Here is a 54,803-nt window from a genome sequence, read left to right on the forward strand (position 1 = left end):
GTCGGGTCCGCCCGTAAATGGGTGTCGGACCCGATGGCGGCACATCGCGGCCGCGGGCGAGGGTGTACGCGACCCCTTTCGACGGTCGTACCGGCGTGCGGCCGGCCGTTGCCGCGTGCTCGGGCCCCGGTGCCCCGGAGTCGGGGGAAGCCGCGAGTCCGTCGAGTCCAGTCGAGTCACGAGAGGAGCCCGGCACCGATGGCGGCAGTGCCACGGCGGCCTGCCCGGTCGCGGGGTGTGGGCTTCCGACCGTACGGCCCGTGCCGCCGTGCCGTGGCTCCCGCCCGCCGTCGCGTGCCGGGAGGAGCGCGTCATGCCCGGAACCGATGACAAGCTGCTCGGCGAGATCGCGGCTCGCGTGTACCGGGACGATCCCCGGTTCGCCCGCGCCCTCCGGGCCGGCCGCCCCTGCCCGCCACGCGAGTACCGGCGCACCCGGGCCTGGCTGCTGCTCACCTTCGCCCTGCTGGTGCTGGGCACCGGCATCACTCTGGCCCACGGACTGCTCATCGTCACCGGCATGGTCCTGGCCGGTATGGCCGGAGAACTGTGCGACCCCCGGCGCGGTCCGCGCAGACAGCGGGTTCCCCCGCCCCGTTCCTGACTGCGGCGGCCCGCCGGGCCACCGGACCGGGACCGGCCGACCGCCCCACTCCTGATCGGCCGGTCCTGACTCACGACCGGCCGACCGTGTCCTGATCGGCCACCTTCTCCTGCGGCCCGGCCCCCGGCGCCCAGCCCTCGGCCGGTGCGCCGCCCGCCGGGGCGGACCTGCCGAGCAGGCCCGTCAGGCGTCGGGCCACCGGTTCGGTGTAGCGAGCGGTGAGCGGGCCGATGATGACAAGGATCAGCACGTACGCCGTGGCCAGCGGACCGAGGTCGGGTTCGATCCCGGCCGTGACCGCGAGCCCGGCGATGACGATGGAGAACTCGCCCCGGGCGACCAGCGTGCCGCCCGCGCGCCAGCGGCCCTTGACGGAGACACCGGCCCGCTTGGCGGCCCAGTAGCCGGTGGCGATCTTGGTCAGGGCGGTGACGACGGCCAGGGCGAGCGCGGGCAGCAGCACCGGCGGAATGGACTGCGGGTCGGTGTGCAGTCCGAAGAACACGAAGAACACCGCCGCGAACAGGTCGCGCAACGGGGCCAGGAGGTTGTGCGCGCCCTCCGCCACCTCGCCGGACAGGGCGATGCCGACCAGGAACGCGCCCACGGCGGCCGAGACCTGCAACTGCTGGGCGAGCCCCGCGACCAGCAGGGTCAGGCCCAGCACGACCAGCAGCAGCTTCTCGGGGTCGTCGTTGGAGACGAAGCGCGAGATGTGCCGTCCGAACCGCACCGCCACCAGCAGCACCAGCGCGGCGACACCGAGGGCGATGGCCAGCGTGACGCTGCCCGCCGCCAGCCCCGCGCCGGCCAGCAGGGCGGTGATGATCGGCAGGTACACGGCCATGGACAGGTCCTCGAGGACCAGGATGCTGAGGATCACCGGCGTCTCCCGGTTTCCCAGCCGGCCCAGATCGCCCAGGACCTTGGCGATCACACCGGACGAGGAGATCCAGGTCACCCCGGCAAGGACGACGGCCGCGACCGGCCCCCAGCCCAGCAGCAACGCCATGGCGGCGCCTGGCAGGGCGTTGAGCGTGGCGTCGACGAGCCCGGCCGAGTACTGGGTCTTGAGGTTGGAGACCAGGTCACTGGCGGTGTACTCAAGGCCCAGCATGAGCAGCAGCAGGATGACGCCGATCTCGGCGCCGATGGCGACGAACTCCTCACTGGTGTCCAGCGGGAGCAGTCCGCCCTGGCCGAAGGCGAGCCCGGCGAGCAGGTACAGGGGGATGGGCGAGAACTGGAAGCGCCCGGCGAACCGCCCCAGCAGGCCCAGGCCGAGGATGATCGCGCCGAACTCGATCAGAAAGACAGCGGACGAGTGCACGCGATCACTCCCGACCGAGTATCGCCGCGGCGGCATCGGCGCCCTCGCGCGTACCGATCACGATCAGGGTGTCCCCGCCCGCCAGCCGGAGGTCGGGCCCGGGGGACGGGATCGCCTCGGCCCTCCGCAGCACCGCCACGATCGACACGCCGGTCTCGGTGCGCATCCGGGTCTCCCCCAGCACCCGCCCGTTCCAGTACGAGGTGGCCGACAGTTCGACGCGCTCCGCCACCAGTCCCAACTCGGTCGTCGACAGCAGGTTGGGGCTGTGGTGGGACGGCATGAGCGCGTCAATTACGGCCGCCGTCTCCCCGGCGGTCATCCGCACGGACAGGGCGCAGGCGTCGGGATCGTCCTCGCGGTACGCGCTCAGGGTCCGTGTTCCGTCCCGGTGTGCGACCACGGACAGACGGCGCTGTTCTCGCGTGGTGAGGTCGTAGCGGACCCCTATTCCCGGCAACGGCGTACCACTCATGCGCGCAGCGCCCACTGTCGTGCTCCCTGTCGTCCGACTTGGTTGTTTCTTTGCCAACCCTTAACGGCACCCTATCGAGCTGAGCCGGGCGGAGGGAATGCGGACAGTGTCGGCTCCGTCTCATTCCGGAGTACGGGAGAGGGAAGTCGGTGCGCCGGAAGCCGGGGACGTAGTGGGCCAGTACCTCGGCCTCGATGTTCCCGAACGTCGTGTCGGGGCGGTCCGAGCCGGTACCGCAAGCGCTTCGCCGCCACCCGCGAGGAGCGGTCGGCCGCGTCAGGCGAGGACGCGGCCGAGGAAGTCGCGGATGTGCCCGGCGATGGTGTCGAGGTGGCTCTCCAGAGCGAAGTGCCCTGACTCGATCAGGTGGATCTCGGCGTCGGGCAGGTCCCGGCCGAACGCCGTGGCACCCTCGGGGCCGAAGATCTCGTCGTTGGCTCCCCAGACCGCCAGCAGCGGCACCTGGGAGTCCCGGAAGTAGCGCTGGACCCGGGGGTAGAGGTCCACGTTCGAGGGATAGTCACGGAAGAGCCTCAGCTGGATCTCGTCGTTGCCCGGCCGGTCCAGCAGGGCCTGGTCGTGGACCCAGTTGTCGGGGCTGACCAGGCTGGGATCCGCCACCCCGTTGACGTACTGCCGGCGTGTGACGTCGCGGGTCAGGGCGCCTCGTACGGGGGCCTCGGTGTTCGGCCCGGGTGCCTTGGCGTAGGCGAAGAGGCCGTCCCAGAAGGGCTTGACGAAGCCCTCGTCGTAGGCGTTGCCGTTCTGGGTGATGATCGCGGTGACGCGGTCCGGGGCCTGGAGGGCGAGACGCCAGCCGATGGGGGCACCGTAGTCGTGCACGTACATCGCGAACCGGTCGACGCCCAGCCGCTGGAGCAGCCCGGAGGTGGTCTCGGTAAGGGCGTCGAAGGTGTACGGGAAGTCCTGCGGGGAGGGCATCGCCGACTGGCCGAAGCCGATGTGGTCGGGGGCGATCACGCGGTACCGGTCCGCGAGCGCCGGGATCAGGTGGCGGAACATGTGCGAACTGGTCGGGAAGCCGTGCAGGAGTACGACCACGGGGGCCCGTGGATCGCCGGCCTCCCGGTAGAAGACGTCGAGACCGTCGACGGTGGCCGTGCGGTGGTGGACTGCGAAGACCATGCCTCTCACCCATCTCTCGAGTTTCGGACGCTGTCACTCCAGTCGAACACCTCCCCTCTAACCAGTTAAGACACTTTTACGGGTTAGGTGACGCTGGGGCAGTCGCGCTGCGGGAAGCAGACCGAGGGCGGTGAGTGCGGCCAGGACCAGCAGGGCGGAACTCATCGACGCGACGGCGGACCCGGTCGCGCCGGCCGCGACGGCGATGCCGAGGGTCGGCCCGATGTTCATGGCGGTCTGCTTGAGCCCCCCGACGACTCCCGCGTACCCCGGCGGCGCGTCGCCGACCACGGTCCCCGTGGCGGTGACCATTACCGCGGCGAACCCGGCGCCGATGACGGCGAAGGCCGTGCCCATGACGATCCACGGGCTGTCCGCTTCGAGCCGGGACAGCGCGGCGATGCCGACCACGACCAGGGCAGTGCCCGCGGTCGCGGTGTGGCGCGCACCGTATCGGCGCAGCGCCGCGCTCGCGGCGGGCGAGCCGAGGACCATGAGCACGGTCAGCGGAAGGACGCGCAGACCGCAGGTGAGCGGGTCGAGGCGGAGAGTGTCCTGGAGGTAGAACGTGGCCCTGAACAACGATCCGAACAGGCCGGCGGACGTGACCAGCAGGACGGCCATCGAGGCCGTCACGGGTGCGGACCGCGCCACGGCCGGCGGGACGATCGGGTGCGTGGCGCGCCGTTCGTGCCGGGCGAGCACCGCCAATATGCCTGCTACGGCGAGGAGTTCGAGCAGTGTAGGCGCCGCGGTCCAGCCCCGCTCGGGCACTGCGGCCAGGGCGTGCACGAGGACCGCGAGCGCGAGCGCGAGCAGGCCCGCGCCGTTGACGTCGAGGCGTGAGGAGTCGGCACGTTCGGGTACGGGCGTCCGCACGGCGAGGACGAGGGTGGCGATGGCGAACGCGACGGGCACGTTGACCCAGAACACGGCACGCCAGCCCAGGTGCCCCACGAGCAGACCGCCGAGGATCGGCCCGGATCCCGCCGCGACCGCGATCGCACTGGTACGGATGGCGATCGCCGTGCCGAGCCGTTCCGCCGGGTACGCCTGCCGCAGCAGCGCGAGCGTCGCGGGTTGCAGCAGCGCGCCGAACCCGCCCTGCACCACACGCAGGGCCGTCACCCAGCCGACGTTCGGCGCGAGCGCGATCCCGGCCGAGGCGGCCCCGAAACCGAGGACGCCGACGAGCAGCAGGCGCGGATGCCCGTACCGGTCGCCCAGGCGCCCGGCGATCACGAGTAACGCGACCACCGCGACCAGGTAGCCGGTGCTCGTCCACTGGATCTCGGCGATGCTCGCGCCGAGATCCCGCTGGAGGCTGGGCTGCGCCAGGAGCAGGACGGTGCCGTCCAGTGCGACGATCACCGCGCCGGCCGCGCTGACCAGGAGCGCGAGCCGCCGCTGGGCGGATGTGGTCATGAGGTCACCGGGCCGAGGTGGGCGGCCACGACGGTCGCGACGAGCCGGTCGCACTGATCGTCTTCGGGACCGCCGTCCGGCGGTGGGGACCCGAGGGCGAGTCGCAGGCTGCCCCAGGCCCACAACTGGGCCATCCCGTGCAGGTTCGACCACAGGGCGGCGGTGGTCACGGCGGGCGGCGGTGCGAAGTCGTCGGGCCCGCCGCCCTCCTGCGTGCCGTCGCGCTCCGCCCGGCATCGGGCGACGAGCTGGGTCATGTGCTCGAACAGCGGGAGGGTCGTTCGGCGCAGCCGCTGCTGGTCCGGCGCCTGCGGCCCGCTGTCGAGCAGGTCATGCCGGAACATCAGCTCGAACATGCCGCGGCGCTCCAGCGCGTACCCGACGTACGCCCGCGCGACGGCCTCCAACTGGGCGCGCGCCGTGGTCGCGTCGGCGACCGCGGCCTCGAACCGGGCCCCGAGGTCCTCGAAGCCGCGGCGGGCGATGGCCGACAGCAGCGCGTGGTGCGTGGGGAAGTACCGGCGCGGCGCCCCGTGCGACACCCCCGCTCGACGTGCTGTCTCCCGCAGTCCCACGGACGCGGAGCCTTCGGTGAGCACGAGGTACACACCGGCATCGATCAACCGCTCCCGCAGAGAGCTCGCCTCAGCCATAGACAGTGTCTACCACCATCACGTAGACACTGTCTACTCCACCTCCGTCGGCGATCGCGGCGCGTGTAACCTGTCAAGCGAGCCCATTCGGTCAGGGGATGCGATGGTGAGCGAGCGGGAGCGGCAGGACGCGCTGCTGGATCTCCTCAACAGCACGCCGGTTGTCGGCGGTGCCGTCCAGGACGAGCTGGCGGACGCGGAAGCGGCCAGGTCCTGGCAGCGGGCCCACGGCGGCAGCGGAACGGCGGACGAGCTGCGCAGCCTCGTCCAGGCACGCGACGCCCTCCAGGACGTGGTGCGCGGCGCCCGGTCCGCCACGACGCTGGGCCCGCTCCTGAAGGGCGTCACCTCCAGGCCTGACGTGTCGCCCGAGGGGTTGTCGTGGAAGCTGGACGCCCCTCCGGAGCGCCGGATTGCGGTGGAAGCGGTGCTGGCGTGGGGCGCGGTTCAGCGGACGATGCCCGGACGGCTGCGGCCGTGCGCCAACCCCGACTGCCGGCGCTTCCTCATCGACCGCAGCAAGACCAACAGGGCCCGCTGGTGTTCGATGGCCGTCTGCGGCAACCGCATGAAGGCGCGGCGCCACTACCAGCGCACCCGCGACGTGGCAGCCGAGTGAGCGCGCTCAACTGACGGGTTCGCCGAACCACTTGGGGAGCCGGTCGAGCAGATCCTGCTGGTCCTCGCCGGCCCACGCCACATGGCCGTCGGGCCGCAGCAGTACCGCGGGCACGTCCAACTCCTCGCTGACGTCGACGACATGGTCGACCCGGTCCGCCCAGCCCGCCACCGACAGCCGGCCGGTCCGGTCGAGCAGCAGCCCGCGTCCGCCGTGCATCAGCTCGTAGAGGCGCCCTCGCTTCAGCCGCACGTCCCGCAGTCGCCGGCCGAGCAGTTCGTGGCCGTCGCCGATGTCGTAGCGGACCTCCACCGCGGTGATGATCCCGGTCACGTACCGGTTCACCTCCTCGAAGTCCATGAGCTTCGAGAACAGCTCCCGCAGCGCGGTCGCGCCCGGATCGGTGCCGAGCAGCGTGATCTGCGCGCGGGTGTTCTCCAGCACCCGCGCGCCCACCGGGTGCCGTTCGGTGTGGTAGCTGTCCAACAGCCCGTCCGGTGCCCAGCCGTTGACCTCGGCGGCCAGCTTCCAGCCCAGGTTGAACGCGTCCTGCACGCCGAGGTTGAGCCCCTGCCCGCCGGTCGGCGGATGGATGTGCGCCGCGTCGCCGGCCAGCAGGACCCGGCCCACCCGGTAGCGCTCGGCCTGCCGGGTGGCGTCGCCGAACCGGGACAGCCAGCGCGGCGAGTGCGCCCCGAAGTCGGTGCCCGCGACCGCCCGCAACCGCTCCTTGAACTCGTCGAGCGTCGGCGGGGCCGTACGGTCCTCGGCCACCCCGTCGGCGGGCACGATGATGCGGTACACCCCCTCGCGCCCGTCCACGTCGGGGATGGCGCCGAACCGCAGGTGGGTCCTGCGGACCTCGGTGACGACGGCGGCGACCGTCGCCGGATCCTCGGTCGCCTCCATGTCGCCCAGCAGGGTCTCGATCCTGGCGGGTTCGCCGGGGAAGCCGACACCGAGCAGTTTGCGCACGGTGCTGCGCCCGCCGTCGCAGCCGACGAGGTAGCGCGAGCGCAGGCGCGTGCCGTCGGCCAGTTCGACGGTCACCGCGTCCTCGTCCTGGCTCAGGCCCACCACTTGGTGGCCGCGCCGGATCTCGGCGCCGAGTTCGAGGGCGCGGTCTTCGAGCAGCCGCTCGGTGACCGGCTGCGGGGTGGCGAGGCCGTACGGGTGTGCCGTGTCCAGCCGGTCCGGCCACGGCTTGACGATGCCGCCGAAGAGACCGCCGGCCTGGAACTTCTCGCTGACCGCGAGGAACCGCTCCAGCAGACCGCGCTGGTCCATCATCTCGACGCTGCGCGCGTGCAGGCCGCGTCCGCGGGACTGCCCGGTCGGCTCGGTCAGCTTCTCCAGCACGACCACGTGCACGCCGTGCAGCCGCAACTCGCCGGCCAGCATCAAGCCGGTCGGTCCGCCGCCGACCACGATCACGTCCGTCATCAAATCGCCCGTCCAGGGAGAGAGGGTTTCGCCGGCCGGCCACTCCGCGTGGTCCGGCGGCGCGTGCACGCGCACATCGACAAAGAGCACGCATTTCACAAATCACTTATTTCCGCAGCTTCTGGCTTCGACCGGAGATTCTGCAGGACGACCCGGGCCTTGCCGCAAGACCCCGGGTGCGCTATAAGTTGAGAGTGGCAAGGAGCGGGCGCTCCTTGCCTTTGCTTTTGTCTGCCGCGGCTTTGCCTTTGTCTGCTGCCTCTGCCGGCTGCCTCTGCCCGCGCCCCTCGGCCTTCCCCGCAGGCGGACGCGCCCCCTGCCGGTGCACGAACTAGGATCGATCCCAGCGCACAGATCACAGCGCCATGAGGGGCTGCCCCGGATGCCGCCCCGGCCGACCACCCCGCAGGAGGTCCGCGATGGCGACGCTGCTGTCCGTGAACGTGGGAATGCCCACGGACGTCTCATGGCAGGGAAGGACCGTCCACACCGGAGCCTGGAAGGCTCCCGTCGAAGGTCCCCGCCTGGTCCGGCGGCTCAACGTCGACGGAGACGGTCAAGGGGATCTGGCCGGGCACGGCGGCGAGATCCGTGCCGTCCTCGTCTACCAGTCGGAGTCCTACCGGTACTGGCAGAAGCATCTCGGTCGCGACGATCTGAGCTTCGGGATGTTCGGGGAGAACTTCACCGTCGAGGGACTGCCCGACGACGAAGTGTGCATCGGTGACCGGTACCGCATCGGTGAGGCCGAGTTCGAGGTCACCCAGCCCCGCGTCACCTGCTACCGCGTCGGCATGCGCCTCGGCGAACCCACCATGGCGTCCCTGCTGGTCGCCCACCACCGCCCCGGCTTCTACCTGCGCGTGCTCACCGAGGGGCACGTCCAGGCCGGCGACGGGATCACCCTCGTCCGCAAGGGGCCGGAGGAACTCAGCGTGGCCGACACCGACGCGCTGCTCTACCTCCCCGACCGCGACCCCGCGAAACTGCGCAAGGCGCTCGGCATCCCTGCGCTCAGCCCCGGCTGGCGGCAGTCCTTCCGCGAACTCGCCGCCGCTCAGCAGCCCCAGCAGGAACCCGGATGGCCGGACGAGCGCGCGAGCACACGGCAGTCCAGGCAGGAGCCGGGGTGGCCGGGCTTCAAGAGCATGCGCGTGGCCCGCATCGTCCCGGAGACCGCCGACATCTCGTCGGTCTACCTCGACAGCGCCGACGGCGCGCCGCTGCCCGAGGCCCGCCCCGGCCAGTACCTCTCCATCCGGCTCTCCGTCGGCGACGGCGTCCCCACGGTGCGCAGCTACTCCCTGTCCTCCACGCCCACCGACCGCACCTACCGCATCAGCGTCAAGCACGAGTCCTGCGGAAAGGTCAGCGGCTACATCCATGCCACGCTCCACCCCGGGGACCTGGTGGACATCGCAAGTCCCCGGGGAACGTTCGTACTTGAAGCAGGCACCCGCCCGATCGTCCTCGTCTCCGCGGGCATCGGTGCCACTCCCGTGCTCGCGATGCTCCACCGGCTCGCCGCCGTACGAGACCCACGCGGCGTCTGGTGGATCCACACCGCGCACGACCGCGCCCACCACGCGTTCGCGAACGAGGCCCACACACTCCTGGCCCGACTCCCCGACGCCCACGAACACATCTTCTACACCTCCGAGGCCCCGCCCCCGGGCGAGCGGCACATCACCCGGGGCCACCCGACCGCCCCGGCGCTCACGGCCCTGGGCATCCCCGCCGACGCCGACGCCTACCTCTGCGGACCGACCGCCTTCATGGACGACCTCGGCGGCTACCTGCGCGACCGCGGTCTACGGGCCGAACGGATCCACACGGAACAGTTCAGCGCCCTGCCCGCCATCAACCCCGGCGTCACGCCCACCGCCGCCGTCCGGCCGCACCAGCCGCCCGGTCCCCCGGGCTCCGGCCCGCTCATCACCTTCGCCCGCAGCGGCATCAGCACCCCCTGGTCACCGGCCCACGCCTCGCTGCTCGACCTCGCGGAGGCCTGCGACATTCCCACCCGCTGGTCCTGCCGCACCGGCGTCTGCCACACCTGCGTCACCCACCTCATGGCGGGCGACATCACCTACACCACCCCGCCCCTCGAACTCCCCGAACCCGGCACCGTCCTGGTCTGCTGCAGCGAACCAGCCACCGAAGTCGTCCTCGACCTCTAGGGAGAGGCCCTAGGAACACCGGCCCGCCGACCGGGGTGCGGGGGCATCCTCGTGGGCGCCCCCGCACCGGTCAGTTCCAGGTCATGTTGATCTCGCGTTCGAAGTTGACGTAGCCGGCCCGGTGGAAGGCGCGCGCCATGGGGGTGTTGCCGAGGTCCGTGGACGCCCGGATGCGGGGGACGTCCTGTGCGGCGAGTACGCGGGTGCCCTCGGCGAGGATGTCGTCGATGTAGCCGTTGCCCCGGTGGGCGGGCAGGACCGCGATGTAGGCGACGATCGGGTTGTAGCCGTTGTGGGCCGGGACGACGAATCCCACGGGCTCTCCGCCGGGCAGGGTCGCGACGCGCCACCAGTCCCGCGGGCTGCTGTAGCGGGCGAGTTCCTCCTCGTAGTGCTTGACGGCCGCTTCGTGGGCGGACATCCGGGTCAGCTGCTCCCGGCCGTGCGCGTCCAGTGTCCCGTCCAGGACCGAGGTCATCAGGGCGACCAGTTCCCCGGCGTCGTGGACGGGCCGGAAGGCGAGACGCCCGCGGGGCTCGGGAACGGGTGATCCGGGGCGCCATTCCAGCCGCAGTCGTTCGACGAGGAGCCGGGCACCGGTCCGTTCCACCACGGTCATGCGCTCCTCGACGACGTTCCTGGTCGCCGCGTTCTCACGCCAGTCGGGCGGGAGGAAGCGGCTGTACTCGGGGAGCCGCGACCCGTTCGGGAGGGTGGCCGCCATCGCGGTGCGCAGAAGCCGTACCCCGGTGTCCACGCGACCGGGGGCCGGGATGCTGTCGTCGATGTCGAGGACGTCCAGGACGAGTGGGGCGTCGCCGCCCGGCCGGCTCCACCAGGCGGCCCTGGCCAGCAGACGGTCGCCACGCACGGCGACCCACATCCATTCGGGTCGTCGGCGGCCGGCGGCGAGGTCGTCCGCCAGTTCCTCGTTGAGGGTGTAGGGCAGTCGGCGGAAGAGGTCGAGTTCTTCGCGTCCGGTGATCGGACGCATGGTCAGGTCGTTCTGATGCAACGTCAAGGCACACTCCGGTGAAGGCGCCCGTCCGCTCCGGGTCGGTCAGAGACCGTCCGTACCCCGGGAGGACTCAAGCGCGGTGATGATGCGGATCATGGGCTTGTCCCTCCTTTCGCTCTCGTCGTCCCTCACCCGTGTGGTGGGGCTGGTCGACTGTAGCGCAACGCGCCGGACGGTCAACCCCCTCAGCTCGGGGTTATTCACCGCCCTGTCGTGGTCTCCGCCCCGGACGTCACTGCGGGGCATCAATGTAGCCGCGGGCCCGGACGAGGTCCTGGGTGAGACGGGTGAAGGCGCGGGCGGCGGCGCTCTGGTAACTGCTGCCGCGCCGAAGGAGGGTGACGGTGCGTTCGGGCAGGGGCGGTTCGAGGGGGACCGGACGCAGATGCGGGTGGTCGTGGGTGATGGCGTCGGGAAGCACGGTGGCGATCGGGGTGCGCCGCACGATCTCGACGAGGGCCTGGACGGAGTTGGCCTCCACCGTGATGCGGGGCTGCACCCGGTGGGCCGCGAAGTGGGCGTCGATATGGCTGCGGGTGGCGAAGTCGCCGTTCAGCAGGGCTAGTTGATGATCACCCAACTCGCCCACGGATACCGGCTGAGACCGAGCCGCGTCGAGGTCGGGGGCGCCCGTGACGAGGCTCAGGGTCTCCGTGAACAGGGTCTGCGCCACGACGCCGGGCAGATGGGCACCGGAGAAGGCGATGCCCAGGTCGAGGTCGTCGGCGAGCAGGGCCGACTCGATGCGGTCCTGCGTCATCTCCTTGAGGTTCAGGGTGATGCCGGGGTGCCGGGCGTGCAGTTCGGCGACCAGGGGGCCCACCAGATAGGCGGTGAACGTCGGCGTCGCGGCCAGGCGCAGATGGCCGCGGGTCAGGTCGTGGACGTCCTGGACGGCACGCTCGGCGGCCGCCAGGTCCCGCAGGGCACGGCGGGCATGACGGGCGTACGTCTCCCCCGCGTCGGTCAGCCGCACGCCGCGACCGGTGCGGTCCAGCAGCGGCACCCCCACGGACCGCTCCAGTTGCCGCACCTGCTGGGAGAGCGTGGGCTGGGAGATGCGCAGGTCCTCGGCGGCGCGGGTGAAGCTGCCGTGCTCGGCCACGGCGAGCAGATAGCGCAGATGACGCAGTTCCAGGGCCATGGAACCGATTATAGATGCGGGCAATGGGAGACATGGGTACTGCGTCTTGGACGCTATAGACCCAGGTCATGCATGGTGGATTCACCGAGTCCGGCAGACCGGAACCCACCGAAGGGAGTGACCAGTGCGCGATCTCGCCCAGGGCGTCACGCGTTTCCAGCGGGATGTCCACCCGGCCAAGGCGGACCTGTTCGCCCACCTCGCCGAGAACCACGCGCCGCACACGCTGTTCATCGGCTGCTCCGACGCCCGCGTCGTCCCGGAGCTGATCACGGCCAGTGAACCGGGTGAGCTGTTCGTCATCCGCACCGCGGGCAACCTCGTCCCGTCCCACGCGCCGGGCCCCGACGCCGTGGCCGCGGCCATCGAGTACGCCGTGGCCGTCCTCGGTGTGTCCGACATCGTGGTGTGCGGGCACTCCGGCTGCGGCGCCATGACGGCCCTCGCCGAGGGCCACGACCTGCGCGGGGTGCCGGCGGTCGCCGAGTGGCTGCGGCACGCGGACGCCTCCCGCGCCCGCACCGCCGCCCGCGGGTCGCCGCTCTGGTCCGCCAGAACGTGCTCGCCCAGCTGGCGAACCTGGTCACCCACCCCTCGGTCGCCGGCGGCCTGACCGAAGGCACTCTCACCCTGCACGGCTGGGTCTACGACATCGCCACCGGTGGCGTAGAGAACGTCGCCGCCGAGCCGCGGGCGACCACGTCCGCGGCCTGACCCACCGGTCCGGCCCGCAGCCGGCGGCCCGCAGCCCGAATCCGGAATCCGAATCTCGAATCCGGCATCCAGAATCCTGAAAGGAACCCCCATGCCGCACGCCCAGTTCGACCCCGCTGCCCGGCAGGCCCTCGCCGTCGTCGCCGTCGAGGCCAAGACGCGCAAGGACCTCACCTGGCAGCAGATCGCGGACGCGGCCGGCCTGTCGGTGGCCTTCACCACCGCCGCCCTGCTCGGCCAGCACGCCCTCCCCGAGCCCGCCGCGCGGGCCGTCGGCGAGCTGCTCGGCCTGGACGCCGACGCGGTGGTGCTGCTCCAGACGATCCCGACCCGCGGCTCGATCCCCGGCGGCATCCCGACCGACCCGACCATCTACCGCTTCTACGAGATGCTCCAGGTGTACGGCACCACGCTCAAGGCCCTGGTGCACGAGCAGTTCGGTGACGGCATCATCTCCGCGATCAACTTCAAGCTGGATGTGAAGAAGGTCGCCGACCCCGAGGGCGGCGAGCGCGCGGTGATCACCCTGGACGGCAAGTACCTGCCCACCAAGCCCTTCTGATCCACGCCGATCGGACCGGCGCCGGGGCGGTACGGCCGGCCCGGCCGCCCCGGCTCCCCCTGTCACGGAAGGACACCACTGATGGAGTTCGCACAGCGCACCGTCGACATCGCCCGCCGCAACGTCGCCGAGGGCGGCCGCCCGTTCGCGACCGTCATCGTCAAGGACGGCGAGATCCTGGCGGAGAGCCCCAACCGGGTCGCCCAGACCAACGACCCCACGGCACACGCCGAGAGCCTACGAGCCGCACTACGTGGACGACCGCGAGTACTTCGAACTGGACAACTTCTACGAGGAGTTCGCGAAGAACTGGGACCAGCGCCGGCTGCCGATGCGCTACGAGCCGCACGACACCGCGGTCGACGTCTACCGGCTCTGGCAGGAGCACAACGGCGGCGAGCGCCGTGTCCCCGGGGCGCCCACCGCGGCCTGAGGGAGCGGACGTGACCCTCAACGAACCGAACGCCGCCGAGCTGCGGCATCTGGAGCGCGCGGTCGAGCTGGCGGTCCAGGCGCTGCGGGCCGGGGACGAGCCGTTCGGCTCGGTCCTGGTGAGCGCCGACGGACAGGTCCTCGCGGAGGACCGCAACCGGGTGAACAGCCTGGACGACCGCACCCGGCATCCGGAGTTCGAGCTGGTCCGCTGGGCCGCCGCCCATCTCACCGGGCGGCAGCGGGCGGAGGCCACCGTCTTCACCTCCGGGGAACACTGCCCCATGTGCGCGGCCGCCCACGGCTGGGCGGGCGTCGGCCGGATCGTCTACGCGCACTCGGCCGCCCAGTTGACGGACTGGCTGGCCGAACTGGGCGTGCCCGCCGCCCCGGTGCGCTGCCTGCCGATCCAGGACCTGGTCCCCGGGCTGACGGTGCAGGGCCCGGTGCCGGTCCTGGCCGACCGGCTCCGCGAGCTGCACCGCGACTACCGTGCCGGCCGCCGGGGCCCGGCCGCTTCCTGACGGACGGCCGTGTCACCGATCGGCCGGTGCTTCGCTCTCGCGCAGCAGGGCCGCGATTGCGTGGAAGCCGCGGCGCTCGGCGTGGGCGCGGGCGTCCGGCAGCAGTGGGTCGGCGCCCGCTCCGAGCAGCACCTATGTCGATGGCGGTCTCGGCGAGCACGGTCCGGCACCCCGCGCCCGCCGCTCACCCGCTGTGTTCGGCGTACTCCCGGAAGTGCTCCAGGTCGCTGCGTACGAGTCGTTCGATCGCGTTGGCCTGGGCGAATCCCCTGGGCCCGCCGAACGCCTCCCGGACGGTGTCGGGGTCGTACTCCAGCCGTGCCTGGATGCGGGTGTTCCCCTGGTCGATGGGGTGCAGGGTGAGGGAGCAGCTCATTTGCGGGGATTCCGTCGTGTGCCATTCCAGCACGCGGTCCCCGGCACGGTCGGAGGCCTTCATCTCCATCTGCCGGGCCCGTCCGCCCGCCTCGATGTCCAACTGGGCGCGGCCACCGGACTCGGCCCGGGCGTCGCGCACGCCGTCCATGAAGCGGGGGTAGTTCTCCACCCGGTGAAGGCTGTCCCAGGCGCTGTCGATGGGGACTCCGACGTCGATGTGTTCTTCGAGGGTGCTCATGGCGACCTCCACGGTTCGGCTCACGACGCACGTCCTTGTTGCCTCCAGTGTGCGCCCCCTATGGCTGGTCCATCCCGCCGGGATGTCCTCCGGCCCGGGCGGGCCCGGCATCCTTCGCCGCCGCACACGGCGCCCCCTGTCCGCCCTCGCGCGCCCACCGCACTGGTGACCGCGGCGGCGCTGGCGCTGACCCTGTCCGGCTGCGGTGGCGCCGCAGACGCGCCGCGGGCCGGAGTGATGCGGCAGGTGTCGTCGGTGAGCGGCGCGGTGGCCGCGGCCGGGATCACCCGGGGCCCCGGCGGATCCGTCGACTGCCGCAGGACGAGATGCGTGGCGCTCACCTTCGACGACTCACCGGGCGTCCGCACTCCACGAATCCTGGACATCCTGCGCCGGAACCGCGTGCACGCCACCTTCTTCACGCTGGGCAGGCACCACGTCGCCACCTACCCCGCAACGGTTGTGCGGATGGCCGCGGAAGGCCACGAGGTGGAGACGCTCACCTGGTCCCACCGGGTCCTCACCGCGATCAGCCCGGCCGAAGCGCGCGAGGAGATCACCCGGGGCCGCGAGGCCGTGGCGAGGGTCATCGGCCGCCGCCCGGTCCTGCTGCGCCCGCCGGAGGGCCGTACGAGCGCGGCCGTCACCGCGCTCTGCCGGCGGCTCGGCATGGCGCAGGTCCTGTGGAGCGCGACCGCGTCCGACTACGAGACCACCGACTCCGCGCTCATCACCCGCCGGATCCTGGCCCGGACAGGCCCCGGCGGGATCATCCTGCTGCACGACCGGGTGGACCCCACCCACCGCGGCTACAACGGCACGGTCGCCGCGCTGCCCGGCATCATCTCCGGCCTGAAGGCCCGCGGTTACGCCTTCGTCACCGTCACCCGGCTCCTGGCCCCGCCCGGGCCCCGGCCCGGCGAGGTGTACCGCGACGGGCCTCTCGCCCGGTGACGGTCCACCTAGCGGCGGGCGTTGAGCCGGGCCGCCTGGCGCGTCAGATGGTCACGCTCGGCGAGGGTGGGTGCCTTGTGGGCCGCCTCGGCGTACAGCCGTGCGGCCCTCGCCGGATCGCCGTCACGCTCGTGCAGGTACGCCGCCACCGCGGTATGGCGGGGCAGGGCGGAGTCCAGCGCCGCGAGCGCCGCCAGGCCGGCGCGCGGCCCGTCGGCCTCACCGACGGCGACCGCGCGGTTGAGCCGTACGACCGGGCTGTCGGTCAGCCGCGTGAGCTCGTCGTACCACTCGACGATCTGCACCCAGTCGGTCTCCTCGGCGGTGGGCGCGTCGGCGTGGAGTGCCGCGATGGCGGCCTGGGCCTGGAACTCGCCGAGCCGGTCCCGGGCGAGGGCCGCCTGAAGGATCTCGACGCCCTCGGCGATCGACCCGGTGTCCCACCGGCCGCGGTCCTGCTCGGCGAGCGGTACCAGGCTTCCGTCGGGCGCGGTCCGGGTGGCGCGCCGGGCGTGGTGGAGCAGCATCAGGGCGAGCAGCCCCGCCGCCTCGGGGTGGTCGATCGCGGCCGCGAGCTGCCGGGTGAGCCGGATCGCCTCGGCGGCGAGGTCGACGTCGCCGGAGTAGCCCTCGTTGAAGACGAGGTAGAGGACACGCAGCACGGTGGCGACATCGCCGGGCTGGTCGAGCCTCACGCCGGAGACGGTGCGCTTGGCCCGGCTGATGCGTTGCGCCATGGTCGCCTCGGGCACCAGGTAGGCCTGGGCGATCTGGCGGGTGGTGAGCCCGCCGACGGCGCGCAGTGTGAGCGCGACCGCGGACGCCGGCGTCAGGGACGGGTGGGCGCACAGGAAGTAGAGCTGGAGCGTGTCGTCCACCGCGGGCGCGGGCCCGGGCGGCGGCTCCTCGTCGACGCGGTCCTCCCGCCGCCGGCGGGCGGCGTCCGCGCGGGTCGCGTCGAGGAACCGGCGCCAGGCGACGGTGACCAGCCAGCCCTTCGGGTCCCGTGGAGGGTCGGCCGGCCAGACGCGGACCGCCTCGACCAGGGCGTCCTGCACGGCGTCCTCGGCCGCCGCGAAGTCGGCTCCGCGGCGGACGAGGATCCCGAGCACACCCGGTGTGAGGCTTCGGATCAGGGCCTCGTTCACCGTCCGGGTCACTCCGTGATGGTGGGCGGCGCGGCCAGGAACGGGCGCACCTCCAGCCACTCGTGGATCGGCTTCCCGCCCGCGCCGGGGGCGGCCGACAGTTCTCCGGCCAGCTCGACGGCCCGTTCGTAGCTGTCGACGTCGATCACCATCCAGCCGGCGATGAGGTCCTTGGTCTCGGCGAACGGTCCGTCGGTGACCGGCGGGCGCCCCTCGCCGTCGTAGCGGACCCAGGCCCCCTCGGGGGCGAGGGCCTGCCCGCCGACGAACTCGCCGGTCTTCTCCAGTCGGGCCGCGAAGTCGTTCATGTACTGCACATGGTCCGAGATCTCCTCGGGCGTCCACCGGTCCATGGGCACGTCGTTGACCGCGGCCGGAGCGCCTCGGTAGTGCTTGAGCAGCAGGTACTTCGCCATCGTGGTACTCCTCGGTGCTGGTGCGACCCATTGTGGCCGCATTCGCCCCGGGGACGGAGCCGGGCGGCGGTTCTCGACATCAGGCGTGCAGCCGGGTGCCCTCGATCGCCACGCGGCGGCCTTCCCGGGTGAGGGGGAAGTAGTCCCACACGGCGTGGTGCTGGACGCTGCGGTTGTCCCAGAACACGAGGGTGCGTTCCTGCCAGTGGACCCGGCAGTGCAGCAGCGGCGTCCGGGCGACGTGCTGGTGGAGCATGCCCAGCAGGACGTCGCTCTCGGTCCGGGGGAGCTGGGTGATGTGGGAGGTGTAGGGGGCGTTGACGAACAGCGGTTTGCGGCCGTTCTCCGGGTGCCGGACGACCACGGGGTGTTCGGTGCGCGGCACGTCGTACTCGGGCGGCGGTGTCTGGCCGGCCGCGGTCCACGGCAGGGCGCCGTCGTGGAGGGCCGTCAGTCCGTCGAGGAAGCCGCGCATGGCGGGTGAGAGGAGTTCGTAGGCGAGGTGCATGTTGGCGAAGAGGGTGTCGCCCCCGCTGCCGCCCTCGGGCATGGTCGTGATGTACAGCATCGATCCGAGGGAGGGTTCGGCGTCGGCGGTGCCGTCCGCGTGCCAGCCGTTGCCGGCCACGTTCCGGGAGTTCTTGTCGGCCTTGAGGTCCAGGATGTGCGGGTCGGAGCCCTCCACCGGCAGGGCGACGGGGTGCAGGTCGCCGAAGACGCCCGCGAAGCGCTTGTGCTCCTCGGGTGCGATGTCCTGGTCGCGGAAGACGAGGACGTGGTGGGCCGCGAAGGCGTGCTTGAGTTCCTTCTCCTGCCGCGGTGTGAGCTCCTGGGCGAGGTCGATGCCCGAGACCTCCGCGCCGAGCAGCGGGGTCAGCGGGGCGACGGCGATGGTCTCGTTGGGTTCCACGGGGCGGGTGGTGAGCTGTTCGACCGCTCGCAGTGCGTAGTCCTCCATGAGGGACCTCCGTGATACGTCGGGGATGGGGCGCGGGCCAGGGACTCCCCGCCGAGGTGGATCTCACCGACGACGCCGGGCGGGACGGGCTGCATACGGGAGTCGAGTACGTAGAGGCGGGTGCCGGGCAGCGGCCGGCCGATCGGGCAGGGGCGCTCCAGCGGGCGTGGCTCGTAGTAGGCGGTGCTGTAGAGCGTCGCCTCGGTGGGGCCGTAGCCGAAGCAGATCCGCAGGCCGGGCAGGTGCACGGGGTCGCGTAGTCCATCGCGCCCTCCGTGTCGACGACGGCGACACGGGTGGGGTGCTCACAGGCCTGGGCCTCGAAGAGGCCGGCGACTCCGGAGGCCGTGCGCAGAGCGGCAGCCATGGGATCGGCCGCCGCGGCCTCGTCGTGGTTCCGTGTCGCGTCGCCCCGGCGGATCAGATGCCGGTGCTCGCCCGGGTTCATCAGTTCCAGGGTGTGGATGTCGCGGTCCGGGTGCCGGGTGAGGTCGGTGAGCAGGTGGCGCAGGTACCCGGCCCATCGCTGCACGGTGCTCGCGTCGAAGAGCGCGGTCGCGTAGTCGAGGTGCCCGGTGAGGCGGCCTTCGGACTCGGCCGCCGACAGGACGAGGTCGAACTTGGCCGGGGCGTCCTGGATCGGCAGGGGTTCGGTCGTCACCCCGGGCAGGCACAGCACGTCGTGCCGGTCCGGCACCCAGGCCAGCATGGTCTGGAGGGGGGTGTGGGAGGCGCTGCGCGGCGGGTTCACCAGCTCGACGATGCGTTCGAAGGGCAGGTCCTGCTGGGCGAGGGCCGCGCGGACGGCGGCGCGGGTGCGGGCCAGGGCCTCGGTCGCGGTGGGGGAACCGGAGAGGTCGACGCGCAGTGGGAGCGTGTTGACGACGAAGCCGATGAGTCCGGCGGCGCCGGGTGCGCGGCGGCCCGCCACCGGGCTGCCGACAACGATGTCGTCCTGTCCGGACAGGCGGGACAGCAGGATCGCCCAGCCGGTGAGGACGGCGTTGAAGAGGCTCGCCTGCTGGGAGTGGGCGAGAGCGCGGAGCGCGGCGGTCACGTCGGCGTCGAGAGCGAACTCGACACGTCCGCCGTCATAACGCTGTTCGGCCGGGCGCGGCCGTTGGGTGGGAAGTTCCAGGACGGACGGAGCGCCGTCCAGCGTGCGTCGCCAGAAGTCCTCCTGGGAGGCGAGGGCACCGCCGAGTACCGCCTCGCGCTGCCGTTGCGCGTAGTCCGCGTACTGCACCGTGAGTTCCGGAAGGTCTGCCTCGCCACCCGTGAGCGCCGCCGTGTAGTGAGCGGCGACCTCCTCCATCATCACCTTCATCGACGTTCCGTCGAAGATGATGTGATGGAACGTCAGCAGCAGCACGTGCCGTCGCGGGCCCAGGGCGATCAGCCGGCCGCGCCCGAGCGGGCCGGCCTCCAGGTCGAACGGCCGCTCCGCCTCGTCCCGTTGGTACCGGGCCACGCGCTCGTCGGGATCCGCGTCGGCACTGAGGTCCTCGAAGGCGAGCGTGAACCCCTTACCAGGCGGGTCGATGTGCTGGTTCACGGTGCCGTCTTCCGCCACCAGCCGTGTCCGAAGGCTCTCATGACGGTCAGTCAGAAAACTGAAGGCACTCAGCAGGGCCTCGCGATCGAGCGGTCCGTCGATCCGGAAGGAGGCGAGGGTCTCGTTGTAGGCGGCATTCGCGCCCGGCAGTTGGGCCAGGAACCACAGCCGCTGCTGAGAGAAGGACGCCGGACGGACGCGGAGGGGGCGTTGGGGGGAACGGAGCTGGGCGTGTTGTGCACCGGCAAGGCCTGGCTTTCCTGTCGGGGAGGAGGACCAGGGCGGAACGACGGCACATCGGAGGACGGCACCACACGGAATTCCGTGAGCGCACAAACGTCAATCCGGGAAAGGTGGGGGATGCGCCGGAATTCGATCGATTGCTTTACCTGGTTGAATTGATGCACTTGTCATACGGAGTCACCCAAGGGACTGGGGTGGTCTTGACATGAACGCGATCATGAATCCTCCCCCACAGCATGTCAACCCTTGACTTCACTGAGCGACGTGCCGTAGATACCGCGCACCGAAGACCTGCTTCCGGGCTCCATTCGCCACGGTTCGAAACTCCAGGCATTTCAATCGACTTTGCCCTTTCGGGGGTCCGAGTAATGACTTTCGGCGTCTGCAGGGGTATGAGCCGGCCGGGCGCACGAGATGCCGCGCCTGTCCCACGTGGCCATCATGTCGTCCAGGGGCCCGATCCGGCCGTCAGGAGCGTCGGACGCCAGGGAAGGTTGATGACCATGGAACTGTTCCCGCCCATCCCGCTCGCCGAGTGGCGCGACACCAAGGAGACGCTGCATCGCTTCGCGCAGATAGCGGGGAAGGTCCGTCTCGCCGCGAGCAGCCGGCGCAACCACTGGTGGAACGTCCCGTTCCACCTCACCGGGCGGGGGATCACGACACGTCCGATGGGACAGGTCGACGGCAATCCGATCTTCACGCTGGACTTCGATTTCGTCGCGCATCGGCTGGTCGTCTCGACGCTGGACGGCCGGGAGATCTCCGTCCCGCTCCTCGGACAGTCCGTGGCGTCCTTCTACGGGGCGGTCATGGACTCGCTGGCCGCGCTGGGCATCCGGATGCGGCTCGACATTCCCAGGCCCTTCGACCTGCCCGACTCCGGCCGGCCGTTCGCCGAGGACACCGAGCACGCGGCGTACGACCCCGCGCAGGCCAACCGCTACTGGCGGGTTCTCAGCCAAGTGGCCTCCGTGCTGGAGGAGTTCGCCGCGGGGTACTCGGGGAAGGTGAGCCCGGTGCACCACTTCTGGCACACCTTCGACGTCGCGCACACGCGGTTCTCCGACCGCCACGTCGAGCAGCCCGCGCACTTGGACCCGGTCACCCGGGAGGCGTACTCCCGGGAGGTGATCAGCTTCGGCTTCTGGTTCGGCGACGACGCCTTCCCCGCGCCCACGTTCTACTCCTACACCGCGCCCGAGCCGGCGCACCTGGCCGAGGAACCGCTCCGCCCCGCCGCGGCACACTGGGTCGCCCGCATCGACAGCCATCTGGCCGTACTGCCGTACGACGACGTCCGCGCCGAGCCCGACCCGCGTGCCGCCGTGCTCGCCTTCTACGAGAGCGCGTACCAGGCGGGCGCCCGATGCGCCGGATGGCCGATCGCCACGCTCGCCTGCCCGGGCGGGGTGACGGACCCGCAACTGCTGGCTCATGGGATCCGGCCGGCGTTCGGCTGAGGCCTGTGGGGCAGCCGACCCGTTCGACTCCACACACGCCGCGATCGGGCGCACCGATGATTCCGGCACGGGATGCCGGTCGTTACGAGGGGAGAGGTACGAGGAGAGCAGAAGGAGATCCACATGCCCACACAGGGATCCGCACATCAACCCGCTACCGAGCTCGACGCCCGCTACAGCTCCGCGCTCAATCCCCGCCCCGGTGCCGCGGAGGTCACCGCCACCGAATGGGCCGAGGCCGAGCGGCTGCTGAGGTCCGCCGAGATCTTCTGGGTGTCCACCGTGCGGCCCGACGGGCGGCTGCACGTCACGCCCGTGATCGCCGCCTGGCACGACGGAGTGGTGTACTTCGCCACCGGCCCGGGGGAACAGAAGGCGAGGAACCTCTCCCATGACGGGCACTGCGCACTGACCACCGGCGGAAACTCGCTCACCGAAGGGCTCGACGTCGTGGTCGAGGGCACGGCGCGGCAGGTTGCCGATCCGGCGCTGCTGGAAGAGGTGATCGCTGCGTACGAGACGAAGTACGGGCCGCACATCACCTCACCCGAGGGCACCTTCCACGGGATCGGGGACGCGTTCCGCAAGGGGGACGCGGTGGTGTTCGCGGTGGCCCCGGCCACGGCATACGGCTTCGGCCGGGACGACGGGGTGTACAGCCATACGCGGTGGATGTTCTGAGCGACTGGGCGTACGGGGGCGTGGTGGTGAACAGGGTGAGCGCACGCGCTGATGGCGAAGGAGGGCGATGGTGATCACCACCGCCCAGTACGCGGAGCTGTCCGCCCTGGACATCGCCCGTCACGTGCGGCAGGGCAAGGTGACGGCCGTAGAGGTCGTCGGGGCCGCCCTGGCCCGCGCCGACGAACTCGACGACGGCGTAAGGGCGTTCACCGAGGTCTGGGCCGAGCAGGCGCTCGCTCACGCCGCCCGCGTCGACGCGCGGGTCGCCCGAGGCGCCGGACTGCCCCTCGCGGGGGTGCCGATCGGCGTCAAGGCGAGTGAAGGCCCCGGCTCCTACCAGAACACCCGGCTGGTGGCCGCCGGATGCGTGCCGGTCGGCGCGACCTCGGTGCCTCGTGGAGGCCGCGGCTGGCAGACGTACGGGGACACCGACCGGGGGCCCACCCTCAACCCGCTCGACCCGGCGTGGTCACCCGGCGGCTCCTCGGCGGGTTCGGCGGCCGCGGTCGCCGCCGGACTCGTCCCCCTCGCCAGTGGATCCGACGGTGCCGGCTCGGTGCGCATCCCCGCCGCATGGTGCGGCATCGTCGGCTTCAAGCCCACCAACGGCCGGCTCCCGGCCCGTGACCGAGCGGGCTTGAACTCGCCCGGCGTCCTGGTGGGCGACCCGCGGGACGCCCTCGCCTACTTCGACGCGGTGACCGGGTCGGAGGTGTCTGCCGTCCGGCCCGCTTACCCGCTGAGGGCGATCTGGTCGGCGACTCCGGGGTACGCGGACACCGACCCCGAAGTCGCCGCCGTCGCCCACCGCTCGGCCCGATGTCTCGCCGAGGCCGGTCTGATCACCCTGGCCAAGGGCCCCGACCTGGCGCTGGCCGACCCCGCCCCCGCCTGGACGGCCCTCCGCGCGGCGGGATCGTCCCCGGCCACACCCTCCTCGGCCGACGTCAGCAGGGTCCTGACGACCAACGAGGAGCGGCTGCGCGACTGCTTCCAGCGAGCCGACCTCCTCCTCACGCCCACCACGCCCCACCCACCGCACGGCCACGACGGGCCGGGGACACGGATGAGCGTCGCCCTGACCTGGGCGTTCAACCTCAGCGGGCATCCGGCACTCAGCCTCCCGGCAGGCACCACGGCCGAGGGAGCACCCGTCGGCCTCCATCTCGTGGCGCGCCGCCACGAGGAGCGAACACTGCTGGCCGTGGCCGACCGCGCCGGCCGTGAGCTGAATCCGGGCCGTCACGCACCGTGGACCGCCACGGCCTCCGGAACTCATCGCGCTTCGCGCGGGTGATGCCCTCCGTGCCGGAGGTTCCCGGGCTCAGCGGCGCAGGGTGGTCTCACGGTGCATGTGGGAGAGTTTCCCGGGGTTGCGTACGGCGTAGAGCCCGGTGATGAGGCCGTTGTCGACGCGCAGCGTCAGGACGGTGTCGATCTCGCCGTTGATCCGGAGAATCAGCGCCGGACAGGCGTTGACCTGCGCCGGCCGCAGCGACGCCTCGGTGATCCTGCCCAGTCCGGAGGCCAGCAGGCGGCCCACCTTGTCCGCCCCCACGATGGGCCGCGGCACGGCCTGCTTGACTCCCCCGCCGTCGCCGAGGAGGACGACGTCCGGCGCGAGGATGTCCAGCAGGCGCTGGAGATCGCCCGTTTCGACCGCCCGTTGGAACGCGTCGAGCGCGTCCCGCGTCTCGGCCGCGGAGACGACCCCGCGCGGACGGCGCGCCGCGACGTGCGACCGTGCCCGGTGGGCGATCTGGCGGACCGCGGCGGAGGTCTTGTCGACGGCGTCGGCGATCTCGTCGTACCCGAGGTCGAACACCTCGCGCAGCACGAACACCGCACGCTCGGTCGGCGTGAGCGTCTCCAGCACCAGCAGCATCGCCATCGAGACGCTGTCGGCCAGTTCGACGTCCTCGGCCACGTCGGGGGCGGTCAGCAACGGCTCGGGCAGCCAGGAACCGACGTAGGACTCCCGCCTGCGGCCGAGTGCGCGCAGCCGGCTCAGCGCCTGGCGCGTGGTGATCCTGACGAGGTACGCGCGCCGGTCGCGCACCGTGCCGAGATCGACACCGGACCACCGCAGCCAGGTCTCCTGAAGGACGTCCTCCGCGTCGGCGGCGGAGCCGAGCATCTCGTAGGCGACGGTGAACAGCAGGTTGCGGTGGGCGACGAACGCCTCGGTGGCGGGGTCCGTGCGTCCGCCGTCGGTGAGCCGGCCGGCCGTGTCCCCTGTGCACTCACTGCGCTCGCTCTTCACCGGTTTCTCCCGCCTGTCCGTTCTCGACGATGCCACGCACACAGGACGCCGGCCGCCGCGGCCTTGTGACACCGATGAGTGGTGGCGCACGTCACACCGCCGCTGCGTCACGGGGAGCGGGTGGCCGGCATCTCGTGTTCGTCCAGCGCAACGCGACGAGTGACGAGCAACGAGTGAGGACGACATCATGAGCACCCGGTTCAACCTGTTCGACAACGAGATCGCCGCCAAGTTCGCCAAGCGGTTCGCGGGCGCCGGCCTGGTGGTCCAGCAGTCACCCCTGCCGCGGTCCACGCAGGAGCTGGTGTCGCTGCGCGCCAGCCAGATCAACGGCTGCGGCTGGTGCATCGACATGCACACCAAGGAGGCAGCGGCCGCCGGTGAGACCGCCGTACGGCTCAGCCTGGTGGCCGCCTGGCGCGAGTCCACCGTGTTCACCGAGGCCGAGCAGGCCGCCCTGGCGCTCGCCGAAGAGGGCACCCGGCTCGCCGACGCCCACCAGGGCGTGTCCGACGAGACCTGGGCCCAGGTGCGCAAGCACTACGACGACGACCAGATCGCCGCACTGGTCGCCCTGGTCGCGCTGATCAACGCGGCCAACCGGCTCGCCGTGATCGTGCACCAGCAGGGCGGTTCCTACGAGCCCGGCATGTTCGCCGCCGCGTTCGACTGAGCCGCGTCCGCTGCCGGGTCCGGCCGGGATCAGTCGATCGCGGCCGGGCCCGCTCCGCGGCGGGAAGCGATGCACGGTCGGCGCCGCCGGCAGGTCATCGCCCGACAGGTGCCGGTTCGGTGGCTGGACGGCCTCGGCGGGCAGGGCGTCCCGTTCGTCGGCGGCCTGGACGGTGTGCCGCGGAGTTCTCGTCGGCCTCGCCGGGCTGCCGCCCGCGGCAGGACGGCGCCGCCCTCGGTGAACTCCGGCGCGGAGGCGGACACTGGTCGGAAAGGGGGAGATTTCGGGCCCGTTGCTCGCTTGCTCGGGCCCTGCCCAGGAAGGAGCAGACCGTGCAGATCACCCGTCGCGACGTCCTCAAGCTCGGCGGCCTGGCTCTGCTGGCCGGGGGCGCGGCAAAGCCGGCTCCTGCCGCCGCCTCCGCGGCCTCGGCGGCACCGTCCGCCACGCCCGTCGCCCCGGGCAGGGCGGATTACACGGTGCGGATCGCCACCGGGCTCGTCGAGCTCGCGCCGGACACGATCGTGTCCACGACGACGTACAACGGGCAGTTCCCCGGTCCGCTGCTGCGGTTCACCGAAGGCCGCCCGGTCGTGGTCGACGTCCACAACGACACCGGCGCACCCGAACTGCTTCACTGGCACGGCCAGCGGATTCCCGCCGAAGTGGACGGGGCCGCGGAGGAGGGCACCCCGTACATCCCGGCGCACGGAACGCGCCGTCTGTCGTTCACGCCCGGACCGGCCGGCTTCCGCTTCTACCACACCCATGTGGCAGCGCATGACGACCTGAACCTGGGTACCTACACCGGTCAGGCGGGCCCGGTCCTCATCGAGCCCGCGGCCGGCCCCGGCGCCTACGACCAGGAGGTCGTCCTGGTGCTGAAGGAGTTCGGGCCCTCCTTCAGCCAGGGCGGGGACATGGCCCAGAACTTTCTGGCCGGCTCCGAGGTGCCGGCCCTGAAGCGCCGCGGTGAGAAGGCGATGGCCGCCTCACTGGCCCGCGGCATGCCGCACGGCTATGAGGTCGGCTACACCGCGTTCAGTGTCAACGGCCGCAAGCTGGGCCACGGCTCACCGGTCAGGGTCAAGTCCGGGCAGCGCGTGCTGTTCCACGTGCTCAACGCGAGTGCCACCGAGATCCGCAGCCTGGCCCTGCCCGGCCACACCTTCAAAGTGGTCGCCCTCGACGGCAATCCGGTGCCTCACCCCGCCGATGTGCCGGTGCTGTGGATCGGCACCGCCGAACGTGTCTCGGCGCTGGTGGAGATGAACCATCCGGGCGTGTGGGTACTGGGGGATCTGGCCGACGACGACCGGAAGAACGGCCTGGGCACCGTGGTGGAGTACGCCGGCCGCGGCGGTTCCCCTCAGTGGACCGCACCGCCCAAGTCCAAGTGGGACTACCGTTCCTTCGCCGTCGCGGGCGGCACCGCCCAACGGCCCGACCGTACCTTCGACATGCTGGTGGAGAAACGCAACGCCGCCGACAAGGGCTTCAACATCTGGACCCTCAACGGCGTGCCCTTCTCCATGGACACCGACAAGCCGGTGCAGGACATCGACCGCGGCGGCCGCTACCGGATGCGGTTCCGCAACGCCACCGACGACATCCACCCCCTCCATCTGCACCGCCATACCTTCGAAGTCACCCACATCGCCGGCACCCCGACCCACGGTCTGCACAAGGACGTCGTCATGCTCGGCGGCTACCAGACCGTCGACTTCGACTTCACCGCCGACCAGCCGGGCCTGTCCCTGTTCCACTGCCACCAGCAACTCCACATGGACTACGGCTTCATGACCCTGCTCCACTGCACCTGACCGCAGCCGGGACGACGGGCCAGGTCGAGCAGGGCCGTCAACGCCTACACACGCGGATGCAACAACGGCTTTACGACCACTGGGCAGGAGTTCCACAGTTCCACCCCGGCCGTGAGCAGCTCCAACACCGCGCGTAGCTCGTCGGGAGTCCATGCGGTGCACTCGCCTCCGAACAGCTTCTCGTAGGCGTTGTTGTGGACCGCGCCCTGCTGGGGCAGCCGCTGGGCCTCACCGAGTCCTCGAGCGAGATCCTCGAAGAAGTTCCACGCGTCCAGCACCGCACCCGCGGGGATACGCCGGCGTTTCGGCGCCTTCAGCCAATGCTGGACACGGACGAGTCCCAGCGTCTCGCTCCCGGAAGCGGCCAGCCGTCGCCCCCTCCGGCTCACATACAGCCGCGCCTGCCGATCAGTCACGAACACCGGCACCCGACGGTGATCAGTCGCCGGCAACGTCAGGACCCGGTCAGGGTCGTCCCCCCTGCCACCGATCCACAGAACCACCCCACTACGGCCGAGCCCCCGCACCCGATACGTATAGAGACGCCCACCCTCACCACGTCGTCCTGCCGCGAACACATCTGCCATCTCGATCTCAGCCACGCCCTCACACTGGCACGACCCGCGAGAACCGTCGCGGTATTTCCCCACGGCGCCCGGCGTCACCGGTACTGCTCGGCTTGGCCCTCAGGCCAAGCAGGCAACGGCAGTTGGCCGTCGCCAAGCCGGCGGCTGAAGGGTTCATCGGTCGCCGGGAGTAGGTCTTTCGCCTCATGTGCGCTTCGAGCCTGCTGGCTAAGGTCGGCGCTCATGCGGACCACGGGGATTGTTCGCCGCCAGGCGGCGGAGCGTAGGCGCGACACTCTGGAACGGCTCGTTACCGAGCGGGATGTATGGGTGTCGACAGCGCATCCTGATCACGGGCCGCACCAGGTGCCGCTGTGGTTCTTGTGGGATGGGCGAGCGGTGTGGATGTGCACCAGTGCCGCTTCCGCAACGGCGCGGAACGTCCGCGAGGAGCCGCGTGTGCGGCTGGCGCTGCCGGACACTTTCGATGTGGTGCTTCTCCAGGGTGCGGCGGAGTGCTTCCTGGATCAGGATGCGCCCGGAGACGCGGCGGAGGCGTTCGCCGCCAAGTTCGGATGGGACCCGCGCGCTGAGGAGGGTTCCTTCTTGTATGTGCGCGTGGTGCCGGAGAGTGTGCGCGCCTGGCGCGGCGTGCCGGAACTACGCGGCAGGGTCATCATGCGCGACGGGACGTGGCTGGAACAGCGGCCGTGAGTGAATATGCTGCGTCCATGCCACATGTGCCCGTTACGTACACCGATTCACTGGGCGACAGTGGAGTCCTCGAATCCGTCCTCGCGCTTCTTCGCACACGCGTCGGGCAGGACAGGCGGCTGACCGGGCTGTCGCGGCTGGGTTCGATCCGGGGACTCCGAAACGGGCCCGGATCGGCGTCGATGTCGGTTTTTCGCCGGAGGATGCGCGGCGGGCGTGTTTGACTCCGGACATGACCTCCACGCAGCCGGCCAAGGCACGGCTCTTCCGTTCCCTGCACACGTCCACCGCGCCCCTCGCGCTCGCCAATGCCTGGGACGTGGCGAGCGCCCGGGTCGTCGAGTCCGCGGGGGCCTCCGCGATCGCCACCACGAGTGCGGGCGTCGCCTGGTCGTTGGGGTCGCCGGACGGTGACGCGCTCGGCCGCGATCAGGCGCTGGGGTTGATCTCCCGCGTCGCCGCCGCAGTCGCGGTTCCGGTCACCGCCGACATCGAGGGCGGGTACGGGCAGGACGCGGCCGAGGTCGCCGAGACCGTCACGGGGGTGCTCGCGGCGGGCGCCGTCGGCGTCAACATCGAGGACGGCACCCGGGCCCCGGCGGAGCTGGCGACGCGGCTGGCCGCCGCCCGGCGGGCCGCTGAGCGCGCGGGCGTGGAGTTGTTCCTCAACGCCCGTGTCGACACGTATCTGTTGGGACTCGGGGACCCGGACACCCGGCTCGAGGAGACCCTGGCCCGGGCACACCGGTACGTGGATGCCGGCGCGGACGGCATCTTCGTTCCCGGGGTCACCGACAAGACCACGATCGCGGCGCTGGCCGAGGGCGTCTCCGTACCGCTGAACGTCATGGCGGGCCCCGGCGCCCTGAGCGTCGCCGAGCTGGGCACCCTCGGCGTGGCCCGCGTCAGTCTCGGCCCGCGTGTGGCGGAGGCCGCCTACGCCGCCGCCCGCCGTGCCGCGCGGGAGCTCTTCGACACCGGCGGCTACGAATCCCTGTCCGGCGACCTCACCTACCCGGAACTCAACACGCTTCTCTCCGAGACCGGTTGACTCGGACTTCGGGACACTGGCCGGTCGAGGTCAGCGGAAGTGCTCCCCCGGGCAGTGTGCCAGGGGGAGCACTTCGCTGTGCGCCTGCCGGTGAAGGGTGAGAAGACGATCACGAGCAGGACATTCGCGGGACCACGTCGTCACGGCGCGAGCAGCAGGCTGTCGCCGCGCTCCTTGGCGGCGGCGTAACGCCTCGCCACGTTCTGCCAGTTGACGACCTGCCACATCGCCTCGATGAAATCCACCTTCTGGTTCTTGTACTGGAGGTAGAAGGCGTGCTCCCAGGCGTCGAAGACGAGGATCGGGGTGGAGCCCTGGCCGACGTTGCCCTGGTGGTCGTAGACCTGCTCCACGACCAGGCGGCCGCTCAGCGGCTCGTACGCCAGCACGCCCCAGCCCGAACCCTGGGTCGTGGCCGCGGCCTTGGACAGCTGCGCCTTGAAGCCCGCGAAGGAGCCGAACGACTCGGCGACGGCGTCGGCCAGCTCCCCCACGCCGTCCTTCTCCAGCGGCTCGCCGCCCCCGTCGCCGGTCATGTTCTGCCAGTAGATGCTGTGCAGGATGTGCCCGGAGAGGTGGAAGGCCAGGTTCTTCTCCAGGCCGTTGATCGAGCCCCACGACTCCTTGTCCCGCGCCTCGGCCAGCTGCTCCAGCGTGTCGTTGGCGCCCTTGACGTAGGCCGCGTGGTGCTTGTCGTGGTGCAGCTCGATGATCTCGGGGCTGATGACCGGGGCGAGCGCCGCGTAGTCGTACGGGAGCTCCGGGAGCCTGTAGACCGCCATGTCCAACATCATCCTTCGCCTTATCGCGCATGAGTTGCAAGTACACAGTATCAGCAACAACGTTGGATCACCGAGCTGTCGGACGCCGTGCCCGGCAGCCCGTCCCGTCGGCGCCGTGCCGGTCACGCCCGCTTCGGCTGCCCCCGCGGACCCCCTCCCGGCGAGGCCGAGCGCACACTCGCAGCTCACACGGCATTCCCCTCGGATGATTACAAATCGACTTATATTGACTTCGTGACGCACGGCCCGCGACAGCACCGCCCGCGAGCCGCCGGACGACATCCCCTCCCCCCAGGAGCAGCGCATGAGCACCGCCGCCGCACACCGCACCCACGACGACCACACCCACAGCCACGGCGAGGGCTGCGGCCACGTCGCCGTCCCGCACGGCGACCACGTCGACTACGCGCACGACGGGCACCTCCACAAGCTCCACGACGGCCATGTCGACGAGTGCGTGACCACCGGCCACACCACTCACGCCCATCACGACCACCAGCACGGCGAGGGCTGCGGACATGTGGCCGTGCCCCACGAGGACCACGTCGACTACGTGCACGACGGACATCGTCACGCACCCCACGAGGGGCACTGGGACGACCACTGACCCAGACGGAAGCCCCCGAGCGACCCGAGGCCGGCACCCCCGAAGATGCCGGCCTCGACCCTGCCCTGCAGGCCGGCGACGTACTGGGCACCCGGCTGTTCGACCTGGAACGGCGCTCCAAGGGTTCTTCACACTGGCCGGCCGCCGGCAGGTGACGGGGCTGTGGTCACAGGCCGGGTCCGTCGCGGCGCGCGTCTGAGGGGCGCCGGTCCGCTGTCCTCAGTGCAAGTGGTGCAGGTGCTCGAACTCGCTCCAGGCCCGGGACAGGGTGTCGATCACATCCGGGGCGGCGCCACGACTCTCCAGGTACTCCCGGTAGGTCTCGATCGTGGCCGTCACGGGCCATTGGGGGTCGTTCGCGACGGAACGGGCGAGGGATCCCAGGCGGTTCAGCTCGTCGGTGTGGCTCGTGAGCCACCGCGTGAAGTCGTCTGTGTCGTTCATGGCATGTCTTCTCACAGAAGGAACGCCTGGTCCTGACCTGGCCGCCCTCCCCTCGGGCTGCCCTTTCTCCAGGCTCCCACGGGCGCGCGGCAAGTCAAACCGGTCGCCGGGTGGTCCGGACCTGGGCGGCCAAGACGCGGTGGCGGGTGCCGAGTCCGGGCCATACGGTGAACAGGTGCCCGCCCGTGACCGTCAGGAAGGGGCGTGCTCCGTGTACGCAGACTCCCGGGCCCCGCAATCCCAGCCGGTGCTGTCCCCGCTGACGAGCGCGGCGATCTTCCTGGTCCTGACCATCGACCGGGGTGGCGAGCCGGTCGTACGGGACACGTTGTCCGAGCTGAACGGGCTGCAAAAGGCCGTCGGGTTCCGGGCGACGCCGGAGGGGAAGCTGAGCGTGGTCGTGGGCATCGGCTCGGAGGCCTGGGACCGGCTGTTCGCGGGCCCGCGTCCCGCGGAGCTGCATCGGTTCCGCGAGCTGGCCGGGGCGCGGCACCGGGCGGTCTCCACCCCCGGCGACCTGCTGTTCCACATCCGCGCGGCCCGCCCGGACCTCTGTTTCGCGCTGGCCTCCGAGATCATGGAACGGATTCGCGGCGTCGTCACCGTGCAAGACGAGGTGCATGGATTCAAGTACTTGGACGTGCGGGACCTGCTCGGTTTCGTGGACGGCACGGAGAACCCGACGGGCCGGGCGGCGCACACGGCGGTCCTGATCGGCGACGAGGACCCTGAGTTCGCCGGGGGCAGCTACGTGGCCGTGCAGAAGTACGTGCACGATCTGGAGGCGTGGAACGCCCTGCCGGTGGAGGCGCAGGAGATGGTGATCGGGCGCAGGAAGCTGTCCGACGTCGAACTGGACGACGCGGTCAAGCCCGCCGACTCGCACGTGGCGATGACCACGATCGAGGACCCGGACGGGACGAAGCACGAGATCCTGCGCGACAACATGCCCTTCGGGACCGTGGGTCAGGGCGAGTTCGGCACGTACTTCATCGGCTACGCCCGTACTCCGGCCGTGGTCGAGCGGATGCTGGAGCGCATGTTCCTGGGCGCACCGCCCGCCACCCACGACCGGATCCTGGACTTCTCCACCGCGGTGACCGGATCGTTGTTCGCCGTGCCCACCAGTGACTTCCTCGACGACCTCCCCGACGCGCCGGCCGAGCGTGCGAGCGAGGAGGGCGGCGAACGCGCCGAGGAGGCCGAGCCCGTGCCGGCGGCGGTCCGGACGCCGCCCGCGGACGGCTCGCTGGGGATCGGCGATCTGAGGATGTGACAGGAGGCGAGCATCCGCGATGGACAATCTGCACCGCGAACTGGCACCCATCTCCGCCGCCGCGTGGGCCGATCTGGAGGAGGAGGCCCGGCGTACGTTCAAGCGGCACGTCGCGGCCCGCCGCGTCGTCGACGTGCCCGAGCCGGGCGGCCCGGAGTCGGCCGGTGTGGGGACCGGGCACCTGCGGACCGTGGCGGCTCCGGCCGAAGGGGTCGAGGCGCGTGTACGCCGGTTCCAGCCGCTGGTCGAGCTGCGGGTGCCGTTCACCGTGGACCGGCAGCAGGTCGACGACGTCGCACGCGGAGCCAAGGACGCGGACTGGCAGCCGGTCAAGGACGCCGCGCGGCAGATCGCCTTCGCCGAGGACCGCGCCGTGTTCGAGGGCTACCCGTCCGCGGACATCGCCGGTCTGCGGGAGAGTTCGTCCAACTCCGCCGTGACCCTGCCGGCCGAGACACGCCGGTTCCCGGACGTCGTCAGCAAGGCCCTGACCGAGCTGCGGCTCGCCGGGGTCGGCGGCCCGTACGCACTGGCGCTGAGCGCCGCGGCGTACACCGCGGTCAGCGAGACGTCCGACTACGGCTACCCGATCATCGAACACATCGGCCGGGTGCTGGACGGCGACATCGTCTGGGCGCCCGCCATCGACGGGGCGTTCCTGCTGTCGACACGAGGCGGGGACTTCGAACTGTGCCTCGGCCAGGACCTGTCCATCGGTTACCTGTCGCACGACGACACCAGCATCCGTCTGTACTTCCAGGAGACGCTGACCTTCCTCGTACACACCGGCGAAGCCGTCGTGCCCGCACAGGAGTCGACGTCCTCGTCCGGCTGACCCACGGCGGCCGCGGCTGCCCGACGACCGTGAGCGGTTCGCCGCCCCTTTCATCGGCTGTGGGCGGTGACGGCGATGGCCGGCAGGACGGCGAGGGCGAGGACACCCGCGGTCAGGGCGAGGACGGGATAGCCGGCGAGGTCCACGACGATGCCGGAGGCCAGTCCCCCGGTGGCGCCCGCGACGGCGATGGAGACGTCCACCATGCCCTGGGTCTTGGCGCGGGTGGCCAGGGGCACCGTGTCGGTGATGATCGCGGTGCCGGAGACGAGTCCGAGGTTCCAGCCCAGGCCGAGCAGCGCCAGGGCGAGTGCCAGCAGGGCGACGGAGTCGCCGGGGGCGAGGGCCGCGACCAGGCCCGCGACGAGGAGGGTGACCCCGGAAGCGGCGGCGATCGCGAGCCGGCCGTAGCGGTCGACGAGGCGGCCGGTCAGCGGCGAGGGCAGGTACATCGCGCCGACGTGGATGGCGATGACCAGGCCGGAGGCGGCGGTGCCGTGGCCGTGGTCGTGCAGGTGGACCGGCGTCATGGTCATCACGGCGACCATGACGAGCTGGGTGACGACCATGACCAGGGCTCCGAGCACCACGCCGCCGCGCGGCCTCTCCGGCACCCCTTCGACGGCCGGGCCGGCCTGCGCGGGCTGCGCTGCGGGGCTCTGCTCGGCTTCGGCGAGGCTGCGGGCCAGCAGGAGGGGGTCGGGGCGCAGCCGGAGCGCGAGGACGCAGGCGGCCGCCGCGTACGCGGCCCCGGACAGAAGGAAGGGGCCGGCCAGGCGGGGGATGCCGAGGAAGACGGCGAGGTCGCCGGTGGGGGCGGCCAGGTTGGGGCCGACGACGCCGCCGAGGGTGGTGGCGACCAGGACGGTGGACACGGCGCGGGCGCGGTGCGTGGGGGCGGCGAGGTCGGCGCCGGCGTAGCGGGCCTGGAGGTTGGTGGCGGTGCCGGCACCGTAGACGAACAACGCGGTGAACAGCAGGACGGGGCTGCCGAGGGCCGCGGCGGCGAGGACGCCGGCGCTGCCGACCGCGCCGGTGAGGTATCCGGCGGCCAGGCCCGGACGGCGGCCCCGGGCCTGGGACAGCCGGCCGACGGCTATCGCGGCGAACGCGCTGCCCGCGGTGAACAGGGCGCTGGGCAGTCCGGCCAGACCCGTGGTGCCGAGCATGTCCTGGGCCAGCAGGGCCCCGACGGTGATGCCCGCCGCGAGCCCTGCCCCGCTGAGGATCTGGGAGGCGACCAGGACTCTCAGGACGCGGCGCTGCACGGGACCGGCGGCGAGGGCGGACGATGCCGCGGTGCTCGGCACGGGGTGGGGCTCCTTCCGGCGTCTTACGAGAACCGCGACCACACTATTCCATACATTCATGGATTAACGCAGGTGCGCCCCGTCGCCGTCCGCCGCGCCATGATCTGCCGCGGCACCGTCCTCAGCGCGCCAGTTCGTCGGCCAGGAGGTCCATCAGGAGACCGTCGTGCCAGGTGCCGTCGGCGCCGCGCTCGTACCGCCGCATGACGCCGACCGGCCGGAAGCCGACCTTGGTGTAGCAGCGGATCGCGGCGGCGTTGTCGGCTGCCGGGTCGATGACCAGGCGGTGGTGGCCGTGGGCGTCGACGAGATGGCGGGCCAGGGTCCGTACCGCGTCGGCGCCCAGGCCTCTGCCGTGCACCGCGGGATCGAGGAAGATGTCGATGCCGGCGTGCCGGTAGTCCGGCTCCTCCTCGGCGTGCCACTGGATCATGCCGACTGGCCGCTGCCGGTGGTAGATGGTCAGGCACCGGACGCCGGGGTCCTCCAGATCGGCGGCGATGTCCGCCGCGAGGTCGTCCCCGCCCCTCCAGCGTGCGCGTACTTCCGGTGTGGCCCGGATCCCGGCCAGGGCGGGGATGTCCTCACGGACCGTGGGACGGAGGAGGACGAACGCGCCGCGCAACTCGGTCATGACCGGGAACTTTACGGGAGTCGGCGATGCACGGCGTGTTCTTGTTTCCACAGCGGCCCAAGGCCGGGATTCAGGCGGAAAGCCGTGTTCGCGGGCGCGAGTTCGCCCGTGATCGAGATGCGGGCTGCGGGGGGCGGTGCCAAGAATCGAACTGAGAGGCAGTGACGCCGACTACAGAAAGGCTGTCGATCATGCGAAGCAGGATGATGCGCGCTCTGACCGCCAGCGTCGCCGCGGGCATGCTCGCCAGTGGAGCAGCCGTGGCATCTGCAGGAACCGCCCTCGCGGCACCGGCCAGCACCAAGGTGACCAGCGGTCACCACGCGGCCGTGCCGGACCCCACCAAGATGCCGCACAAGAAGTGCCCGAAGGGTGAGCACCTCAAGAAGGTCAACGGCAAGTGGGGCTGCCACAAGAAGTAACCGCCCCAGGAAACGCACCTCCGCCCTGCCGGCCGACTGCCGGCAGGGCGGAGGATGTTGTGGCCCCCCGAGGGGAGTGACCGTCAGGCGGAAACCGGGGCCGCCTGCTTCGGGTCGTCGTAGAGGCTCTCCACGCGGTCGGCCGGGGAGCCCGAGGCGCTGTCGTACTTCGCGTGGTCCAGGATCTTCTCACGGGCGGAGACGAGCACCGGGACGAGTGCCTGACCGGCGACGTTGGTCGCCGTGCGCATCATGTCCAGGATCGGGTCGATGGCGAGCAGCAGACCCACACCCTCCATCGGCAGGCCGAGGGTGGACAGCGTGAGCGTCAGCATGACGGTCGCGCCCGTCAGACCGGCGGTGGCCGCCGAACCGAAGACCGAGACGAAGGCGATGAGCAGGTACTCCTTGACGCCGAGCTGCACATCGAAGATCTGCGCCACGAAAATCGCGGAGATGGCCGGGTAGATGGCCGCGCAGCCGTCCATCTTGGTCGTCGCGCCGAACGGCACGGCGAAAGAGGCGTAGTCCTTCGGGACGCCGAGGCGGATCGCCGACTGCTGGGTGACCGGCATGGTGCCGACCGAGGAGCGGGAGACGAACGCCAGCTGGATGGCGGGCCAGGCGCCCTTGAAGAACTGGATCGGGTTCAGCTTCCCGACGACGGCGAGCAGCAGCGGGTAGACGCCGAACAGGACCAGGGCGCAGCCGATGTAGATGTCGGCGGTGAAGGTCGCGTAGTTGCCGAGCAGGTCCCAGCCGTACTGCACGATGGCGCGGCCGATGAGGCCCGCGGAACCGATCGGGGCGAGCAGGATCACCCACCACAGGGCCTTCTGGAGCAGTTCCAGGATGGACTCGGAGAGCGTGAGGACCGGCTGGGCCTTCTCGCCGATCTTGAGGATCGCGATACCGGCGACGACCGCCATGAAGACGATCTGAAGCACGTTCAGTTCGGTGAACGGCGTGATGACGTCGGTCGGGATGATGCCGGTGAGGAAGTCGAGCCAGCTGCCGGCGTGGTCCGGCCTGCCGCCGTCGGCCGGGGTGAGGGCGGAACCGGAGCCCGGGTTGGAGACCAGCCCGATGACGAGACCGATGACGACCGCGATCAACGAGGTGATCATGAACCAGAGGAGGGTCCGGCCGGCCAGGCGGGCCGCGTTGTTGACCTTCCGCAGGTTGGTGATCGACACCAGGATCGCGAAGAAGACCAGCGGCGCCACGGCCAGCTTCAGGAGCTGCACGAAGATGCCGCCCACCTTGTCGAGGGTGGTGGCGAGCCAGGACACGTCGAAGGTACGGGCGACGAAGCCGAGGATCAGGCCGACGGCGAGGCCGATGAGGACTTGGGCCCAGAAGGGGACGGGTATCCGGAAGCCGGAGTTCGCGGGCTTCGGATCGGTGGTGTTCGCGGACACGGACACACTCCAGTAGGGACGCGCGGAAAGGTGATTACGAGCGGGGGGTTACAGGAGCGGCGCCCAGAAGATGGGTCAACAGCGCCGCCGCATAGGTGAGTTCGCGGTCAGGCGCGACAAGCCGCGGACATGCAGCGGCAGAGATCGACATGCAGGCGAGCCACGAGCGGTACGCCCATGACGGCGCGGCAGACGCCGTAAGGGGCGTCTGCGCGGTCCGCGGCTGCTGTCTTCACGGCGAAACGTTAACACTTCCGCTTTGAGAACCCCAAAGCACCCCTTTGAGTCGAGGGGGGCCTTTTCCCGCCTCGCGGGGACCCCCTCCACTCACGAGGCCCCCCTTGTCCGCTTTGGGGCTTTTTTCGGCCCCGAGAGGGCCTGATGATGTGATGCCACCCATAGGAGCCAGATCACGTCCTAACGCCGGTCGTAGCGGGTGGATGGCCATAAGCAGCGAGGAATGCCCCACGGTGGAATATTTCGGGCATTTACTACGCAGTCGGGTAGTACGTCACATGATTGCGCACCGACCGCTCGGCGGCTAACCATTGCTGTCGTTGCTCCGAGCCACGAGACGGACGACCCGGCGAACTCCGCCGGCTCCGCCCGCTCAGGTCTGTGCAGCACGGGGCACCGCCCCAGCGCCACCGCAAACGATTGCGGCCGGCACCTGACGACACACCCCACTGGAGAGTTACTTCCGCATGGCCACGACCACTCGCACCGCCCGCTTCGCCCGTCTGCGCACCCTCACCGTCACCGGCATCGCCACGACCGGCGCCGCTGCCGCCGCCCTGACCCTGATGCCGTCGCCCGCACAGGCTGCCGAAGCGACCCAGGCGCGCCCCGCCTCCGTGGTCGCGGCCCACTCCGCCGAATCCGGCAAGTCCGGCTACAGCAACAACCTCGACGGCTGGATCCGGCAGTCCCTGGCCATCATGAAGGCCAAGGGCATCCCCGGCAGCTACGAGGGCCTGCACCGCAACATCATGCGCGAGTCCGGGGGCAACCCCAACGCCCAGAACAACTGGGACGTCAACGCCCGCAAGGGCACCCCGTCCAAGGGTCTCCTCCAGGTCATCTCCCCGACCTTCAACGCCTACCACGTCGCCGGCACGGCCCACAGCCTCACCGACCCGGTGGCCAACATCACCGCCGCGGCCAACTACGCGGCCCACCGCTACGGTTCCATCGACAAGGTCAACTCCGCGTACTGATACCGCCCACGCGGTACCGATCCAGCGCACACACGCACGCGCACGACGGGCCGGTGCCGGCAGCGACAACCGCTGCCGGCACCGGCCCGTTCCGCCGTTGGGGGCGCCCGCACCCTGCGTAATCATCGAAGGGGCGGACAAATGCCCAATAAAGTACCGTGTGATGGTCGTGACGGGCACGGCTCGCCACGAGGAAACAGCCGCGAGACAGGCGGCTGTGGGGAGGCCCCCGCACCCGTACAGGCCAGGAGACGAACCCATGACATCACGTGTCCGGCAGATCAGGAGCCGCCGTTCCACAGCCCTGCGCTGCGCGGCACCGTTGGTCACCCTGGCGCTGGCCGCCACCGGCTGCGGTGCGTCGGTCACGCCCGGGCGAATAGGCGACTCGCCCCGGTCCCCCGCCACCACCGCGGCCGACCCGCCCCCCGCCACCGCGAGCACCCCCTCGCCGACCGGGGCCGCCACCTGCACCGACCGCTACTTCTCCGGTATGACCACCGCTCAGCGGGTCGGACAGCTGTTCATGGGCGGGATCTCCGCGGCCCATCCCGACCAGGCGCAGTTGCGCACCCTGCGCGACCACCACGTGGGCGCCATCATGCTGACCGGCCGCAGCAACGCCGGAGTGACCGCGACCAGGAAGACGGTCGACGGCTTCCGGGGCCAGGCGGACCAGGTCGGCGGCCGCCGGGTCGGTCTGCTGGTCGCCACCGACCAGGAGGGCGGCCAGGTGCAGGTGCTCAACGGCCCCGGTTTCTCGGCCATGCCCAACGGCCTGACCCAGGGCAGTTGGCCGGCCTCGACACTGCGCAGCCAGGCCGCCGGCTGGGCCAGGCAGCTGAGGGCGGCGGGGGTCAACCTGAACCTGGCGCCGATCGCCGACGTGGTGCCGGCCGGTCTGGGCACCCGCAACATGCCCATCGGGTCCTTCCGGCGGGAGTACGGCCACACTCCGCAGACCGTGACGTCCCACTCCGGCGCCTTCGCCGCCGGCTTCGCGCAGTCGGGCGTGCTGACCACGCTCAAGCACTTCCCCGGGCTGGGCCAGGTGATCGGCAACACCGACGTCACCGCCAACGTCGTGGACTCGGTGACGACCGCGAACAGCGCCGGCCTCGAACCCTTCCGGGCCGGGATACGGGCCGGCTCCCCCTTCGTGATGGTGTCGTCGGCCACGTACACCAAGATCGACCCCAGGCATCTGGCGGCCTTCTCACCAACGGTGATCAGTGACTTGCTGCGCGGCCGGCTCGGCTTCAAGGGCGTGGTCATCTCGGACGACATCGGCAACGCGGTCGCGGTGCGGTCCTTCACCCCCGCCCAGCGGGCCGTGAACTTCATCGCGGCGGGCGGAAACATGATCCTCACGGTGCGGCCGAGCACCGTACCCGCGATGACGCAGGCCGTCGAGGCCCGGATGCGGCAGGACGCCTCTTTCCGGGCCAAGGTCGACGACAGCGTGCGCCGGATCCTGGCCGCCAAGCAGTCCGCGGGACTGCTCGACTGCCACTGAGGCCCTGCCCGCGCTCGGACGCGCAGGTCAGACGCTCCGAGTGCGCCTGAGGCTCGTCAAGCGGCGGCCGCCATCGGGTGGCCGCCGCGGGCGAAGGCGTTCCAGAGCTGGACGAGCAGGCGGATGACGAGCGCCTCGATCACGGCGGTCGCCACTTGCGTGAGGAGCGAGGTCAATATGTGGGGCACGGGGGTGCCGCCCTTCTTGCGTGTGTTCGGGTCACTTGCCTTTGTCCGCTGCCGCGACGTCACGCGGACCGACCTCAGGTGACCGTGGGGTTAACTTTCGGTTTCGCCGGGATCCGGTGACAGGCCGGGTCAGTCGGCCGAGGCCGCCACCACGACAGCGAGACCGATCAGTACGACGCCCGTGGTCCGTCCGAGCACGCGGCGCAACCCCGGCCTTCCGAGGACGTCTCCGGCGCTGTGAAGCAGCAGGGCGTAACCGCCCAGCCAGATGACCGTCAGGGTGGCGTGGAGGAGGACCAGCAGCGTCATGGCCCAGGCGGCGGGGATTTGGGGCGGGGCGAGGCCGGGGAGCAGTCCGGAGTAGAAGACGGCGATCTTCGGGTTGAGGGCGTTGCTGACCAGGCCGGTCCGCCAGGCGCTTCCGGCGGCGGGCGAGCCGCTGTCCGTGCGGGCGGGATCCGCGGCGCCGCGGCGGTTCTGCCACAGCGCCTGCCCGCCCAGCAGGACCAGGTAGCCGGCGCCGAGGAGCTTGACGACCAGGTACGCCGTGGGCGAGGCGGCGAGCAGGGCCGCGAGTCCGGCCACGCTCAGCGCGCCCCACAGCAGCAGCCCGGTCACGATCCCGCCCACGGTGCGCAGCGCGTCCCCGGTGCCGGCCACGAGGGCGCGCCGGGTGACCACCGCCATGTCCGGGCCGGGCACGACGGTCAGCAGGCCGAGGACGAGGGACGCGGCCGCGAGGTGGGTCAGCACGCGGCCGCCCTCCTCCTCGGCCTTTCGGGGGTGGTCAACGCGGGGGTCCTTCCGGTGTGGCGCGTTCAGTGGTCGATGACGGAGTGCGGGTTCGCGTCGCGGCCCTCGGTGCTCAGCAGCACGACCACCGAGGTCCCGTCGAGCCCCAGGGCCGTACGGCGCTCCTCGCCGCCCACGCCGGCCAGCACCGCGCGGAGACCGGCGAGCGCGGCGGCCCCGCAGGGGCCCGAGGAGACCCCGAGGGCGGCGAGGCGGGCGGCCGCGTGGGCGCTGTCGGCGTCGGGGACGGCGACAGCGGCGTCCAGGCCGCCGTGCAGGTAGGGCCAGGCGATGCTGGAGGGGGTTCCGCAGTTCAGCCCCGCCATGGTGGTGTCGCCGCCGGCGACGGTGACGGGTTCGCCGCGGGTGAGGCTTTCCAGGACGCAGGCGGCGGACCGCGGCTCCACCGACAGCAGCGCGGGAGCGTGCCCCGAGGGGCGGCTGCGGTAGTGGGTGACCACGGCCTGGGCCAGGGAGCCGACGCCCACCGGTATGGAGACGAGGTCGGGGCCCTCGGCGGCCCCCGCGGCCGCCAGTTGCTCGTCGATCTCCGCGCAGAGGGTCGAGTAGCCCTCGACGATCCACCCCGGGATCCGTTCGTAGCCCGGCCAGGCGGTGTCCTGGACCAGCACCGAGTCCGGCGCGGCGGCCGCCTCGGCGGCCCGGCGCACGGCCTCGTCGTAGGGGCCCGGAACCTCGGTCACCTCCGCCGCCTCGGCGGCGATGGCCGCCACGGCCCGCGGATGCACTCCGCGCGGTACGAAGACGTGGGCGTGCTGCCCGAGCAGGCGTGCCGTGCGGGCCACCGCCCGGCCGTGGTTGCCGTCGGTGGCGGTCACCAGCACGACCGGTCCCGGCCCGGCGCCGCTCGCGGCCCGCTCGGCGAGGGTCCGGTGGACCGCCCAGGACGCGCCCAGGGCCTTGAAGGCGGGCAGCCCCAGCCGGCACGACTCGTCCTTGACGAAGACCCGGCCGGCGCCCAACTCGTCGGCGAGCGATGGTAGTTCGGTCAGTGGGGTGGGTGCGTAGCCGGGCAGCGCGGCATGGAAGCCCCGCACTCCGGCGGGTGCGGGGCCGCACCGCCAGGCGCGGGCACGGGGGCGCATGGACCACGACGGGGTACGGCGGCGGAAGGCGTTGTCGGACACACGACCAGGGTCCGACGGCCTCCTACGATCGGTCCAGCGAATGTTTTCGACCTATACTCGTCGGAGAAACCGATGATTCAGGGCGTCGCTCCGTGACGGCGAGGGGAGGCCCGACGATGTTCGATCTGCACCGGCTGCGGTTGCTGCGCGAACTGAAGCACCGCGGCACTCTGGCCGCCGTCGCCGCCGCCCTGTCCTACGCGCCCTCCTCCGTGTCCCAGCAGCTCTCGCAACTGGAGGCCGAGGTCGGCGTCCCGCTGCTGGAGCCGGCCGGGCGGCGGGTTCGGCTGACCGAGCAGGCCGAGATCCTCGTCGCCCACACCGAGGCGGTCCTCGAACGTCTGGAGCGCGCCGAGGCGGACATCGCCACCTCGTTGTCCGATCTGACCGGCACCCTGCGCGTCGCCTCGTTCCAGACGGCCGCCCTGGCCCTGGTCCCCACCGCGCTCGGCCTGTTGCGCGACCGGCACCCGCAACTGCGCGTCCACATCACGCACATGGAACCCGAGAAGGCTCTGCCCGCCCTGCTGGCCCGTGACTTCGACCTGGTCCTCGCCGAGGAGTACCCCGGCAACCCCAACCCGCGGCCCTCCGAACTCGAACAGGAGGACCTGCTCGACGACCCCCTGCGCCTCGCCCTGCCCCACCTGGCCGACGGCCAGGACACCGACGGTCCGATGGCGGCGCTGCGCTCACTGGACGGGCACGCCTGGGTGATGGAACCCGAGGGCACGGCCGCACGGCACTGGGCCATGACCCTGTGCCGCAACGCCGGATTCGAACCCGACGTACGCTTCGAGACCACCGACCTGCTGCTCCACCTCCGTCTCGTCGAGCAGCAGCACGCCGCGGCCTTCCTCCCCGACCTGGTCTGGGACGGGCACTCCCCCACGGTCACCCTGCGGCAGCTCCCCCGCGGTCAGCGCGCACGCCGCATCTCCACCGTGGTCCGCCGCGGCGGCAGCCGCCATCCCGCCGTCCTCGCCTGCCGCGACGCCCTCCTCCACGCGGTCACCCTCCGCTCCGGCCGGGCGGAGGGCGGCACACCGCGCACTCATTTCGAGAGGGGCTCGGCGAAGCCGTAGACGTCTTCTGAGGGGCCACGCCCCACCGAACGCCCGCCCGGCGGGGCACGCAACCCAGGCGTGCCCCGCGTTGACCCGGCCGGGTGGGTTCTTCCCCGCCGTCTTCGTCAGTCCTCCGCGTCCGCCGCATCGACGGCCGTCAGTGTCACGGTGCCGTCGTCGGCGACCGACCAGCCGGGGTTGTGGCACACCTCCCAGCGGTGGCCGTCCGGATCGGCGAAGTAGGCGTGGTAGCCCCCGAACGCCGCGCGTTGCGGCTCCTTGAGGACCGTCGCCCCCGCCGCACGAGCCCTCTCCACGGCCACGTCCACCTCGGCGGGCGAGTCGAGGTTCCGCGCAAGGGTGAAGGGGGTGCCGGCCAACGCCGCCTGCCCGGTGTCGGCGCCGAGGTCGGCCAGGGGGAAGAGCCCCAGGGCCAGCCCCCGGCCGACCTGGTAGAAGACGATCTCGTCCAGGTCGAGCAGCGGTGTCCAGCCGAGGCCCTCGGTGTAGAACCGGCGGCTGACCGTCAAGTCCCCCACACCCAAGGTCACCAGGTTCAACTGCTGGTCCATCGATCGCCCCCTGCGCCGTCTGGAAATGGCCGTCCGGGCGCAACGCTACCGCCCGCGACGGGACGGCCGTCGGCCCCCTCCTTGCCTCTTTAGCCGGAACCGGTGCGCGAACTCCCGGCGGTGCTGATCGTGACGTGCCAGGTTGGGGGTAGATGTCGGCTTGATGGAGAACGTACGGGTCAGGAGGTGCGTGTGACAGGGCTCGCGGCGGCGTTGTGGGACGTGAGCAACGGGCAGGGTGCGCGGCAGCTGTCCGAGCTGGGGCTGGCGCTGCTGTTGTCGAGCCTGATCGGCTGGGAGCGGGAGGCCAAGCAGAAAAGCGCGGGCCTGCGGACGCACACGCTGGTCGGGATCTCCAGCGCCTTGATGATGGAGGTCTCGCAGCACGGGTTCACCAACGTCCTGGGGCTGGAGAACGTCTCCTTCGACCCGTCCCGGGTAGCGGCGCAGATCGTCTCGGGGATCGGGTTCATCGGCGGCGGGCTGATCTTCGTGCGCCGGGACGCGGTGCGCGGCCTGACCACGGCGGCGACCGTCTGGCTGACCTGCGCGGTCGGCATGGCCTGCGGCGGCGGACTGCCCATCCTCGCGATGGCGACCACCATCGTGCACTTCCTCGTCGTCCGCGGATACCCCTTCGTGCTGTCCACCCGGCTGCTGCCGGGCACGTCCACCCACGTCTTCGAGGCGCGCCTGACCTACCGGACCGGCACCGCGCTGCTGCCGCGCCTGATGCAGGTCTGCACCCGCATGGGCTTCCGCATCCTCCAGGTCAGGGTGGAGCGGCTGCCCGGCCGCACCGACGACGCGGCGAAGGTGCTGCTGGAACTGGAGGGCGCCCAGGATCCCGCGCAACTGGCGTCCGAGCTCTTCCAGGACGACGGCGTGATCGACGTGGAGATGAGGGCGGGCGACGAGGAATAGGGGCGCGTACGGGTCGGCGTCATGCCCGGCACCGCAGGCAGGCGCGGACCTCTCGGCCGCCGCGGGTCTGGTGGACCTCGGTCGACTCCGCGAGGTAGCGGACGATGCCGGTGCCGCGGCCGTGTTCGTCCGGGGCCGCCTCGCGCCGGCAGTGCTCCACGGCGGTTCCGGAGTCGCTGACGACGATGTGCAGGGTGTCGTGGTCGAGGAAGAGCAGCAGCGTCATGTGCTCACGCCCGTACTGGGCGGCGTTCGCGGCGAGTTCGTCGACGATGAGGACGGCGGAGTCCCGCTCGCTCTGGGGGACGCGCCAGCAGTCCAGCAGGTCTGCCGCGAAGTGACGGGCGGCCGGGACGTGCGCCGCCTGCGCGGGGAGGGTGAGCAGCGCCTGGTGGCTGCAGTGCGAGAGCAGTGGGGGGCTCGGACAGGCGGGATCGGTCACAAACATGGTCGTGTGGCTCTTCTGTAGGGTGCGGAGGCCGGAATCCGAGGGGCCGCCCGTGAACCGGGTGGAATCGCTTCGGTTTTACCCGAGTTGGACCCCTCATCCAGTTGCACGGAGAGCGAGTACCACATGGTTCGGGGCTGATTGCACCTTTCGCGGTTTTTCTGCGGGTGCGGGTTCCCGGGCAGCGCCTACGCCCGGATCGTGACCAGCTTCTGACCATTGTCCGTGATGATCTCGAAGTGCTGGATGGCCCCCGGTGAGAGGGGCACGGCTCCGGGAATCGTGGTGCCGGGAGGGTACTGGCCCGCCCGCCAGGTGGCGGCGTCCGCCCTGCTGCCGCCGGGCCCGATCGCCTGCAGGCGGCAGACGATGCCCGCGGGCGCCCCTCCGGCGGAGACCTGGAGGACGCTGCCCCACGCGGAGGGCGAGACCTTCACCGACGCGGTGACGCCGGTGGCGGCATCGTGTCCGGAGAAGGTGCGCGACGGGACCTGCGCGGTCGGTCCGGGCGGTGTCGCCTCACCGATCACGGATCCGCTGGTGGCGAGCCAGGTGCCGCCGATCGCCGACCCGATGAGCGCCAGGGAGGCGGCCGCTCCGGCCCACTGCAGCCGCCAGGTCCTGCGGCGCCTGGTCGCGGCCTGCTGGAGCATCCGGTCGAGGAGGCCCGCCTCGGGTGCCTGAGGGGCCGCCGGGGGCGCGCCGGAGCGTTCCGGAGGCGTGTCCGACGTGCTGTCGGCGGCCCGCCGCACCAGCCGGTCGGCCAGGTCCCCGCCGGCCGCGGGCATCGGCGCCCCCGAGGCCTCGAGGCCGACGTCGGCTTCGGTGACCGTCGCGAGCAGGGCCGGCAGTCCCGCCAGTTCGGCGTGTTCCTGCCGGCACGCGTCGCACGTCGCGAGGTGGGCACGCACCTGCTCGCTCTCCGCCGGGGAGAGCGCGCCCAGGACGTATCCGCCCAGCGCCAGCCGGAGGGCGTCGTGGTCCGCGTTCATGGTCGGCACCTCCTCCACGCCGCCGTCATGACTCGATCCCCCGTTCCTGGAGGGCCAGCCTGAGGGCGTGCAGGGCGTAGTAGGTCCGCGACTTCACGGTGCCGAGCGGGATGCCCAGCGCATCGGCGGCCTCCACCATGGTCCGGCCCCGGTAGTACGTCTCCATGAGGACGGCGCGGTGGTCCGGGGAGAGCGTCCGCAGGGCGTCGGCCACCGCCCAGCTCTGCAGCGCCTGCTCGATCTGGTCCTCGCCGCGCGTCTGCTCGGCGGCCTGCTCCAGGGCCTCGCCGTCCACCTCGGCCGGCCTGGCCCTGCGGGCCCGGTGGCCGTCGATGACCACGTGCCGGGCGACCGTGCAGAGCCAGGCCCGTGCCGGACCGCGATCCGGTTCGAACGCGTCGGGGTGCTGCCACGCGCGCAGCAGCGTCTCCTGCACGACGTCCTCGGCCCACTGCCGGTCTCCTGAGGTCAGTCGCAGCACGTAGTGGAAAAGGGGGCCCGCGTGCTCGGCGTACAGAGTGCGGAGCAGTTCCTCGTCCGTGGTCGCAGCGGTCCCCATACCAGGGACACGGCGCGCGGAGCGATCCGGATCGGCCGTTGGACCACGTTTTCGGTGAGCCCATGGCATATGCCGATCATCGCGCATATGCCCCCTTTTGTCGTGTCGCGCCCAGCGGGCCGCCGCCGGCCGCGGAGAGAGCAGTGCGACAAAAAGGCGCTCGATCACCGAACCGTACGGCCGTCGCCGTCCGTGAAACCACGCAAGAGCGCGGATACGCGCCATATCCCCCACGGGTCCGGTCCCGCGCGTCCGCGCGCGGCCCGACTCGGCCTCTCCGTCCCGATCAGTTGGGAACGATCACCATGCACCTGAACATCGGTCCACCCTGTCCACCGCGTCGCCCGCGTCGCCCACATCCGCCGCGCCGGCGCTCACGCCTCGCGGCCGGAGGGCTGGCCGTCGCGGCCGTCGGCACGCTGGGGCTGCTCAGCGCGTGCGGCCAGTCGTCGCATTCCCCGTCGGCCGCGGCCGGCGGCATCACGCCTGGTCAGGGGCAGAGCCAGCCGGCCGGGACGCCCGGCGCCACCGGGTCGGGAGGCCCGGCGGGCCCCTCGACGGGCGCCGCGCCGATGCCCAGCATGACCATGCCCATGACGTCCCCGAGCGCGCGAGCACCGGCCGCGCCGGTGTCGGGGAGCACCGTGGCGATCAAGAACTTCGCGTTCTCCCCCGCCACCCTGAAGGTCAAGACGGGCACGACGGTGACCTGGACCAACCAGGACACCGACGCGCACACCGTCACCAGCACCGGTTCGGGCGGCCCGTTGCGTTCGGCCGCCCTGGCCACCCACGCCACGTATCGCTACCGGTTCACCGCGCCCGGCACCTACCACTACCTCTGCACGATCCACCCCTTCATGACCGCCACCGTGGAGGTGACCCGATGACCGCGTACCCCGACAGGCCCGACGACAGGCCCGACGACAGGCTCGATCCGGCACCGCTGGACGACACCGGGCAGCCCGACGGCCCGAACGGCATGACCCGGCGCCAACTCCTCCGGCACGCCGGGTGGTTCGGCGGTGCCGTGGTGCTGACCGTGGCGAGTGGGGAGGTGATCAGCCACATCGCCGACAGGAGCGGCGCCCCCGAAGCCGCGGCCCCCGGGACCACGGCCGCTGGAGCCATGGCGGCGGGAGCCGGTGCGACGGCGAGCGGCGCCCTGCGGTTCGTGCAGGTCTCCGACAGCCACATCGGCTTCCAGGGCCCGGCGAACATGGACGTGGCCGGCTCCTTCTCCGAGGCGATCCGCCAGGTCAACTCGCTCGGCTTCCGGCCCGACTTCGTGATGCACAGCGGGGATCTGACCCATCTCTCCACGCCCTCGCAGTTCGACCAGGTCAGGCAGATGATGACGGGGATGCGGACCGACCGTGTCTTCACGGTGCCCGGCGAGCACGACTCCATCGGCGACGCAGGACGCGCCTACCGGCAGACCTTCGGCAAGGGCACGCTCGGCGAGGGCTGGTACAGCTTCGACACCCACGGCGTGCACTTCATCGCCCTGGTCAACACCCTGAGCCTGGAGAAGCTCGGCCATCTCGGCGAGGAGCAGATCGAGTTCGTCCGCAGGGACCTCAGGGGACTGTCCTCGGACACGCCCATCGTGGTCTTCAGTCACATCCCGCTGTTCGCCATGTACCCGCGGTGGGGCTGGAGTACGGACGACGCGCTGCGCGTCATCGCGCTCCTGCGCCGCTTCTCCTCCGTCACCTGTCTCAACGGGCATGTCCATCAGCTCTTCACCAAGACGGACGGCAACATCACCTTCCACTCCGCCACCACCACGGCCTATCCGCTGCCGAAGCCAGGACGGGCCCCCGCGCCCACTCCGCAGGTCGTGCCCGCCCGGCAGCTCAAGGACGCGCTCGGTATCCGCACGGTGGGCTACCGGCAGGGCGACCGGGAGCTGGCGATCAAGGACGAGAGGCTGGCATGACCGCCGGAGGACTCCTCGCCCCGGCCGCGCGTACCGCGATCGCCGCCACGCTCGCCGGGAGCGGATACATCCACGCCCGGCTCTACGTCGACGCGTACCGCTTCCTCCCCGTCGTGGGGCCCCTGTTCCTGCTCCAGGCGAGCGTCTCCTTCGCCGTCGCCGCGCTGCTGCTGATCGGGATGCCGCCACTGCTGAGGCTGGCCGCCGCGGGGGTGGCTCTGGGCGCCCTCGGCGGCTTCGCCGCCTCCCGCACGGTGGGCGTGTTCGGATTCACCGAGCACGGTCTGCGGCCCGCACCGCAGGCCCTGCTCAGCATCCTGGCCGAGGCCGGCACGCTGCTGCTCCTGGCCGTCTGGCAGGCCGTCGCTTTCCGGCGGCGCAGCGCGGCGTCTCCGGTGGGAGCGCCGGTGCCGGGGGCCGCTACCTGGTCCTGCGGCCGCCGGCGGCGACGGCCGCGGACAGGTCGTTGACGACCGCGTCACGGGTGGCGACGGGCTTCAGGCCGTAGCTCCGCTCGATGGTGGCGAGGATGGAGGTGGTGTCGTAGACGGTGTGGTCGACGCCCGAGCGCGGCAGCGAGCGGGAGACGACCAGGGCCGGGACGCGAGTGCCGGGGCCCCAGGCGTCGTGGGCGCCGCGCGTGGGCGAGCCCGGTCCGGGGGGTGGCAGGTGGTCCCACTGGCCGCCGAACTCGTCGTAGGTGACGACCACGAGCGTGTCACGGGCCTGCGGGCCCTCCGTCACGGCCCTCAGCAGGTCGACGAGGTGGTCGCTGCCGTACGCCTCGGCGGCGTAGCCGGGGTGCTCGTTCTCGGCACCGTAGGGCTTGACGAAGCTGACGGCCGGCAGGGTGCCGGCCCCGGCCGCGCGCAGGAACTCCGTCTCGTCGCGCAGGTGGCGGCGGCCCGGCGTGCCGGGGGCGTAGCCGGCGAAGTAGTTGAACGGCTGGTGGTGGTACTGGAACAGCGGCCCGGGGTGCCCGGCCTCCGCGTCGTCCCAGCCGCCGGAGTACCAGTTCCAGGAGATGCCTGCGGCGGTGAGCCGGTCGCCGATGTTGGGGTACTTCGTGTCGTCGATCAGCGGGATCCTGGGGCCGCTGCCGTGCGGTGCGCTGGACGGCTGCACCGTGTTGACGGCCAGGCTGCCGCACGCGTGCGCGTAGTCGGCCGGAGCGCCGTCCGGGCAGGCGGCGGTCAGCGCGCCGTCCACCACCGGGCCGGTCGCCCTGTACAGCGGGTACGACGTGGGCATGCCGTTGGCGTCGAGGACCGTGTTCTTCGCGCCGGACGCGCCGCCGCTGGTGTCCCGCGGGGCCCGCGCGGCGATCAGGTACTGGTGGTTGAGGAAGGAACCGCCGAACGCGCCCTGGAAGAAGTGGTCGGCCAGGACGTAGCGCGGGGCGCCCGGGGCGTGCAGGTAGCGGTGGATCGGCAGTGACGTGGTGGCGTAGTGGCCCATGGTGAGGCCGGCCGCGTCGGAGGCGGTGACGTAGCGGTCCTGCCGGCCGCCGTCGATGGCGTACCGGTTCTGGTAGAAGCGGTGCACCAGGTCCCGGGTGCAGCCACCGGGCAGGGCGCCCGGAGAGTCCTTGGCCACGCCGTCGTCCGCCCGGACTCCGGGCGCCGGGCAGGTGCGGTCCCGCGGCCGGATGTGGTCGTCGATGGTGAACGGCTCGTTGGCGAACGCGCTCGCCTCCAACCCGTGGGCGGCGTCGCGGCAGGTCGACGGGAGGGGCGGACTGGTCAGGTTCACGTCGTTCTGGAGCAGGCAGCGATAGGGCGTGCCGTCCTGGGCGCGCTGGGTGCGCTGCCGGGCGGTGGCCCGGGCCAGGCCCTCGACCTTCTGGCCGCCGACCGGTCCCCAGGTGCCGTAGAGGTTGTCGAAGGAGTGGTTCTCCTCGTAGATCACGACCAGGTGCCGGTAGCCGCCGGGCAGCGTGTGCGACGCGCGCTGCGGCGGCTGTGCGGTGTCCGAGGCCGCCGAGGAGGTCAGGACCACGACCAGGGCGGCCACCGTACCGGCCGCGACAGCGGGCAGTCGGCGTCCGGCAGGCGGCCAAAGTCGTGTGCTGCGTCCCATGTGGCTGTCTCCAGCGGTGGTTGACGGCAGGTCAGGAGCCGGCTCCGGCGCGCGCGTCGATCGGGCCAAGGTGTGCCGGCGCGGAGAAAGGTAGCGGGTCGTCGCCTCCTCGGGCAGGGGACGCGCCCGGCCGTGGGCAAGCGGATCGGCCGGCGGTGCGGACCGGGGCCGCGCCCTGCGAAACCCATGGGCCCCAGGCGTCTCGGGCATCGGCGTTTCGGCCAACCCGCCCTCGCCGGCGGCGGCTCCACTGCGGCGGCCACCCGAGCGACCCCTTGCAGCTCAAGGGGTCCACCGCGTCCGGAATCGAGCGTGTTCGATTCTCCCGGCACCTCGTTGTACCGGGCACTGCCGAGCCATCCAGGCGCGGTGCGAGCCCCAAGGAGGGATTCGGGTGACTGTGACCGACGCCTCGACCGTGAACGGGGAAATGCCTCCCCCTCCACCTCCCGCCACCATCAGCTTCGAGGGCAAGTACGGCAGGAACCCGCTGGCGGAGGCCGGTTTCGGCGCCATGTGCCGCCGGCTTCCCTCCGTGCTCGGACACACCGCGCGCATGGCCTGGTCCGTCGACAGGACCGGCGTGGTGCTCCTGCTGGCCTGCCAGTTGCTCACGGGCGCCACGGCCGCGCTCGTCCTCGCCTTCACCGCACGGGCCATGACCCACATCCTCGGCACCGGTACCGTCGCCGAACGCCTGAACGGCGCGCTCGGCTCGCTGACCGTGGTGATGGCCGCCGCGGCAGTCGGCCGGATCAGCGGCGCCCTGTCCTCCTACGCCGACGGGCGGATCACACCGCTGCTGACGACGGAGGCGGACATCGCGCTCGTCACCGCCGTCTGCCGGGTCGAGGCGTCGGCGTACGGGGAGGACGGCTTCGCCGACCGGCAGGAGGCCGCCGAGGTCGGCGTCACCCGGACCCGGTTCATGGTCCAGGACAGTCAGCGGTTCACGGCCGCGCTCATCCGCATGATCGCCGCGAGCGGCGTCATCACCGCCCTGCACCCGCTGATGCTGCCGCTGCTCCTGCTGGCCGTCGTCCCGGCCGGCGTGGGCGCCGTACTGTCCGCGCGCGTCGACTACGAGACCCACTACCTCAACGTCGGCGACCGCAACGTCCGCTCCATGATGCGCTGGTGGGCCACCTACTCGCGCTACGGGGACGAGGTCCGCGCCAACGGCATGACCGGCTACCTCGTCTACTGGTACCGCGCCCTGTCCGACCGCATCGACCGGCGCACCCTCACCGCCGCGCCCCGTATGCTGCGCATCGTGCTGGCGACCAGCGCCCTGGGCGGCGTGTTCCTGCTCGGCACCTGGGCCACCCTCGCCTGGCTGGCCACCACCGGGCGTGTCGCCCTTCCGGTCGCCGCCACCGCCGTGGTCGCCGTGCAGACCACGCTGGGCGCGCTGTCGCAGTTCGTCACCAACGGCGCCGCCATGTTCCACACCTCGCTCTACCTCGCCGACATGCGGTCCTTCCTCGACATGGCCCGCGACCGCGCCCCCCGGCGCGGTGAACGGACCATCCCCGCACGCGTGGACGAGATCCGGCTCGACGAGGTCGTCTACCGGTACCCCGGCAAGGACGAACCGGCGGTCGACGGGGTGTCGCTCACCCTGCGGCGCGGTCAGATCCTCGCCATCGTCGGTGAGAACGGCTCGGGCAAATCCACCCTGGCCAAGCTCATCACCGGCATCCTCCTTGCCGACAAGGGCCGCGTCCTGTGGGACGGCACCGACCTCGCCGACGCGGATCCCGACGCCGTGTGGAGGCGCACCGCCCTCGTCCCGCAGAACTTCGCCTGCTGGCCCCTGCGCACCCGCGAGAACATCACCCTCGGCCAGCCCCGCACCTACGACGACGGACCGGTCTGGGAGGCGGTCGACGCCGTGGGCATGCGGGAGGCGGTCGAGAAGCTGCCGCGGCAGCTCGACACCCTGCTCGCCAAGGAGCTGTGGGGCGGTGCCGAACTGTCCGGCGGCCAGTGGCAGCGCCTGGTCTGCGGACGCGCGCTCTACCGGCAGACCCCGCTGCTGATCCTGGACGAGCCGACGTCGCAGATGGACCCGCGGGGCGAGCACGGAATCTTCGGGAGGATCAAGGCCATCGCCGGCGAGCGCATCACCATCGTCGTCACGCACCGCCTGGAGAACACCAGGATCGCCGACCACGTCGTGGTCATGGAGCAGGGCCGCATCACCGAGCAGGGCCCGTACGACGAACTCGTCCAGGCGAACGGGGTCTTCGCGGACCTGCTCCGCCTGTCCCAGGACCGCTGACGGACGCCGGGCACGACGGAGGCGCGGCGGTGAGGCGTACGCCCGGTCCGGCCGGGCGGACCGTCCCGCCGGCCGCGCCGTGCCGCGCCGCGCGCGGGCCCCGTCGAGACACTGTCCGATATGCGAGGGTGGTCCCATGAACGCCGAGAACGCCGACGCCGCCAGGTCCGCAAGGTTCGCCAGATCCGGATTCCCCGCTCCCGTACGTGCCGTCGTGGCGGCTCCCGAACCGGACCGCGTGGTGCGCGCGGTGCAGAACCTGGTGGCGGCGGCGGACCGGCCCGTCGAAGTGGAGGTCGTCGCCTACGGCGCCGGACTGGACCTCGTCCTGGGTGAGGAGTCCGGTGAACAGGTCACCCGGCTGCTCGAGACCGGGGCGCGCGTCCTCGCCTGCGCCGACAGCCTTTCGGGGCGCGGCCTGACCGCCGACATCCTCGTGGCCGGCGTGGGGGTCGTACCGGCCGCCGTGTGGCACCTGGCCCTCCGTCAGCACGAGGGATGGTCCCTGGTCCCGCTGGGATGACGCGACCGGTTCCGGTTGCCACCCGGCCCGACGGGACTGCCTCGTGTGCCTGCGATCCCCATCAGGTTCCGCCCCTTCCCCCGTCCGGCGGTGCGCCGCCACAGCCCCGGGTGGTTCGTTCCCCGTCGGCTACGATCATCAAAGCCTGCCGTGTCCGGCCCGTCACGGCTACGGCCTTTTTCTTGAGGGAGACCGATGATCTTCATCACCGCCAAGTTCCGCGTCCGCCCCGAGTACGCCGACCAGTGGCCGCGGATCGCCGCCGAGTTCACGGCGGCCACCCGCGCCGAGCCGGGCTGCCTGTGGTTCGACTGGTCCCGCAGCGTCGAGGACCCGACGCAGTACGTCCTGGTCGAGGCCTTCCGCGACGACGAGGCGGGGGCGGCCCACGTGCGGTCGGAGCACTTCGAGGCCGCGCAGCGGACCCTGCCGCCCCACCTGGCCGAGACACCCCGGATCGTCAACACGACTCTGGCGCAGGACGACTGGTCGCTGCTGGGCGAGATGGCCGTCCCCGGACAGGAATGACCCACCGCCTCGCGGGAGTTCGCCCGCGAGGCGGTTCGACGACGGGTCGGGTCAGCCCAGTTCGACGCGCTCGCCGGTGTGCGCGACCACGGTGACGGTGTCGTCCGAGGTCGAGGTCCACTCGGTCATCGGTGTGAAGTGCCCCGCGTTCAGGTCCTCCTGTGAGACGACGTGGTACGGGAAGGCGCACGTGTAGGAGGCGTGCGCCGCGAGGCCGCGCCACCGGCAGTTGCGTGAGTCGGCCGCCGGGTCGAGATCCCTGAGGTTCCCGCTCGGCACCACCGTGGTGGCCGCGTCGGACAGGTTGGTGACGGTGTAGGTGAAGACCAGCCTGTCACCGGCCTGGTAGCCGTCGTGCCGCGGGTTGGTGAGCGTGCCGCCGGTCACCTGGACGCGACCCGGTGTGTTCTCGTCGGCGGTCTTCGGCACCTCGACGGTGAAGGACCCCCGGGATGTGCCCCCCTTGGCGTCCGTGAGCGTGGCGGTCACGGGGTAGGCTCCCCCGGCCGCGTCCCCGGGGACGGTGAGGGTGACGGTGACGCGCTTGGAGGAGTCCGGGAGGATCAGGTCCGGCGGCGTCAGTTCGTACGTCCAGCCCGTCGGCACGCCGAGGCCGAGGTCCTTCACGTGGAGGGCCGACCCGCCCTGGTTCGCCACCGTGAGCTCGAAGGCCGACGTGGCGCCGCGCTCGACCGTGAGGTTCCCGGCCGTCAGCGGCGCGGCGACGCCCTGGAGCCAGGCGAGGTTGAAGCGGGCGAAGCGGATGCCGCCGTTGCCGCCGTCGGGCTCGTAGAGCAGGCCGACCTTGCCGTCGGGCAGGGTCGCCAGCGTCGAGTAGGCCATGCCGGCCGGCTGGAAGACCCGTGCGACCGGCCAGGTCTCGCCGTCGTCGAAGCT

58 protein-coding genes and 3 pseudogenes (1 of these 61 only partly in view) are annotated in these 54,803 nt (G+C 71.5%); 30 read left to right on the plus strand and 31 right to left on the minus strand.

Annotated elements, in window-relative coordinates; all coding sequences use genetic code 11:
* The first annotated feature begins 313 nt into the window (after positions 1-313).
* Entirely contained in the window at positions 314-604 is a 291-nt protein-coding gene (locus tag ACIOWN_RS26560; protein ID WP_100570919.1) for a DUF3040 domain-containing protein, read from the plus strand.
* Between the two features lie 70 nt (positions 605-674).
* Here ACIOWN_RS26560 and ACIOWN_RS26565 read toward each other — a convergent pair whose 3' ends face one another.
* The 5 genes from ACIOWN_RS26565 to ACIOWN_RS26585 all read right to left on the minus strand — a co-directional run bounded on the left by ACIOWN_RS26565 (position 675) and on the right by ACIOWN_RS26585 (position 5,633).
* Positions 675-1,934 (minus strand): cation:proton antiporter, encoded by a 1,260-nt coding sequence (locus tag ACIOWN_RS26565; protein ID WP_401983515.1) that lies wholly within the window; start codon positions 1,932-1,934, stop codon positions 675-677.
* A gap of 4 nt (positions 1,935-1,938) precedes the next feature.
* A complete protein-coding gene (locus tag ACIOWN_RS26570; protein ID WP_326806421.1) occupies positions 1,939-2,409 on the minus strand; it encodes a TrkA C-terminal domain-containing protein in 471 nt (156 codons plus the stop codon).
* 276 nt (positions 2,410-2,685) lie between these two features.
* On the minus strand, positions 2,686-3,555 hold the full coding sequence (locus ACIOWN_RS26575) for an alpha/beta hydrolase (protein ID WP_362348972.1): 870 nt from the start codon (positions 3,553-3,555) through the stop codon (positions 2,686-2,688).
* 57 nt (positions 3,556-3,612) lie between these two features.
* Positions 3,613-4,980: an MFS transporter gene (locus ACIOWN_RS26580; protein ID WP_362348974.1), complete on the minus strand. Its 1,368-nt coding sequence runs from the start codon at positions 4,978-4,980 to the stop codon at positions 3,613-3,615.
* Entirely contained in the window at positions 4,977-5,633 is a 657-nt protein-coding gene (locus ACIOWN_RS26585; protein WP_401983517.1) for a TetR/AcrR family transcriptional regulator, read from the minus strand. The genes ACIOWN_RS26580 and ACIOWN_RS26585 overlap by 4 nt, the downstream gene beginning before the upstream one ends.
* A 103-nt stretch (positions 5,634-5,736) precedes the next feature.
* Here ACIOWN_RS26585 and ACIOWN_RS26590 point away from each other — a divergent pair, with 103 nt between their 5' ends.
* The gene (locus ACIOWN_RS26590; protein ID WP_362348977.1) at positions 5,737-6,252 is read left to right on the plus strand and encodes a CGNR zinc finger domain-containing protein; all 516 of its coding nucleotides are present in this window, start codon (positions 5,737-5,739) and stop codon (positions 6,250-6,252) included.
* A gap of 6 nt (positions 6,253-6,258) precedes the next feature.
* On the opposite strand, the gene rox is transcribed toward ACIOWN_RS26590, so the two are convergent.
* Positions 6,259-7,695 carry a rifampin monooxygenase gene (gene rox / locus ACIOWN_RS26595; protein ID WP_362348978.1) on the minus strand — a complete coding sequence of 479 codons (1,437 nt, stop codon included), beginning with the start codon at positions 7,693-7,695 and terminating at the stop codon, positions 6,259-6,261.
* A 419-nt stretch (positions 7,696-8,114) separates the two neighbouring features.
* On the opposite strand from rox, the gene ACIOWN_RS26600 reads away from it, so the two are divergent.
* Positions 8,115-9,875: an MOSC and FAD-binding oxidoreductase domain-containing protein gene (locus ACIOWN_RS26600; protein WP_362348979.1), complete on the plus strand. Its 1,761-nt coding sequence runs from the start codon at positions 8,115-8,117 to the stop codon at positions 9,873-9,875.
* A gap of 70 nt (positions 9,876-9,945) precedes the next feature.
* Here the strand turns inward: ACIOWN_RS26600 and ACIOWN_RS26605 are convergent, their stop codons facing one another.
* Together ACIOWN_RS26605 and cynR are read right to left on the minus strand one after the other, a co-directional pair.
* Positions 9,946-10,869 (minus strand): GNAT family N-acetyltransferase, encoded by a 924-nt coding sequence (locus ACIOWN_RS26605; protein ID WP_401983573.1) that lies wholly within the window; start codon positions 10,867-10,869, stop codon positions 9,946-9,948.
* 256 nt (positions 10,870-11,125) lie between these two features.
* Positions 11,126-12,037, minus strand: coding sequence for a transcriptional regulator CynR (gene cynR, locus ACIOWN_RS26610; protein ID WP_401983518.1), 912 nt, complete (start codon positions 12,035-12,037; stop codon positions 11,126-11,128).
* Positions 12,038-12,161: 124 nt separating this feature from the next.
* On the opposite strand from cynR, the pseudogene ACIOWN_RS26615 reads away from it, so the two are divergent.
* From ACIOWN_RS26615 to ACIOWN_RS26635, 5 genes and pseudogenes are all read left to right on the plus strand, one after another.
* Positions 12,162-12,751, plus strand: a pseudogene (locus tag ACIOWN_RS26615) (carbonic anhydrase).
* Between the two features lie 91 nt (positions 12,752-12,842).
* Positions 12,843-13,313, plus strand: coding sequence for a cyanase (cynS, locus tag ACIOWN_RS26620; RefSeq protein ID WP_401983519.1), 471 nt, complete (start codon positions 12,843-12,845; stop codon positions 13,311-13,313).
* A gap of 81 nt (positions 13,314-13,394) precedes the next feature.
* Positions 13,395-13,493, plus strand: a pseudogene (locus ACIOWN_RS26625) (nucleoside deaminase); the annotation flags it as partial.
* Between the two features lie 73 nt (positions 13,494-13,566).
* Complete coding sequence (locus tag ACIOWN_RS26630) at positions 13,567-13,746, plus strand: hypothetical protein (RefSeq protein WP_362348983.1); 180 nt, start codon at positions 13,567-13,569, stop codon at positions 13,744-13,746.
* A gap of 10 nt (positions 13,747-13,756) precedes the next feature.
* Positions 13,757-14,269, plus strand: a complete 513-nt coding sequence (locus ACIOWN_RS26635) for a nucleoside deaminase (protein WP_362348985.1) — start codon at positions 13,757-13,759, stop codon at positions 14,267-14,269.
* 184 nt (positions 14,270-14,453) lie between these two features.
* Here the strand turns inward: ACIOWN_RS26635 and ACIOWN_RS26640 are convergent, their stop codons facing one another.
* Positions 14,454-14,909, minus strand: coding sequence for an SRPBCC family protein (locus tag ACIOWN_RS26640; RefSeq protein ID WP_362348987.1), 456 nt, complete (start codon positions 14,907-14,909; stop codon positions 14,454-14,456).
* Positions 14,910-15,050: 141 nt separating this feature from the next.
* Between ACIOWN_RS26640 and ACIOWN_RS26645 the strand changes: the two genes are divergently transcribed.
* The gene (locus tag ACIOWN_RS26645; RefSeq protein WP_401983521.1) at positions 15,051-15,839 is read left to right on the plus strand and encodes a polysaccharide deacetylase family protein; all 789 of its coding nucleotides are present in this window, start codon (positions 15,051-15,053) and stop codon (positions 15,837-15,839) included.
* An 8-nt stretch (positions 15,840-15,847) separates the two neighbouring features.
* On the opposite strand, the gene ACIOWN_RS26650 is transcribed toward ACIOWN_RS26645, so the two are convergent.
* The 5 genes and pseudogenes from ACIOWN_RS26650 to ACIOWN_RS26670 all read right to left on the minus strand — a co-directional run.
* A complete protein-coding gene (locus tag ACIOWN_RS26650; RefSeq protein WP_362349130.1) occupies positions 15,848-16,987 on the minus strand; it encodes a DUF6596 domain-containing protein in 1,140 nt (379 codons plus the stop codon).
* A gap of 8 nt (positions 16,988-16,995) precedes the next feature.
* Positions 16,996-17,403: a YciI family protein gene (locus ACIOWN_RS26655; protein WP_362348991.1), complete on the minus strand. Its 408-nt coding sequence runs from the start codon at positions 17,401-17,403 to the stop codon at positions 16,996-16,998.
* A gap of 79 nt (positions 17,404-17,482) precedes the next feature.
* Positions 17,483-18,361 (minus strand): TauD/TfdA family dioxygenase, encoded by an 879-nt coding sequence (locus ACIOWN_RS26660; RefSeq protein ID WP_362348993.1) that lies wholly within the window; start codon positions 18,359-18,361, stop codon positions 17,483-17,485.
* A complete protein-coding gene (locus ACIOWN_RS26665) occupies positions 18,277-18,609 on the minus strand; it encodes an AMP-binding protein (RefSeq protein ID WP_362348995.1) in 333 nt (110 codons plus the stop codon). The genes ACIOWN_RS26660 and ACIOWN_RS26665 overlap by 85 nt, the downstream gene beginning before the upstream one ends.
* A 233-nt stretch (positions 18,610-18,842) precedes the next feature.
* Positions 18,843-20,252: pseudogene (locus ACIOWN_RS26670) on the minus strand (condensation domain-containing protein); the annotation flags it as partial.
* A 410-nt stretch (positions 20,253-20,662) separates the two neighbouring features.
* On the opposite strand from ACIOWN_RS26670, the gene ACIOWN_RS26675 reads away from it, so the two are divergent.
* From ACIOWN_RS26675 to ACIOWN_RS26685, 3 genes are all read left to right on the plus strand, one after another.
* Positions 20,663-21,622 carry a DUF5996 family protein gene (locus ACIOWN_RS26675; RefSeq protein WP_362349133.1) on the plus strand — a complete coding sequence of 320 codons (960 nt, stop codon included), beginning with the start codon at positions 20,663-20,665 and terminating at the stop codon, positions 21,620-21,622.
* Between the two features lie 123 nt (positions 21,623-21,745).
* Positions 21,746-22,303 (plus strand): pyridoxamine 5'-phosphate oxidase family protein, encoded by a 558-nt coding sequence (locus ACIOWN_RS26680; protein ID WP_401983523.1) that lies wholly within the window; start codon positions 21,746-21,748, stop codon positions 22,301-22,303.
* 67 nt (positions 22,304-22,370) lie between these two features.
* Positions 22,371-23,603, plus strand: a complete 1,233-nt coding sequence (locus ACIOWN_RS26685; protein WP_401983525.1) for an amidase — start codon at positions 22,371-22,373, stop codon at positions 23,601-23,603.
* A gap of 27 nt (positions 23,604-23,630) precedes the next feature.
* On the opposite strand, the gene ACIOWN_RS26690 is transcribed toward ACIOWN_RS26685, so the two are convergent.
* Entirely contained in the window at positions 23,631-24,569 is a 939-nt protein-coding gene (locus ACIOWN_RS26690) for an RNA polymerase sigma-70 factor (protein ID WP_362349001.1), read from the minus strand.
* 187 nt (positions 24,570-24,756) lie between these two features.
* On the opposite strand from ACIOWN_RS26690, the gene ACIOWN_RS26695 reads away from it, so the two are divergent.
* A complete protein-coding gene (locus ACIOWN_RS26695) occupies positions 24,757-25,242 on the plus strand; it encodes a carboxymuconolactone decarboxylase family protein (protein ID WP_362349003.1) in 486 nt (161 codons plus the stop codon).
* Positions 25,243-25,574: 332 nt separating this feature from the next.
* Positions 25,575-27,065 (plus strand): multicopper oxidase domain-containing protein, encoded by a 1,491-nt coding sequence (locus ACIOWN_RS26700; protein ID WP_362349005.1) that lies wholly within the window; start codon positions 25,575-25,577, stop codon positions 27,063-27,065.
* Positions 27,066-27,109: 44 nt separating this feature from the next.
* On the opposite strand, the gene ACIOWN_RS26705 is transcribed toward ACIOWN_RS26700, so the two are convergent.
* Complete coding sequence (locus tag ACIOWN_RS26705; protein ID WP_362349007.1) at positions 27,110-27,667, minus strand: hypothetical protein; 558 nt, start codon at positions 27,665-27,667, stop codon at positions 27,110-27,112.
* 207 nt (positions 27,668-27,874) lie between these two features.
* On the opposite strand from ACIOWN_RS26705, the gene ACIOWN_RS26710 reads away from it, so the two are divergent.
* Both ACIOWN_RS26710 and ACIOWN_RS26715 read left to right on the plus strand, forming a co-directional pair.
* Positions 27,875-28,345: a pyridoxamine 5'-phosphate oxidase family protein gene (locus ACIOWN_RS26710; protein ID WP_362349009.1), complete on the plus strand. Its 471-nt coding sequence runs from the start codon at positions 27,875-27,877 to the stop codon at positions 28,343-28,345.
* A 232-nt stretch (positions 28,346-28,577) separates the two neighbouring features.
* Positions 28,578-29,396 carry an isocitrate lyase/phosphoenolpyruvate mutase family protein gene (locus ACIOWN_RS26715; RefSeq protein WP_362349011.1) on the plus strand — a complete coding sequence of 273 codons (819 nt, stop codon included), beginning with the start codon at positions 28,578-28,580 and terminating at the stop codon, positions 29,394-29,396.
* Between the two features lie 140 nt (positions 29,397-29,536).
* Here the strand turns inward: ACIOWN_RS26715 and ACIOWN_RS26720 are convergent, their stop codons facing one another.
* A complete protein-coding gene (locus ACIOWN_RS26720; RefSeq protein WP_362349012.1) occupies positions 29,537-30,178 on the minus strand; it encodes a superoxide dismutase in 642 nt (213 codons plus the stop codon).
* Between the two features lie 304 nt (positions 30,179-30,482).
* Between ACIOWN_RS26720 and ACIOWN_RS26725 the strand changes: the two genes are divergently transcribed.
* A complete protein-coding gene (locus tag ACIOWN_RS26725; RefSeq protein ID WP_362349014.1) occupies positions 30,483-30,785 on the plus strand; it encodes a hypothetical protein in 303 nt (100 codons plus the stop codon).
* Positions 30,786-31,004: 219 nt separating this feature from the next.
* Here the strand turns inward: ACIOWN_RS26725 and ACIOWN_RS26730 are convergent, their stop codons facing one another.
* Entirely contained in the window at positions 31,005-31,229 is a 225-nt protein-coding gene (locus tag ACIOWN_RS26730; protein WP_362349016.1) for a YozE family protein, read from the minus strand.
* A 211-nt stretch (positions 31,230-31,440) separates the two neighbouring features.
* On the opposite strand from ACIOWN_RS26730, the gene ACIOWN_RS26735 reads away from it, so the two are divergent.
* Together ACIOWN_RS26735 and ACIOWN_RS26740 are read left to right on the plus strand one after the other, a co-directional pair.
* Positions 31,441-32,505 (plus strand): Dyp-type peroxidase, encoded by a 1,065-nt coding sequence (locus ACIOWN_RS26735; protein ID WP_362349018.1) that lies wholly within the window; start codon positions 31,441-31,443, stop codon positions 32,503-32,505.
* A 19-nt stretch (positions 32,506-32,524) separates the two neighbouring features.
* Positions 32,525-33,340, plus strand: a complete 816-nt coding sequence (locus ACIOWN_RS26740) for a family 1 encapsulin nanocompartment shell protein (protein ID WP_362349019.1) — start codon at positions 32,525-32,527, stop codon at positions 33,338-33,340.
* 50 nt (positions 33,341-33,390) lie between these two features.
* Here ACIOWN_RS26740 and ACIOWN_RS26745 read toward each other — a convergent pair whose 3' ends face one another.
* Positions 33,391-34,650 carry an MFS transporter gene (locus ACIOWN_RS26745; RefSeq protein ID WP_362349021.1) on the minus strand — a complete coding sequence of 420 codons (1,260 nt, stop codon included), beginning with the start codon at positions 34,648-34,650 and terminating at the stop codon, positions 33,391-33,393.
* A 121-nt stretch (positions 34,651-34,771) separates the two neighbouring features.
* Positions 34,772-35,284, minus strand: a complete 513-nt coding sequence (locus ACIOWN_RS26750) for a GNAT family protein (RefSeq protein WP_362349023.1) — start codon at positions 35,282-35,284, stop codon at positions 34,772-34,774.
* 260 nt (positions 35,285-35,544) lie between these two features.
* Between ACIOWN_RS26750 and ACIOWN_RS26755 the strand changes: the two genes are divergently transcribed.
* Positions 35,545-35,706 (plus strand): hypothetical protein, encoded by a 162-nt coding sequence (locus ACIOWN_RS26755; protein ID WP_398147195.1) that lies wholly within the window; start codon positions 35,545-35,547, stop codon positions 35,704-35,706.
* 83 nt (positions 35,707-35,789) lie between these two features.
* Here ACIOWN_RS26755 and ACIOWN_RS26760 read toward each other — a convergent pair whose 3' ends face one another.
* Positions 35,790-37,127, minus strand: coding sequence for a dicarboxylate/amino acid:cation symporter (locus tag ACIOWN_RS26760; protein ID WP_401983531.1), 1,338 nt, complete (start codon positions 37,125-37,127; stop codon positions 35,790-35,792).
* 704 nt (positions 37,128-37,831) lie between these two features.
* Here ACIOWN_RS26760 and ACIOWN_RS26765 point away from each other — a divergent pair.
* On the plus strand, positions 37,832-38,344 hold the full coding sequence (locus tag ACIOWN_RS26765; RefSeq protein ID WP_362349028.1) for a transglycosylase SLT domain-containing protein: 513 nt from the start codon (positions 37,832-37,834) through the stop codon (positions 38,342-38,344).
* A gap of 259 nt (positions 38,345-38,603) precedes the next feature.
* On the plus strand, positions 38,604-39,860 hold the full coding sequence (locus ACIOWN_RS26770; protein ID WP_362349030.1) for a glycoside hydrolase family 3 N-terminal domain-containing protein: 1,257 nt from the start codon (positions 38,604-38,606) through the stop codon (positions 39,858-39,860).
* A 56-nt stretch (positions 39,861-39,916) separates the two neighbouring features.
* Here ACIOWN_RS26770 and ACIOWN_RS26775 read toward each other — a convergent pair whose 3' ends face one another.
* From ACIOWN_RS26775 to ACIOWN_RS26785, 3 genes are all read right to left on the minus strand, one after another.
* Positions 39,917-40,048 carry a hypothetical protein gene (locus ACIOWN_RS26775; RefSeq protein WP_362349032.1) on the minus strand — a complete coding sequence of 44 codons (132 nt, stop codon included), beginning with the start codon at positions 40,046-40,048 and terminating at the stop codon, positions 39,917-39,919.
* Positions 40,049-40,177: 129 nt separating this feature from the next.
* Positions 40,178-40,801 (minus strand): LysE family translocator, encoded by a 624-nt coding sequence (locus tag ACIOWN_RS26780; RefSeq protein ID WP_401983534.1) that lies wholly within the window; start codon positions 40,799-40,801, stop codon positions 40,178-40,180.
* Between the two features lie 65 nt (positions 40,802-40,866).
* Positions 40,867-41,946 (minus strand): diaminopropionate ammonia-lyase, encoded by a 1,080-nt coding sequence (locus ACIOWN_RS26785; RefSeq protein WP_362349135.1) that lies wholly within the window; start codon positions 41,944-41,946, stop codon positions 40,867-40,869.
* Between the two features lie 158 nt (positions 41,947-42,104).
* Here ACIOWN_RS26785 and ACIOWN_RS26790 point away from each other — a divergent pair, with 158 nt between their 5' ends.
* On the plus strand, positions 42,105-43,073 hold the full coding sequence (locus ACIOWN_RS26790; RefSeq protein WP_362349035.1) for a LysR substrate-binding domain-containing protein: 969 nt from the start codon (positions 42,105-42,107) through the stop codon (positions 43,071-43,073).
* A 107-nt stretch (positions 43,074-43,180) separates the two neighbouring features.
* Here the strand turns inward: ACIOWN_RS26790 and ACIOWN_RS26795 are convergent, their stop codons facing one another.
* Entirely contained in the window at positions 43,181-43,627 is a 447-nt protein-coding gene (locus tag ACIOWN_RS26795) for a VOC family protein (RefSeq protein ID WP_362349037.1), read from the minus strand.
* A 192-nt stretch (positions 43,628-43,819) separates the two neighbouring features.
* Here ACIOWN_RS26795 and ACIOWN_RS26800 point away from each other — a divergent pair, with 192 nt between their 5' ends.
* Positions 43,820-44,551, plus strand: coding sequence for an MgtC/SapB family protein (locus tag ACIOWN_RS26800; protein ID WP_362349039.1), 732 nt, complete (start codon positions 43,820-43,822; stop codon positions 44,549-44,551).
* 19 nt (positions 44,552-44,570) lie between these two features.
* On the opposite strand, the gene ACIOWN_RS26805 is transcribed toward ACIOWN_RS26800, so the two are convergent.
* The 4 genes from ACIOWN_RS26805 to ACIOWN_RS26820 form a co-directional block, all read right to left on the minus strand.
* Positions 44,571-44,999, minus strand: a complete 429-nt coding sequence (locus ACIOWN_RS26805) for an ATP-binding protein (RefSeq protein WP_362349041.1) — start codon at positions 44,997-44,999, stop codon at positions 44,571-44,573.
* A gap of 188 nt (positions 45,000-45,187) precedes the next feature.
* Entirely contained in the window at positions 45,188-45,991 is an 804-nt protein-coding gene (locus ACIOWN_RS26810; RefSeq protein ID WP_362349043.1) for a zf-HC2 domain-containing protein, read from the minus strand.
* Positions 45,992-46,016: 25 nt separating this feature from the next.
* The gene (locus ACIOWN_RS26815) at positions 46,017-46,550 is read right to left on the minus strand and encodes a sigma-70 family RNA polymerase sigma factor (RefSeq protein ID WP_362349045.1); all 534 of its coding nucleotides are present in this window, start codon (positions 46,548-46,550) and stop codon (positions 46,017-46,019) included.
* A gap of 490 nt (positions 46,551-47,040) precedes the next feature.
* Positions 47,041-47,205: a hypothetical protein gene (locus tag ACIOWN_RS26820; RefSeq protein ID WP_401983536.1), complete on the minus strand. Its 165-nt coding sequence runs from the start codon at positions 47,203-47,205 to the stop codon at positions 47,041-47,043.
* Between ACIOWN_RS26820 and ACIOWN_RS26825 the strand changes: the two genes are divergently transcribed.
* From ACIOWN_RS26825 to ACIOWN_RS26835, 3 genes are read left to right on the plus strand one after another with little or no spacing between them, the layout of a single operon-like run.
* Positions 47,195-47,440: a plastocyanin/azurin family copper-binding protein gene (locus ACIOWN_RS26825; protein WP_362349049.1), complete on the plus strand. Its 246-nt coding sequence runs from the start codon at positions 47,195-47,197 to the stop codon at positions 47,438-47,440. The genes ACIOWN_RS26820 and ACIOWN_RS26825 overlap by 11 nt on opposite strands.
* A complete protein-coding gene (locus tag ACIOWN_RS26830; RefSeq protein WP_401983537.1) occupies positions 47,437-48,492 on the plus strand; it encodes a metallophosphoesterase family protein in 1,056 nt (351 codons plus the stop codon). Before ACIOWN_RS26825 ends, ACIOWN_RS26830 begins: the two co-directional genes overlap by 4 nt.
* On the plus strand, positions 48,489-48,962 hold the full coding sequence (locus tag ACIOWN_RS26835) for a hypothetical protein (RefSeq protein WP_362349053.1): 474 nt from the start codon (positions 48,489-48,491) through the stop codon (positions 48,960-48,962). The genes ACIOWN_RS26830 and ACIOWN_RS26835 overlap by 4 nt, the downstream gene beginning before the upstream one ends.
* On the opposite strand, the gene ACIOWN_RS26840 is transcribed toward ACIOWN_RS26835, so the two are convergent.
* Positions 48,913-50,571, minus strand: a complete 1,659-nt coding sequence (locus tag ACIOWN_RS26840; protein WP_362349055.1) for an alkaline phosphatase family protein — start codon at positions 50,569-50,571, stop codon at positions 48,913-48,915. The genes ACIOWN_RS26835 and ACIOWN_RS26840 overlap by 50 nt on opposite strands.
* 400 nt (positions 50,572-50,971) lie before the next feature.
* Between ACIOWN_RS26840 and ACIOWN_RS26845 the strand changes: the two genes are divergently transcribed.
* The 3 genes from ACIOWN_RS26845 to ACIOWN_RS26855 all read left to right on the plus strand — a co-directional run bounded on the left by ACIOWN_RS26845 (position 50,972) and on the right by ACIOWN_RS26855 (position 53,906).
* Complete coding sequence (locus ACIOWN_RS26845; protein WP_401983575.1) at positions 50,972-52,855, plus strand: ATP-binding cassette domain-containing protein; 1,884 nt, start codon at positions 50,972-50,974, stop codon at positions 52,853-52,855.
* Positions 52,856-52,991: 136 nt separating this feature from the next.
* Positions 52,992-53,378: a DsrE family protein gene (locus ACIOWN_RS26850; protein ID WP_362349057.1), complete on the plus strand. Its 387-nt coding sequence runs from the start codon at positions 52,992-52,994 to the stop codon at positions 53,376-53,378.
* Between the two features lie 195 nt (positions 53,379-53,573).
* Positions 53,574-53,906: a putative quinol monooxygenase gene (locus ACIOWN_RS26855; RefSeq protein WP_401983539.1), complete on the plus strand. Its 333-nt coding sequence runs from the start codon at positions 53,574-53,576 to the stop codon at positions 53,904-53,906.
* A gap of 51 nt (positions 53,907-53,957) precedes the next feature.
* Here the strand turns inward: ACIOWN_RS26855 and ACIOWN_RS26860 are convergent, their stop codons facing one another.
* Positions 53,958-54,803 carry the 3' end of an exo-alpha-sialidase gene (locus ACIOWN_RS26860; protein WP_401983541.1) on the minus strand. Its footprint extends 1,005 nt past the window's final position, so 846 of the gene's 1,851 nt are visible here — the last part of the coding sequence; its start codon lies off the right edge, out of view — the gene reads right to left on this strand; its stop codon occupies positions 53,958-53,960.

This window comes from Streptomyces sp. NPDC087787 (assembly GCF_044743035.1).
GTDB lineage: Bacteria > Actinomycetota > Actinomycetes > Streptomycetales > Streptomycetaceae > Streptomyces.

Coding starts and splice junctions, on each gene's coding strand:
- ACIOWN_RS26600 (WP_362348979.1), top strand. CDS start 8,115: ATGGCGACGCTGCTGTCCGTGAACGTGGGAATGCCCACGGACGTCTCA.
- ACIOWN_RS26770 (WP_362349030.1), top strand. CDS start 38,604: ATGACATCACGTGTCCGGCAGATCAGGAGCCGCCGTTCCACAGCCCTG.
- ACIOWN_RS26605 (WP_401983573.1), bottom strand. CDS start 10,869: ATGCGTCCGATCACCGGACGCGAAGAACTCGACCTCTTCCGCCGACTG.
- ACIOWN_RS26590 (WP_362348977.1), top strand. CDS start 5,737: ATGGTGAGCGAGCGGGAGCGGCAGGACGCGCTGCTGGATCTCCTCAAC.
- ACIOWN_RS26850 (WP_362349057.1), top strand. CDS start 52,992: ATGAACGCCGAGAACGCCGACGCCGCCAGGTCCGCAAGGTTCGCCAGA.
- ACIOWN_RS26660 (WP_362348993.1), bottom strand. CDS start 18,361: ATGGAGGACTACGCACTGCGAGCGGTCGAACAGCTCACCACCCGCCCC.
- ACIOWN_RS26655 (WP_362348991.1), bottom strand. CDS start 17,403: ATGGCGAAGTACCTGCTGCTCAAGCACTACCGAGGCGCTCCGGCCGCG.
- ACIOWN_RS26785 (WP_362349135.1), bottom strand. CDS start 41,946: ATGCGCCCCCGTGCCCGCGCCTGGCGGTGCGGCCCCGCACCCGCCGGA.
- ACIOWN_RS26580 (WP_362348974.1), bottom strand. CDS start 4,980: ATGACCACATCCGCCCAGCGGCGGCTCGCGCTCCTGGTCAGCGCGGCC.
- ACIOWN_RS26560 (WP_100570919.1), top strand. CDS start 314: ATGCCCGGAACCGATGACAAGCTGCTCGGCGAGATCGCGGCTCGCGTG.
- ACIOWN_RS26790 (WP_362349035.1), top strand. CDS start 42,105: ATGTTCGATCTGCACCGGCTGCGGTTGCTGCGCGAACTGAAGCACCGC.
- ACIOWN_RS26840 (WP_362349055.1), bottom strand. CDS start 50,571: ATGGGACGCAGCACACGACTTTGGCCGCCTGCCGGACGCCGACTGCCC.
- ACIOWN_RS26835 (WP_362349053.1), top strand. CDS start 48,489: ATGACCGCCGGAGGACTCCTCGCCCCGGCCGCGCGTACCGCGATCGCC.
- ACIOWN_RS26805 (WP_362349041.1), bottom strand. CDS start 44,999: ATGTTTGTGACCGATCCCGCCTGTCCGAGCCCCCCACTGCTCTCGCAC.
- ACIOWN_RS26750 (WP_362349023.1), bottom strand. CDS start 35,284: ATGACCGAGTTGCGCGGCGCGTTCGTCCTCCTCCGTCCCACGGTCCGT.
- ACIOWN_RS26720 (WP_362349012.1), bottom strand. CDS start 30,178: ATGGCGGTCTACAGGCTCCCGGAGCTCCCGTACGACTACGCGGCGCTC.
- ACIOWN_RS26575 (WP_362348972.1), bottom strand. CDS start 3,555: ATGGTCTTCGCAGTCCACCACCGCACGGCCACCGTCGACGGTCTCGAC.
- ACIOWN_RS26585 (WP_401983517.1), bottom strand. CDS start 5,633: ATGGCTGAGGCGAGCTCTCTGCGGGAGCGGTTGATCGATGCCGGTGTG.
- ACIOWN_RS26765 (WP_362349028.1), top strand. CDS start 37,832: ATGGCCACGACCACTCGCACCGCCCGCTTCGCCCGTCTGCGCACCCTC.
- ACIOWN_RS26855 (WP_401983539.1), top strand. CDS start 53,574: ATGATCTTCATCACCGCCAAGTTCCGCGTCCGCCCCGAGTACGCCGAC.
- ACIOWN_RS26830 (WP_401983537.1), top strand. CDS start 47,437: ATGACCGCGTACCCCGACAGGCCCGACGACAGGCCCGACGACAGGCTC.
- ACIOWN_RS26815 (WP_362349045.1), bottom strand. CDS start 46,550: ATGGGGACCGCTGCGACCACGGACGAGGAACTGCTCCGCACTCTGTAC.
- cynS (WP_401983519.1), top strand. CDS start 12,843: ATGCCGCACGCCCAGTTCGACCCCGCTGCCCGGCAGGCCCTCGCCGTC.
- ACIOWN_RS26730 (WP_362349016.1), bottom strand. CDS start 31,229: ATGAACGACACAGACGACTTCACGCGGTGGCTCACGAGCCACACCGAC.
- ACIOWN_RS26680 (WP_401983523.1), top strand. CDS start 21,746: ATGCCCACACAGGGATCCGCACATCAACCCGCTACCGAGCTCGACGCC.
- ACIOWN_RS26810 (WP_362349043.1), bottom strand. CDS start 45,991: ATGAACGCGGACCACGACGCCCTCCGGCTGGCGCTGGGCGGATACGTC.
- ACIOWN_RS26685 (WP_401983525.1), top strand. CDS start 22,371: ATGGTGATCACCACCGCCCAGTACGCGGAGCTGTCCGCCCTGGACATC.
- ACIOWN_RS26695 (WP_362349003.1), top strand. CDS start 24,757: ATGAGCACCCGGTTCAACCTGTTCGACAACGAGATCGCCGCCAAGTTC.
- ACIOWN_RS26710 (WP_362349009.1), top strand. CDS start 27,875: ATGCGGACCACGGGGATTGTTCGCCGCCAGGCGGCGGAGCGTAGGCGC.
- ACIOWN_RS26795 (WP_362349037.1), bottom strand. CDS start 43,627: ATGGACCAGCAGTTGAACCTGGTGACCTTGGGTGTGGGGGACTTGACG.
- ACIOWN_RS26570 (WP_326806421.1), bottom strand. CDS start 2,409: ATGAGTGGTACGCCGTTGCCGGGAATAGGGGTCCGCTACGACCTCACC.
- ACIOWN_RS26740 (WP_362349019.1), top strand. CDS start 32,525: ATGGACAATCTGCACCGCGAACTGGCACCCATCTCCGCCGCCGCGTGG.
- cynR (WP_401983518.1), bottom strand. CDS start 12,037: ATGGCCCTGGAACTGCGTCATCTGCGCTATCTGCTCGCCGTGGCCGAG.
- ACIOWN_RS26725 (WP_362349014.1), top strand. CDS start 30,483: ATGAGCACCGCCGCCGCACACCGCACCCACGACGACCACACCCACAGC.
- ACIOWN_RS26715 (WP_362349011.1), top strand. CDS start 28,578: ATGACCTCCACGCAGCCGGCCAAGGCACGGCTCTTCCGTTCCCTGCAC.
- rox (WP_362348978.1), bottom strand. CDS start 7,695: ATGACGGACGTGATCGTGGTCGGCGGCGGACCGACCGGCTTGATGCTG.
- ACIOWN_RS26675 (WP_362349133.1), top strand. CDS start 20,663: ATGGAACTGTTCCCGCCCATCCCGCTCGCCGAGTGGCGCGACACCAAG.